The sequence below is a fragment of the Streptomyces sp. NPDC056948 genome (assembly GCF_042674225.1).
Taxonomy (GTDB): Bacteria; Actinomycetota; Actinomycetes; order Streptomycetales; family Streptomycetaceae; genus Streptomyces; species Streptomyces purpurascens.
This window is the reverse complement of sequence record NZ_JBHUQX010000010.1, coordinates 1-48,356: the sequence shown is the minus strand read 5'-3', so window position 1 is coordinate 48,356 and position 48,356 is coordinate 1. Positions and strand designations below refer to the sequence as shown.

38 protein-coding genes and 3 pseudogenes are annotated in these 48,356 nt (G+C 70.6%); 19 read left to right on the top strand and 22 right to left on the bottom strand.

The genetic code is table 11. From position 1 onward, the window contains the following. On the top strand, positions 1-1,767 hold a 1,767-nt coding region (locus ACFTZL_RS02730; protein WP_382577364.1), incomplete at its 5' end, for a sulfatase. Positions 1,768-1,849: 82 nt separating this feature from the next. On the opposite strand, the gene ACFTZL_RS02725 is transcribed toward ACFTZL_RS02730, so the two are convergent. Both ACFTZL_RS02725 and ACFTZL_RS02720 read right to left on the bottom strand, forming a co-directional pair. Next, a complete protein-coding gene (locus ACFTZL_RS02725; RefSeq protein WP_382577361.1) occupies positions 1,850-2,701 on the bottom strand; it encodes an alpha/beta fold hydrolase in 852 nt (283 codons plus the stop codon). A 158-nt stretch (positions 2,702-2,859) separates the two neighbouring features. Further along, a complete protein-coding gene (locus ACFTZL_RS02720) occupies positions 2,860-4,383 on the bottom strand; it encodes an acyl-CoA synthetase (RefSeq protein ID WP_382577359.1) in 1,524 nt (507 codons plus the stop codon). Between the two features lie 155 nt (positions 4,384-4,538). Here ACFTZL_RS02720 and ACFTZL_RS02715 point away from each other — a divergent pair, with 155 nt between their 5' ends. Beyond that, a complete protein-coding gene (locus ACFTZL_RS02715; protein WP_382577357.1) occupies positions 4,539-6,974 on the top strand; it encodes a penicillin acylase family protein in 2,436 nt (811 codons plus the stop codon). A gap of 43 nt (positions 6,975-7,017) precedes the next feature. Here ACFTZL_RS02715 and ACFTZL_RS02710 read toward each other — a convergent pair whose 3' ends face one another. The 3 genes from ACFTZL_RS02710 to ACFTZL_RS02700 form a co-directional block, all read right to left on the bottom strand. Beyond that, complete coding sequence (locus tag ACFTZL_RS02710; RefSeq protein WP_382577354.1) at positions 7,018-8,277, bottom strand: DUF418 domain-containing protein; 1,260 nt, start codon at positions 8,275-8,277, stop codon at positions 7,018-7,020. 112 nt (positions 8,278-8,389) lie between these two features. After that, complete coding sequence (locus tag ACFTZL_RS02705; protein WP_382577369.1) at positions 8,390-9,943, bottom strand: acyl-CoA synthetase; 1,554 nt, start codon at positions 9,941-9,943, stop codon at positions 8,390-8,392. Continuing rightward, on the bottom strand, positions 9,937-11,064 hold the full coding sequence (locus tag ACFTZL_RS02700) for a nitronate monooxygenase (protein WP_382577352.1): 1,128 nt from the start codon (positions 11,062-11,064) through the stop codon (positions 9,937-9,939). The genes ACFTZL_RS02705 and ACFTZL_RS02700 overlap by 7 nt, the downstream gene beginning before the upstream one ends. Positions 11,065-11,241: 177 nt before the next feature. Between ACFTZL_RS02700 and ACFTZL_RS02695 the strand changes: the two genes are divergently transcribed. After that, positions 11,242-13,023 (top strand): serine hydrolase, encoded by a 1,782-nt coding sequence (locus ACFTZL_RS02695; RefSeq protein WP_382577350.1) that lies wholly within the window; start codon positions 11,242-11,244, stop codon positions 13,021-13,023. A gap of 4 nt (positions 13,024-13,027) precedes the next feature. Here the strand turns inward: ACFTZL_RS02695 and ACFTZL_RS02690 are convergent, their stop codons facing one another. The 3 genes from ACFTZL_RS02690 to ACFTZL_RS02680 form a co-directional block, all read right to left on the bottom strand. Then, entirely contained in the window at positions 13,028-14,605 is a 1,578-nt protein-coding gene (locus tag ACFTZL_RS02690) for a phytoene desaturase family protein (protein WP_382577347.1), read from the bottom strand. Positions 14,606-15,341: 736 nt separating this feature from the next. Continuing rightward, positions 15,342-17,570, bottom strand: coding sequence for a tetratricopeptide repeat protein (locus ACFTZL_RS02685; protein ID WP_382577345.1), 2,229 nt, complete (start codon positions 17,568-17,570; stop codon positions 15,342-15,344). A 66-nt stretch (positions 17,571-17,636) separates the two neighbouring features. Beyond that, a complete protein-coding gene (locus tag ACFTZL_RS02680) occupies positions 17,637-18,485 on the bottom strand; it encodes an oxygenase MpaB family protein (protein ID WP_382577342.1) in 849 nt (282 codons plus the stop codon). A gap of 205 nt (positions 18,486-18,690) precedes the next feature. Here ACFTZL_RS02680 and ACFTZL_RS02675 point away from each other — a divergent pair, with 205 nt between their 5' ends. Both ACFTZL_RS02675 and ACFTZL_RS02670 read left to right on the top strand, forming a co-directional pair. After that, positions 18,691-20,214 carry an ABC transporter substrate-binding protein gene (locus tag ACFTZL_RS02675; protein ID WP_382577340.1) on the top strand — a complete coding sequence of 508 codons (1,524 nt, stop codon included), beginning with the start codon at positions 18,691-18,693 and terminating at the stop codon, positions 20,212-20,214. Positions 20,215-20,219: 5 nt separating this feature from the next. Further along, positions 20,220-21,974, top strand: coding sequence for an ABC transporter permease subunit (locus ACFTZL_RS02670; protein ID WP_382577339.1), 1,755 nt, complete (start codon positions 20,220-20,222; stop codon positions 21,972-21,974). A gap of 50 nt (positions 21,975-22,024) precedes the next feature. Here the strand turns inward: ACFTZL_RS02670 and ACFTZL_RS02665 are convergent, their stop codons facing one another. The 9 genes from ACFTZL_RS02665 to solA form a co-directional block, all read right to left on the bottom strand. Then, entirely contained in the window at positions 22,025-23,008 is a 984-nt protein-coding gene (locus ACFTZL_RS02665) for a D-2-hydroxyacid dehydrogenase (protein WP_382577338.1), read from the bottom strand. Position 23,009: 1 nt separating this feature from the next. Further along, positions 23,010-24,461 (bottom strand): NAD-dependent succinate-semialdehyde dehydrogenase, encoded by a 1,452-nt coding sequence (locus tag ACFTZL_RS02660; protein ID WP_382577336.1) that lies wholly within the window; start codon positions 24,459-24,461, stop codon positions 23,010-23,012. A gap of 41 nt (positions 24,462-24,502) precedes the next feature. Further along, positions 24,503-25,783, bottom strand: coding sequence for an NAD(P)/FAD-dependent oxidoreductase (locus ACFTZL_RS02655; RefSeq protein WP_382577334.1), 1,281 nt, complete (start codon positions 25,781-25,783; stop codon positions 24,503-24,505). Between the two features lie 22 nt (positions 25,784-25,805). Beyond that, on the bottom strand, positions 25,806-26,645 hold the full coding sequence (locus tag ACFTZL_RS02650; protein WP_382577331.1) for an ABC transporter permease: 840 nt from the start codon (positions 26,643-26,645) through the stop codon (positions 25,806-25,808). Further along, on the bottom strand, positions 26,642-27,508 hold the full coding sequence (locus ACFTZL_RS02645) for an ABC transporter permease (RefSeq protein WP_382577329.1): 867 nt from the start codon (positions 27,506-27,508) through the stop codon (positions 26,642-26,644). Before ACFTZL_RS02645 ends, ACFTZL_RS02650 begins: the two co-directional genes overlap by 4 nt. A 39-nt stretch (positions 27,509-27,547) precedes the next feature. Continuing rightward, complete coding sequence (locus ACFTZL_RS02640; RefSeq protein ID WP_382577327.1) at positions 27,548-28,684, bottom strand: ABC transporter ATP-binding protein; 1,137 nt, start codon at positions 28,682-28,684, stop codon at positions 27,548-27,550. Then, a complete protein-coding gene (locus tag ACFTZL_RS02635) occupies positions 28,677-29,774 on the bottom strand; it encodes an extracellular solute-binding protein (RefSeq protein WP_382577324.1) in 1,098 nt (365 codons plus the stop codon). Before ACFTZL_RS02635 ends, ACFTZL_RS02640 begins: the two co-directional genes overlap by 8 nt. Positions 29,775-29,811: 37 nt before the next feature. Beyond that, positions 29,812-30,486, bottom strand: a complete 675-nt coding sequence (locus tag ACFTZL_RS02630) for a haloacid dehalogenase type II (protein ID WP_382577321.1) — start codon at positions 30,484-30,486, stop codon at positions 29,812-29,814. A gap of 112 nt (positions 30,487-30,598) precedes the next feature. Next, on the bottom strand, positions 30,599-31,735 hold the full coding sequence (solA, locus tag ACFTZL_RS02625; RefSeq protein ID WP_382577318.1) for an N-methyl-L-tryptophan oxidase: 1,137 nt from the start codon (positions 31,733-31,735) through the stop codon (positions 30,599-30,601). Between the two features lie 281 nt (positions 31,736-32,016). Here solA and ACFTZL_RS02620 point away from each other — a divergent pair, with 281 nt between their 5' ends. The 5 genes from ACFTZL_RS02620 (at position 32,017) to ACFTZL_RS02600 (ending at position 37,158) form a co-directional block, all read left to right on the top strand. Continuing rightward, positions 32,017-33,639, top strand: a complete 1,623-nt coding sequence (locus tag ACFTZL_RS02620) for a PucR family transcriptional regulator (RefSeq protein WP_382577315.1) — start codon at positions 32,017-32,019, stop codon at positions 33,637-33,639. Between the two features lie 316 nt (positions 33,640-33,955). Then, entirely contained in the window at positions 33,956-34,390 is a 435-nt protein-coding gene (locus ACFTZL_RS02615; protein ID WP_382577312.1) for a VOC family protein, read from the top strand. Between the two features lie 493 nt (positions 34,391-34,883). After that, complete coding sequence (locus tag ACFTZL_RS02610) at positions 34,884-35,465, top strand: TetR/AcrR family transcriptional regulator (RefSeq protein ID WP_382577310.1); 582 nt, start codon at positions 34,884-34,886, stop codon at positions 35,463-35,465. 337 nt (positions 35,466-35,802) lie between these two features. Further along, positions 35,803-36,429: an NAD(P)-dependent oxidoreductase gene (locus ACFTZL_RS02605; protein ID WP_382577308.1), complete on the top strand. Its 627-nt coding sequence runs from the start codon at positions 35,803-35,805 to the stop codon at positions 36,427-36,429. Between the two features lie 252 nt (positions 36,430-36,681). Next, entirely contained in the window at positions 36,682-37,158 is a 477-nt protein-coding gene (locus ACFTZL_RS02600; protein ID WP_382577307.1) for a 4-oxalocrotonate tautomerase family protein, read from the top strand. Positions 37,159-37,186: 28 nt separating this feature from the next. Here the strand turns inward: ACFTZL_RS02600 and ACFTZL_RS02595 are convergent, their stop codons facing one another. Then, positions 37,187-37,771 carry a TetR/AcrR family transcriptional regulator gene (locus tag ACFTZL_RS02595; RefSeq protein WP_382577304.1) on the bottom strand — a complete coding sequence of 195 codons (585 nt, stop codon included), beginning with the start codon at positions 37,769-37,771 and terminating at the stop codon, positions 37,187-37,189. 183 nt (positions 37,772-37,954) lie between these two features. Between ACFTZL_RS02595 and ACFTZL_RS02590 the strand changes: the two genes are divergently transcribed. The 8 genes and pseudogenes from ACFTZL_RS02590 to ACFTZL_RS02555 all read left to right on the top strand — a co-directional run bounded on the left by ACFTZL_RS02590 (position 37,955) and on the right by ACFTZL_RS02555 (position 44,666). Beyond that, positions 37,955-38,629, top strand: coding sequence for a PaaI family thioesterase (locus ACFTZL_RS02590; protein ID WP_382577302.1), 675 nt, complete (start codon positions 37,955-37,957; stop codon positions 38,627-38,629). Positions 38,630-38,859: 230 nt separating this feature from the next. After that, positions 38,860-39,909 carry an AraC family transcriptional regulator gene (locus ACFTZL_RS02585; protein ID WP_382577300.1) on the top strand — a complete coding sequence of 350 codons (1,050 nt, stop codon included), beginning with the start codon at positions 38,860-38,862 and terminating at the stop codon, positions 39,907-39,909. A gap of 56 nt (positions 39,910-39,965) precedes the next feature. Next, positions 39,966-41,486, top strand: coding sequence for a flavin-containing monooxygenase (locus ACFTZL_RS02580; protein WP_382577298.1), 1,521 nt, complete (start codon positions 39,966-39,968; stop codon positions 41,484-41,486). A 2-nt stretch (positions 41,487-41,488) separates the two neighbouring features. Further along, entirely contained in the window at positions 41,489-42,625 is a 1,137-nt protein-coding gene (locus ACFTZL_RS02575; protein ID WP_382577295.1) for a serine hydrolase domain-containing protein, read from the top strand. 10 nt (positions 42,626-42,635) lie between these two features. Continuing rightward, positions 42,636-42,941 (top strand): hypothetical protein, encoded by a 306-nt coding sequence (locus ACFTZL_RS02570; RefSeq protein ID WP_382577293.1) that lies wholly within the window; start codon positions 42,636-42,638, stop codon positions 42,939-42,941. Then, positions 42,875-43,189: pseudogene (locus ACFTZL_RS02565) on the top strand (4-coumarate--CoA ligase family protein); the annotation flags it as partial. The gene ACFTZL_RS02570 and the pseudogene ACFTZL_RS02565, both read left to right, overlap by 67 nt. Positions 43,190-43,249: 60 nt before the next feature. Continuing rightward, on the top strand, positions 43,250-43,573 hold the full coding sequence (locus tag ACFTZL_RS02560; RefSeq protein WP_382577291.1) for a putative quinol monooxygenase: 324 nt from the start codon (positions 43,250-43,252) through the stop codon (positions 43,571-43,573). Between the two features lie 73 nt (positions 43,574-43,646). After that, positions 43,647-44,666 (top strand): zinc-binding dehydrogenase, encoded by a 1,020-nt coding sequence (locus ACFTZL_RS02555; protein WP_382577290.1) that lies wholly within the window; start codon positions 43,647-43,649, stop codon positions 44,664-44,666. A gap of 261 nt (positions 44,667-44,927) precedes the next feature. Here the strand turns inward: ACFTZL_RS02555 and ACFTZL_RS02550 are convergent, their stop codons facing one another. From ACFTZL_RS02550 to ACFTZL_RS02535, 4 genes and pseudogenes are all read right to left on the bottom strand, one after another. Further along, the gene (locus ACFTZL_RS02550; protein ID WP_382577288.1) at positions 44,928-45,338 is read right to left on the bottom strand and encodes a hypothetical protein; all 411 of its coding nucleotides are present in this window, start codon (positions 45,336-45,338) and stop codon (positions 44,928-44,930) included. 20 nt (positions 45,339-45,358) lie between these two features. After that, positions 45,359-45,475: pseudogene (locus ACFTZL_RS02545) on the bottom strand (ArsR family transcriptional regulator); the annotation flags it as partial. A 10-nt stretch (positions 45,476-45,485) separates the two neighbouring features. Further along, a pseudogene (locus tag ACFTZL_RS02540) lies at positions 45,486-46,028 on the bottom strand (FUSC family protein); the annotation flags it as partial. 135 nt (positions 46,029-46,163) lie between these two features. Then, positions 46,164-47,297 (bottom strand): hypothetical protein, encoded by a 1,134-nt coding sequence (locus ACFTZL_RS02535; RefSeq protein ID WP_382577286.1) that lies wholly within the window; start codon positions 47,295-47,297, stop codon positions 46,164-46,166. Between the two features lie 537 nt (positions 47,298-47,834). On the opposite strand from ACFTZL_RS02535, the gene ACFTZL_RS02530 reads away from it, so the two are divergent. Further along, positions 47,835-48,284, top strand: a complete 450-nt coding sequence (locus tag ACFTZL_RS02530) for a DUF1931 family protein (RefSeq protein WP_382577366.1) — start codon at positions 47,835-47,837, stop codon at positions 48,282-48,284. Positions 48,285-48,356 lie beyond the last annotated feature (72 nt).

The following is a 48,356-nucleotide window of genomic DNA, read 5'->3' as shown; positions in this document are numbered from 1 at the left end:
ACGGACCCCGACGCCGGCACCGCAGCACGAGAAGTAGGCGACGGCGCCGAAGCACAGGAAGCCGCCTCCGAAGAGACGCCGGACGCTACGTCCGACACGGCGCCGGACGTGACGAAGGCCGGCTGGTTCGGTTGGCGGCGGCGCTACCCCCGTGCGGCGCGCGGCGTCAGCGTCGGGACGACCGTCCTCGCCGGTGTGCTCGTGTTCTTCGCGCTCCTCCTGCCCAACCAGATGGAGAAGATCGAGTTCGCCTCGTTCGTCCGCATTCCCGCCGAGGGCGTGCTGCTCGCGGGCCTGCTGCTCGCGCTGCCGCCGCGGCCCCGGCGGATCGCGGCGGTCGCCTCGGGTGCGTTCCTCGGGCTGGTCACCATCCTGAAATTCGTCGACATGGGCTTCTACCAGGTGCTGGCCCGGCCCTTCGACCTGGTGCTGGACTGGATACTGATCGAGAACGCGACGGACTTCCTGAGGGAGACGTTCGGCCGTACCGGCCAGGTGCTGGCCGTGGTCGGCGTGATCGTCCTGTTCATCGCGGTGCTGGTCCTCACGACACTCGCCGTGGTGCGGCTGACGAACCTGATGGTCAGCCACCGTCCCGTCGCCGCCCGTACGACACTGATCCTCGGCACGGCGTGGATCACCGCCATGACGCTGGGCGTACAGATCGGCAGCGTGCCGTTCGCCACCAAGGGCAACGCCGAGTTCCTCGGCAACCGTGTCGACCAGGTGCGCGCGGGCCTGGCGGACGCGCGGGTCTTCCGGAAGCAGGCCGCCGTGGACGCCTTCGCGAAGACGCCGCCCGACCAGTTGCTCACGGGGCTGCGCGGCAAGGACGTGCTGTTCACCTTCATCGAGAGCTACGGCCGTGTCGCGATCGACGACCCGGCGATGGCGCCGCAGATCGACTCGGTGCTCAAGGAGGGCACCAGCTCGCTGAAGGCGGCCGGTTTCGAGTCGCGCAGCGGCTGGCTGCAGTCGCCGGTGACGGGCGCGGGCAGCTGGCTGGCCCACTCGACGTTCCTGTCCGGGCTGTGGATCAAGAACCAGCAGCGGTACCGCAACCTGACCACCAGTGACCGCATGACGCTGACCAACTACTTCGGCAAGACGAAGGCCTGGCGGACCGTCGGTGTCGTGCCCGGGGTGCGCCGGGCCTGGCCGGAGGGGAAGTACTTCGGCCTGGACCACATCTACGACTCCGAGCACCTCGGCTATCACGGCCCGTACTTCAGCTGGACGCCCGTGCCCGACCAGTTCAGCATGGAGGCCTTCCAGCGTCTGGAGCACGGCAAGAAGGACCGTGAGCCGATCATGGCGGAGATCATCCTCGCCTCCAGCCACAACCCGTGGTCGCCCATCGCGCGGATGATCGACTGGGAGGACCTCGGCGACGGCTCGGTGTTCCACCAGATCAAGAAGGAGGGCACCAACCCCACGGAGGTCTGGAAGGACCCGGAGAAGGTGCGCACCGAGTACCGGAAGGCCATCGAGTACTCGATCCGGAGCCTGACCGAGTGGCTCGAGCGCTACGGCGACGAGGACACGGTCCTCGTCTTCCTCGGCGACCACCAGCCGGTGCCGACCGTCACCGCCGGGGACACCGGCAAGGACGTGCCGATCACCATCGTCGCCAAGGACAAGAAGGTCCTGGACCGGGTCGCCGACTGGGGCTGGACCGACGGCCTCAAGCCCGCCGAGAACGCTCCCCGGTGGGGCATGGACAAGTTCCGCGACCGCTTCATGACGGCGTACGGTCCGCAGGGCTGAGGAACTCCCCCGCGGCCACGAGGAACTCCTCGGGCCGGGCTTCGTGAGGAAGGGCTCCCTCTGCCGACCGCAGAAGGAGGCCTCACTCCCGTCCGGAGGAGCCGGAGAAGAAGGCGGTCACGCGTCGCACGAACCACTCCGGGTCGTCCAGCCACGGGTAGTGCCCCGCCCCCGGCTGTACCGCGAACTCGCCCGCCGGGAAGGCCTCGGCGGCATGCCGGGCAAGGCTGGGGCGCGGGCCGCCATCGGCCTCGCCGGCCAGGACGAGCACCGGGGCGGTGACGCGGGCGAGCGCGGTCCGGGTCGTGGCCGGGTCGTAGGCGCCGTGCGCGCCGTAGAGGTCCCCCGCGTCGTCGTTGGTCTCTTCCTCCTCGCGGTCGGCGTGGGCCCGGGCGGCGTCGTCCCAGCGTCCGTAGAAGAACGGGAGGAACACGGGGTCGAAGTCCCCGGTGCCGGCCAGCCAGGCCTCGAACGCCGGGAAGGCGTCCGTGAACCAGGGTTCCGGCTCGCGCAGCCGGGCCGCCGCCAGCCGGTCCTCGGCCGTCGCCGGCAGGCCCAGCGCCCAGGGGGTGGCGGTGACCAGCGCCAGCCGTCCCAGCCGGTCCGGACAGCGGGCCGCGTAGAGCATGGCGAGACTCCCGCCCGCCGAGTGCGCGAGCACGTCCATCCGCTCCAGGCCCAGGTGGCGCCGCAACGCCTCGACGTCGTCCACGAGCCGGTCGCAGCGGTACGTCGTGGGATCCGCCGGGATCTCGGACCGCCCCGTGCCGCGCAGGTCGAGGAGGACCAACTGACGGTGCGCGTCCAGGCCGCCCAGGTTCCCGAGGTACGCGGAGGCCCGCATGGGGCCGCCGGGCAACACGACGAGCGGCTCGCCCTCACCGCGGATGTGGCAGGCGAGTCGGGTCCCGTCCGGGGCACTGAAGGTCGGCATGCGGTCGATCATCGGGCGCAAGCACGATCGGTGGCAACGGAGTTGTCAGAGCGGGTGCAGGGGCGGCAGCTCGGGTAGTCCGTCGGGCGCGCCGAGCCTGGTGGCGAGTGCGACCTTCGTGCTCGCGTCGACGCCCCGGAACCGGACCTTGGCGTGTACTACCCGGCTGCTGCCGCCCCCGGCCCTCCTCCGAGGTCTTTCCTGAGCTCCCGTTTGAGGATCTTCCCGCTGGCGTTGCGCGGGAGTTCGTCCACGAAGAGCACTCTCTTCGGCGCTTTGAAGTGCGGCAGGTGCTCGCGGACGTGGTCGATCAGTTCCGCCTCCGTGACCTCGCCGTGCGGGACGACGACGGCCGTGACGGCCTCGATCCAGCGTTCGTCGGGGAGGCCGACGACCGCGGCCTCGGCGACCCGGGGGTGGGTGTACAGGGCGTCCTCGACCTGGCGTGAGGCGACCAGGACGCCGCCGGAGTTGATGACGTCCTTCACCCGGTCGACGATCGTGAAGTAGCCGTGCGCGTCGCGGACCGCGAGGTCACCGGAGCGGAACCAGCCGTCTCGGAAGGCCTCGGCGGTCTCCTCGGGTTTGTCCCAGTAGCCCTCGCACAGTTGCGGGGAGCGGTAGACGATCTCGCCGGGGGTGCCGTCGGGTACGACCTCGCCGTCCTCGTCGACCACGCGCGCGTCGACGAACAGCACGGTACGGCCGCAGGAATCCATACGGCCCTTGTGCTCCTCGGGGGCGAGGACCGTGGCGAGGGGGCCGATCTCGCTCTGGCCGAAGCAGTTGTAGAAGGCCAGCTTCGGGAGGCGCTCCTTCAGCCGTTCCAGTACGGGGACCGGCATGATCGACGCCCCGTAGTAGGCCTTGCGCAGGCCGCTCAGGTCGCGGGTGGCGAAGTCGGGGCGGTTGGACAGGGCGATCCAGACCGTGGGCGGGGCGAACAGGCTGTCCACGCGGCCCGCTTCGACCAGGTCGAGGAGCCGGTCGCCGTCGGGTGCGTCGAGGACGATGTTCGTCGCCCCGACCGCGAGGTAAGGCAGCAGGAAGACGTGCATCTGCGCCGAGTGGTACAGGGGCAGCGAGTGCGCGGGGCGGTCCCCCGCACTGAGGTCGAGGGCCGAGATGGCGCTCAGGTACTCGTGCACCAGGGCCCGGTGCGTCATCATCGCGCCCTTGGGCAGCGCTGTCGTCCCGGAGGTGTACAGCAGTTGCGCGAGGTCCTCGGTGCGCGGCTCGGGCCCGTCGTACACGGGCGCCTCGGTCAGCAGCGCGAGCAGTGAGTCGTCGGCGTCGCGCAGGGGCGATGTCCGTACGCCGTCGGGGAGCCGGGCGGCGAGGTCCGGGTCGGCGAGGACCAGGGAGCTGCCGGACTGGCCGACGATGTAGGCGAGGTCGTCGCCGGTGAGGTTCTGGTTGACGGGTACGTGCACCAGGCCGGCTCGGGCGCAGGCCAGGAAGGCGATCAGGTAGGCGTCGGAGTTGTGGCCGTAGGCGCCGACCCGGTCCCCGGGGGACAGGCCCTGGTCGAGGAGGACGCTGGCCGCGCGGGAGACGGCGGTGTCGAGTTCGTCGTAGGTCCAGGTGCGCTCGCCGTACTCCACCGCGACGCGCGCCGGTGTGCGCCGGGCGCTGCGCCGTAGGACTCCGTCGACCGTGCTGCCGTGTCCGGGCGTCGTCATGACAAGTGATCCTCGGTCGGCCGCCCGGGGAGGTCAAGGACCGACCGGCTCAACCCTGCCGCCGCCAGCGGCGTCCGGTGTGATGGTACTGACGTATGAACCAAGAACATTTGTACGCTCAAGTCTCCTTTCCCTCAACGATGTTGGAGGGCACCATGCGCAGCCGCCTGAGACGCCTCGTTCTCGGAGCCACGGCCCTGTTCACGGCCGCGTCCGCGTTACCCGCGGCCGCCGCCCCGAGCCAGGGGCGGGCGGAGCAGCACCCTTCCCGTGACGGCCTGTCCGCCGTCATCCGCTACACCGAGTACGGCATCCCGCACATCCTCGCGAAGAACTACGCCGACCTGGGCTTCGGCACGGGCTGGGCGCAGGCCGCCGACGAGGTCTGCACACTCGCCGACGGGTTCGTGACCCTGCGGGGCGAGCGCTCCCGGCACTTCGGCGCCGACAAAGCCGCCGACGGCGCCCTCTCCGGTGCCAGGACGAACCTCGCCAGTGATCTGTACTTCCGCGGGGTCCGTGAGAGCCGCACCGTGGAGAAGGTGCTCGCCGAGCCCGCTCCCATGGGCCCGAGCCGCGACGCCCGGGGCATGATGCGGGGCTGGGCGGCCGGTTACAACGCCTGGCTGAAGAAGAACAAGACCACGGATCCCGCCTGTGCGGGCGCCTCCTGGGTCCGTCCGGTCACCGAGCTCGACGTGGCCGCCCGCTCGCTCGCCATCGCCTCGATCTCCGGCGAGGGGCGCTTCGTGGACACGATCACGACGGCGCAGCCCCCGACCGGAGCCACCACCGCTGCCGGTGCCACGTCCGCCAGGTCCACCCGCACACCCGACGCGCAGGCCGTGGCGAAGGCGGCGGACGAGCTGTGGGGCGACCCCGGCATGGGCTCCAACGCGGTCGCCTTCCGCGGCGACACGACGGCGAACGGAAGCGGTCTGCTGCTGGGCAATCCGCACTACCCCTGGGAGGGCGGGCGCCGGTTCTGGCAGTCGCAGCAGACGATCCCGGGCGAGCTGAACGTCTCCGGTGGCTCGCTGCTCGGCACCCCGGCGATCTCCATCGGGTTCAACGCACATGTGGCGTGGAGCCACACCGTCTCGACCGGCGTTCCGGCCAACTTCCACCGGCTGACGCTGGATTCGGCCGATCCCACGACGTACCTCGTGGACGGCAAGCCGGAGCGGATGAGGAAGCGGACCGTGACGGTCGCGGTGAAGGACGGCACGCCGGTGACCCGCACCCAGTGGTGGACCCGCTACGGCCCTGTCGTGACCTCGCTCAACTCCCAGGTCCCCCTGCCGTGGACCGGCACGACGGCGTACGCCCTGTACGACCCGAACGCCTCGAACCTCCGTTTCGCCGACACCTCGCTCGGCTTCAGCAAGGCGCGGAGCACGGACCAGGTCCTCGCGTCCCTCTCGCGGCATCAGGGCATTCCGTGGGTGAACACGATCGCCGCCGACCGGGCGGGACACTCTCTCTACACCCAGTCCCAGGTACTCCCCCGGATCACCGACGGGTTGGCGGAGCGCTGCTCGACGGAGCTCGGCAGGACCACGTATCCGGCGTCCGGCGTCGCGATCCTCGACGGCTCGCGCGGCGACTGCGCCCTCGGCAGCGATCCCGACGCCGTGGGGCCGGGCATCTTCGGCCCGGCGAGGATGCCGACGCTCAAGGACGCGCCGTACGTGGAGAACTCGAACGGCACCGCGTGGATGACCAACGCCGACCGGCCGATCACCGGCTACGAGCGGGTCTTCGGCACGGTGGGCACCCAGCTCGGCCTGCGCACGCGCGGCGGGATCGAGGACGTGGCGGCGATGGCGGACAAGGGCCGTCTGACCGTGCGCGACCTGCAGCGGCAGCAGTTCGCCAACCGGGTGCCCGCGGGCGATCTGGCCGCCGAGGACGTGGCACGGGCGTGCGCCGCGCTGCCCGGCGGCAAGGCGACGGGCGACGACGGCACACCCGTCGACGTGTCGGAGGCCTGCGGGGTGCTGAAGGCGTGGGACCGCACCATGGACACCGGGAGCCGGGGAGCGCTGCTCTTCGACAGGTTCTGGCGGAAACTGGAAGCGGCGGTGCCTCCGGGCCAGTTGTGGAAGGTGCAGTTCTCCGCGGCCGACCCGGTTCGTACCCCGAACACGCTGAACACGGACGCTCCGGGCCTCGCCACCGCCCTCGCCGACACGGTGACGGAACTGCGGGCCGCGGGCATCGCGCTCGACGCGCCGCTCGGCGCGCACCAGTTCGTCGTCCGCGACGGCGAGCGCCTTCCGGTGCCGGGCGGCGCGGGCCAGCTCGGTGTGTGGAACGTGATCCAGCCGACGTGGGACGCGGCCGGCGGTGGCTACACGGAGGTGCCGTTCGGCTCCAGCCACCTCCAGGCGGTGGGCTGGGACGGCAGTCGCTGTCCGGTGGCCCGCACCCTGCTGACGTACTCCCAGTCGTCGAACCCCGAGTCGCCGCACTACGCCGATCAGACGCGGCTGTTCTCGGGTGAGAAGTGGGTGACGTCGCGCTTCTGCGAGAAGGACATCCTGTCCTCGCCGAAGCTGAAGGTGGTGCGGGTGCACGAGCGGCGCTGACCGTGCCGAGTGGGGTGCCGCTCCCGGTGGGGCGGCACCCCGCTCATCCCGCCCGGCTGCCGTACATCAGTCGGCGCAGCACCGTTTCGGCGGGGCCCCGGCGCCCGGTCCGTTCGAGCGCGTACGCTCCGGCCACCGTGACCAGCCAGACGGCGAACGCGAAGAGCGCCATGGTCGCGCTGCCCAGATGCTCGCCGAGGCCCAGTCCCCAGGCGGCCAGTACCGGGACGAAGAGCAGCGAGTGGGCGAGGTAGCAGGACAGGGACCGTTTGCCGACGGAGGTCACCGCGGCCACCGCTGTCGCACCGTGCCGGGGCCGGCGGGTGGTCCACCAGTGCGCGAAGAGGGCGACGGCCGCGACATAGCCGAGGCCCGCGGCGTTGCCGGTGACGTCGCGGAGCACCGTGAGCGCTCCGGACTCGCTCTGCATGGCGTCCGGCACGTGCAGGACGCCGATGTGGGCGAGTGCGGCGGGCAGCGCGCCGAGCCAGCCGACCGCGATGCCGAGCACGGCCGTCAGGCGCAGCAGCGTGCGGTGGCGGCCCGGTTCCTCCAGGATGCGGCGGCGCGCGGCCCAGAAGCCGAGCAGGAAGAGGATGAACCCGCCGCCGACGAGGGTCAGCGGGGCGGCGACGAAGGTGACGAACAGGCCGGTCTGCAGCCGGGTGCCCGCCGCGGTCAGCCAGTTCCCCTCCTGTGATGCGTACGCCGTGAAGCCCGGGTCGGCCCCGGCGTCGCCGAATGTGCCCAGTTCGCCCCGGAACAGGGCCGAGAGGGCGGGCCCGGCCGAGACGAGCACGATCAGGGCGGCTCCGATCCCGATCCACCACTTCAGGGCGCGTTCGCCGCGTCGCAGGAAGGCCAGGCCGAGGACGAGGCTCAGGACTCCGTAGAAGCCGATGATGTCCCCCGCCATCAGCAGGACGGCGTGTGTCAGGCCGATGACGATCAGCCAGAGGCTGCGCCTGCGCAGGATCTTCGCGGCTTCTCGCGGTTCGGTGCCGGCGGCGGTCTGACGGAGGTAGAGCTGTGTCATGCCGTAGCCGAAGAGGAAGGCGAAGAGCGGATAGACCCGCAGGTCGAGCACGATGATCATGGTGAACTGCACGGCGTGGTCGAGCCACGAGCCGTCCACGGGCTGCCAGCCGGAGGGCCCGCGCCGGGCCGCCCAGAGGTGGAAGGCGGTGTTGGACAGCACGATGCCCAGCAGCATGATCCCGCGGGCGAGATCGGGGGCGAGTGCCCGCTCGCCCGGCCGTACGGCCCCCCGCCGCAGCGGTCCCTCTTTGGTCGCGATCGTCATGATGTCAAGCTAGGAAAGCGGGGCGTGGCAGGAAATCGGCCGGAGGGCGAGCGGGCGCCGACCAAAGGATGACGCCCGTGCCCGCCGGCGCGACCAAAGCCGCACCGCCCGCCTACACCGGTCGGTTCCGCCCCTCCCAGTACGGCTCCCGCAGCCGACGCTTGTAGAGCTTGCCGTTGGGGTCGCGGGGCATCTCGGTGATGAAGTCGACGCTCCTGGGCCGCTTGTACCCGGCGAGCCGGTGGGTGCAGTGGTCGAGGAGGTCGGCCGCCAGGGCGGTTCCGGGCCGGTGTCCGGGAGCCGGTTCGACGACCGCCTTGACCTCCTCGCCCCAGTCGTCGTGCGGGATGCCGAAGACGGCGGCGTCCGCGACGGCGGGGTGAGCGAGCAGGGCCGACTCGATCTCGGCCGGGTAGATGTTGACCCCGCCGGAGATGATCAGGTCGATCTTGCGGTCGCGCAGGAAGAGGTAGCCGTCCTCGTCGAGGTGGCCGAGGTCGCCGACGGTGAAGAAGTCGCCGATGCGGTTCTTGCGGGTCTTGGCCTCGTCCTTGTGGTACGAGAAGCCGCCGGTGTTCATCTTCATGTAGACGGTGCCGAGTTCGCCGGGCGGCAGCCGGTTGCCGTCGTCGTCGAAGACCGCGAGTTCGCTGATGGGCCAGGCCTTGCCGACGGTGCCGGGCTTCTTCAGCCAGTCCTCGGCGGTGGCGAAGGCGCCGCCGCCCTCACTGGCCGCGTAGTACTCCTCCACACAGGGGCCCCACCAGTCGAGCATGGCCCGTTTCACGTGGTCGGGGCAGGGCGCGGCGCCGTGGATGGCGTGCCGCATGGCGGAGACGTCGTAGCGGTCCTTCTCCTCGTCGGGCAGGGCCAGCAGGCGGTGGAACTGGGTGGGGACCATATGGGTGTGGGTGCAGCGGTGGCGGTCGATGAGGCGGAGCATCTCCTGGGGCGTCCACTTGTCCATCAGGACCAAGTGGTGGCCGATGTGCAGGGACGCGCCGGCAAACTGCAGGACGGCCGTGTGGTACAGCGGCGAGCACACCAGGTGCACGTTGCCGTCGAAGGGCCGGATGCCGAAGATGCCGAGGAATCCGCCGAGGTAGGCCTCCTCCGGCGGTTTGCCGGGCAGGGGGCGGCGGATGCCGCGGGGGCGGCCGGTGGTGCCCGAGGTGTAGTTCATGACCCAGCCGAGGGTGCGGTCGGCGGGCGCCGACTCGGGCTGTCCGTCGAGGAGTTCGGCGTGCGGCCGGAAGCCCTGGACCATGCCGACGGCGTACCGGTGGGTGGCCGGGAGGCCGGCCTCGTCGGCGGCGTGGCGTGCCGCGTCGGCGAAGCGCTCGTGGGCGAGGAGGACCCGGGCTCCGGAGTCGGAGACGATCCACGCGATCTCCGGTCCGACCAGGTGGTGGTTGACCGGGACGAGGTAGAACCCGGCCTGGCTGGCGGCCAGATAGGCGGTGAGGAACTCGACGCCGTTGGGCAGGACCACGGCGAAGGTGTCGCCGCGTTCGAGTCCGGCCGCGCGCAGGCCGTGCACGAGCCGGTTGGCGGCGGCGTGCAGGCGCCCGGCGGTCCACTCCTCGCCGTCGGGCGCGACGAGCACGGTGCGGCCGGGGTCCTGTGTGGCCTGGGCCCAGAAGCCCACTGCGGGTGTGCTCACGATTGGCCGCTCCTTCCGGCGATGCGGTTGACGCGGTCCACGGCCTGTTCGAAGCCGCGGGTGAGGTCGTCGAAGACGGCCTGGACGCTGCGTTCGCTGTTCATCCGGCCGACGATCTGCCCGACCGGGGTGCCGAGCAGCGGTTCGACCTCGTGCTTCTGGATGCGCGAGACGGCCTCGGCGACGAGCAGGCCCTGCAACGGCATGGGCAGGGTGCCGGGCCCGTCCGGGTCGTCCCAGGCGTCGGTCCACTCCGTGCGCAGTTGGCGTGCGGGTTTGCCGGTCAGGGCGCGGGAGCGGACGGTGTCTCCGGAGCCGGCCGCGAGCAGTTTGCGGGTCAGGGCGGGCGAGTGGAGGTCCGCTTCTGTGGTGGTCAGCCATATGGAGCCCAGCCACACACCTTGAGCGCCGAGAGTGAGTGCGGCAGCCGCCTGTTGTCCGCTGCCGATGCCGCCGGCGGCCAGCACGGGCAGTGGGGCGACGGCGTCGACGACCTCGGGGGTGAGCACCATGGAGGCGATCTCGCCGGTGTGGCCGCCGGCCTCGTAGCCCTGCGCCACGACGATGTCGATCCCGGCGGCCTTGTGCTTGAGCGCGTGCCGGGCGCTGCCCGCGAGCGCGGCGACGAGCACGTCCTGGTCATGGGCGCGTGCGATGACGTCGGCGGGCGGGGAGCCGAGGGCGTTGGCCAGGAGCCTGATCGGGTAGTCGAAGGCGACGTCGAGCTGGCTGCGGGCGACCTGCTCCATCCAGCCGGTGATGCGCCAGCCGGACGCCTCGCCCTCGGCGAGCTCGGGCACGCCGTGCTTGGCGAGGGTGTCCTGGACGAACTGCCGGTGCCCTTCGGGGATCATCGCCTCGACATCGGCTTCCGTCAGTGCTCGGTTGTCCGGCGCCTCGGCCTTCTTCGCCGGCATCACGACGTCCAGGCCGTACGGCCGGCCGTCCACGTGCGCCTCGATCCAGTCCAGGTCGCGTTTGAGCTCGTCGGGGGCGGTGTAGCGAACCGCGCCGAGCACGCCGAAGCCGCCGGCCCGGCTGATGGCCGCGGCGACGGCGGGGAACGGCGTGAAGCCGAAGACGGCGTGCTCGACTCCCAGTTTCTGGCTCAGCTCCGTCTGCATGGGCGCAGGATGCCGGAGTCCTCCGGAGGACGGAAGGGTTTTCCTGATGCTCCGTCAGATTTAGTAGGTCGGATTCAAGGGGGGTCGTCGGTTCATGCGCGCCGTCTATTTGTGGAGGCGTGCGGCGGACATACTTCATGGGACATGCGAGGCGGTTGAGGCGAAGGGGCGTGCGCGATGACCGACAGACCGGCTAGCGGTGAACTGACCCGACGTCAACTGGGCAGAGCAGGCCTGGCCCTGGGTGGCGCACTCGCCCTCGCCCCGCTGCCCGCGGGCCCCGCCGAAGCCGCCCCGGCGGCGACCGGCCGACGCCCCACCCTGCGCCACGGCTCCGCCGCTCGCGCCGGCCTGCTCTCCTCGCACCTTCGCCGGCTCGTCACCGACGCGGAGGCCTTCCTCGGCCCCTCCCCCACGCACCCCTGGTACGCGGGAGCCGTCCTGCTCGCCGGACGCGGCGGCACCGTCGCCCTGCACCGGCCCCTCGGCACGGCGGTGCGCTACCGGGCCTACGACGAGAAGACCGACACCGGTGTGGAGTTCCCGCCGGACGAGCAGATCCCCATGGCCGAGGACACCGTCTTCGACCTGGCGTCGGTGTCGAAGCTGTTCACCTCGATCCTCGCCGTGCAGCAGATCGAGCGGGGCAAGCTGGAGCTGGAGGCGAAGGTCGCCTCGTACCTGCCGGACTTCGCACGCGCGGGCAAGCAGGATGTCACGATCCGTCAGCTCCTCACGCACACCTCGGGTTTCCGCGCCTGGATCCCGCTGTACAGCGCGCCGACGTACGAGGAGAAGCTCGAGCTCATCTGGAACGAGAAGCCGGTGAGCGCGCCGGGCACGGCGTATCTGTACTCGGACCTGAACCTCGTCTCGCTCCAGCTCGTGCTGGAAGGGATCACGGGCCGCTCCCTGGACACCCTCCTGCGGGAGGAGATCACCGCACCGCTCGGCATGCGCCGCACCCGCTACAACCCGCCCGCCTCCTGGCGGCCGAGGATCGCGGCCACGGAGGACGCACGCCCTCCGTGGTCCGGCCTGGACCGGGGCCTGGTGTGGGGCGAGGTGCACGACGAGAACGCCTTCAGCCTGGGCGGGGTCGCGGGGCACGCGGGTGTGTTCTCCGACGCGTGGGACCTCGCGGTCCTCGGCCGTACGCTGCTCAACGGCGGTTGCTACGGGCGGGAGCGGATCCTGACGCCGGAGTCGGTGGAGCTGATGTTCACCGACTTCAACACCGCCTTCCCGGGCGACGAGCACGGCCTGGGCTTCGAGCTCTACCAGCACTGGTACATGGGCGCGATGGCCACGCCGCGCACCGCCGGGCACACCGGCTTCACGGGAACCTCGCTGGTACTCGACCCGACGACCGACTCCTTCCTCGTCGTGCTCGGCAACTCCGTGCACCCGGTGCGCGGTTGGCGTTCCGGGTCGGCCCCTCGGGTCGCCGCCGCGAACAACCTGGCACGGGCCGTTGCGGTCCGGCCGGTGCGGGGACGCAGCGCCTGGTTCTCCGGGATGGCGGTCTCCACGACGGCGACGCTCGCTCTCCCCGCGCTCGACACGTCCGCCGGCGGGGCTCGGCTGCGCTGCGCGCTGTGGTGGGACACCGAGCCGAAAGCCGACGTCCTGGTCCTGGAGGCCACGACCGACGGCGGCACGACCTGGCAGCCGGTGCCCTTCACGACGTCCCGCCGGGGCGAGGACCCCAGGGAGCATCCGTCGGGCTCGGTCACCGGCTGGTCCGGCCGCGTCTGGCACCGGCTCACCGCCGACGTACCCGCCGCGCGGGAGCTCGCCCTGCGCTGGCGGTACGCGACGGACCGGCTGTATGTCGGGCGCGGGGTCTACGTGGACGGGCTGCGGGTCGGGACGGCTGGCGGCGTCCTGTTCGACGAGACGCGCCCGGCGGACGGGGCGCGCCTGCAGGCGGTGGGGTGGACGCCGTCGGCGGACTGAGGGGTCACCAGGGTTCCTTCTCCAGTACCGCCATCGCCGCGTTGTGCCCGGGGACCCCGCTCACTCCGCCGCCGCGCACCGCTCCGGCGCCGCACAGCAGCACGTTGGCGTGGCCGGTCTCCACACCCCAGCGGCCGGTGCCGTCCTGGGCGTAGGGCCAGCTCAGCTCGCGGTGGAAGATGTTGCCGCCGGGCAGGCCGAGGTCCCGCTCCAGGTCGAGCGGGGTCCTGGCCTCGATGCAGGGCCGCCCGTCCGCGTCGGTGGCCAGACAGTCGGCGAGCGGCTCGGCCAGGTGGGCATCGAGCTGGGCGAGGGTCGACTTCAGCAGATCCTCGCGTACGGCGTCGTTGTCCCGCTCGAACAGGCGGGCCGGGGTGTGCAGCCCGAAGAGGGTGAGCGTCTGGTAGCCCTGCTCGGCCAGGTCGGGGCCGAGGATGGTCGGGTCGGTGAGCGAGTGGCAGTAGATCTCGGAGGGCGGCGCCGCGGGCAGGTCACCGGCGGCGGCCTGGGCGTGCGCGGTGGCCAGTTGGCCGTAGCCCTCGGCGATGTGGAAGGTGCCGGCGAACGCCTCGCGCGGGTCGACGGCGCTGTCCCGCAGCCTCGGCAGCCGCTTGAGCAGCATGTTCACCTTCAGTTGCGCGCCCTCGGCGGGAGCCGGGGGTGTGTCGCCGGTCAGTTCCGCCAGGGCCTGCGGGGAGGCGTTCACCAGGACGTGCCGGGCGGCGACGGTGCCCTCGCTCTGGGCCGTCCGGTAGGTGACCTCGGCCGTACGGCCGTCCATGGCGATGCGCAGCGCCTCGTGGCCGGTGGCGAGGACGGCGCCCGCGGCGCGTGCCGCGTCGGCCAGTGCGTCGGTGAGGGCGCCCATGCCGCCGACCGGCACGTCCCAGTCGCCGGTGCCGCCGCCGATCACGTGGTAGAGGAAGCAGCGGTTCTGCTTCAGCGAGGGGTCGTGGGCGTCGGCGAACGTGCCGATGAGCGCGTCGGTGAGGACCACGCCCCGCACCAGGTCGTCCGCGAAACGCTCTTCGACGGCGACCCCGATCGGCTCCTCGAACAGCGTCCGCCAGGCCTGCTCGTCGTCGAGGCGGTCGCGGAGTTCCTGCCGTGTGGGCAGCGGCTCGGTGAGGGTCGGGAAGACCCGCTGGGCGACGCGGCCGGTCATGCCGTAGAACTCCTGCCAGGCCCGGTACTCGCGGTCCGAGCCGGTGAGCCGGGCGAAGGCCTCCCTGGTCCGCCGTTCGCCGCCGCCGACGAGGAGCCCGGTGGGCCGGCCGTCGCGCTCGGCGGGCGTGTAGGAGGAGACGGTGCGGGTGCGGACGCGGAAGTCCAGGCCGAGGTCCCGGACGATCTTCTTGGGCAGCAGGCTGACCAGATACGAGTACCGGGACAGCCGGGCGTCGACCCCGGCGAACGGCCGGGTGGACACCGCCGCGCCGCCGGTGTGATCCAGTTGCTCCAGGACCAGCACGGAGCGGCCGGCCCGGGCCAGGTAGGCGGCGGCGACCAGGCCGTTGTGGCCACCGCCGACGATGACGGCGTCGTACGTCCGGTGTGCGCGGGGTCCCTCGGGTGCGGTCATGGTTCTTCGTAACACGGCATGATCCGGGTCGGCCAGATGACGGCGACCGGGCCCCTTGGTGGAGACGTCGAGGCGGGCGGACGGGCTCTTCTGCCGTCCAAAACGGACGGCAGGCCCTTCGGCCGTGGGCGTCGGGGCGGGCGGCGGGCACTGCGGCCGTCGGCGTCGGGGCGGGCGGCGGGCACTGCGGCGCAGGCATCGAGGCGAGCGGCAGGCCCATCGAGCGTGGGCATCGATCTGGGCAGCGGGCTCTGCGGCGCAGACGTCGATCCGGGCAGCAGGCCCTTCGACCGTCGGCATCGGGGCGGGCGGCGGGCACCGCGGTGCAGGCGCCGAGGCGAGCGGCAAGCCCATCGACCGTGGGCATCAAGCGGCCGACCGGCCTATGCGACCGCCGGCATCGATCCCGGCGACGGGCACTGCGATGCGGGCGCCAGTCCTTCCGACCGTCGGCATCAAGCGGCCGACCGGCCTCTGCGACCGCCGGCCGGCATCGATCCCGGCGGCGGGCACTGCGATGCGGGCGCCGAGGCGGGCGCCAGTCCTTCCGACCGTCGGCATCGAGCGGCCGGCCGACCTCTGCGACCGTCGGCTTCGACCGGGCGACGGGCCCTGTGGTGCAGGCGTCGAGGTATCCCGCCTGCCCGCCCGGCAGCCGGTGCCCGGGCGGGCTGCCTTCAGCCGCGCACAGGCGGTCCCCGGCCTCCCGGGCTGCCCGGCCTGGTTCCGTCGCGTGTCACCGCCCGGCCGATGCCCGCTGCTCCCGTAGGGCCGCCACCTGGCGGTAGAGCGCCACGGCTTCGGCGCCGCGGCCGAGCTGCTGCAGGCAGTGCGCCTCGTCGTTGCGGCTGGCGAGGGTGTCGGGGTGGTCCGCGCCGAGGACGCGTTCGCGGGCGGCGGCCACGCGCCGGTACTCGGTGAGCGCGTCGGCCCAGCGGGCCAGCCAGCCCAGGCCGACGGCGACCTCGCGGAGGCTGACCAGGGTGTCCGGATGGTCCGGGCCGAGGACCCGCTCGCGGACGGCGCCGACGTCCCGGGACTCGGCGAGGGCCTCCTCCCAGCGGCCCAGCCGTCCGAGGTTGACGCAGCGGCCGTGGCGGGCGCGCAAGGTCTCGGGGTGGGTGGGGCCCTGGACGCGGGTGCGGTCCTCGGCCAGGTCGCGGTAGAGGTCCAGGGCCTCCGCGCTGCGGCCGAGGCGGCCCAGGCTGATGCCGATCTCGTGCCGGGCGGCGAGCGTGTCGGGGTGGTCGGCACCGAGGGCCCGGGCACGGGCCGCGGCGACCTCACGGTAGGTCTCCAGGGCTTCGGCCCAGCGCCCCAACTGGCCGAGGGCGTATGCGACTTCGTAGCGGGTGACGAGGGAGTCGGGGTGGTCCGGGCCGAGCACCCGGGCCCGGGCGGCGGCCACCTCGCGGGCCATGCGGTAGGAGTCCTCGAGGCGGCCCAGGCGGCTGAGGTTGAAGGCGAGGTTGTGCCGGCAGCGCAGGGTGTCGGGGTGGTCGGGCCCCATGGTGCGCTCCCGGGCGGTGAGCACCGAGGTGTACACCCGGTGGGCGTCGAAGGGGCGGCCCAACTGGCCGAGCACGTAGGCCATTTCCTGGCGGGCGGCGAGCGTGTCGGGGTGGTCGGCGCCGTGGCTGCGGATCCTGGCCTCGGTGACGTGCTTGTACTCGCGCAGGGCGTCCTGGGCGCGGCCGGTGCGGCTGAGGGTGAAGGCGACCTCGTAGCGGCTGGCGAGGGTGTCGGGGTGGTCGGGGCCGAGGAGGTGCTCGCGTTCGGCGGCGACCGCCCGGTGCACCTCCCCCGCTTCCGCCCAGCGGCCGAGCCGGCCGAGGCTCAGGCCCGCGTTGTGCCGGCCGGCCAGTGCGGTCAGGACGTCGGGGGACGGGGTGGGCCGTTCCTCGGGGACGGGTTCCTCGACGGGGCCGGCGGCGGGCCGGGCGATCCATTCGCCGGAGAGCCCGGCGGCCGGATCCGGCGGTGTGGTGCGCAGCCCGGCGCCGGCCGCTTTGTGACCGGTGGTCATGCCGTGGGTCCAGGACGGCAGCCGGCCCGCTCCCGCCAGCGCGTCGGGCGCGTGACGGGCCGCCGGCATGGTCGGCACATACGCCGGCGCGGCCCGGTGCATGCTGATCCGGCGGGCCAGCTCGCGGGCGTCGTCGGGTCTGTGCCCGGGTTCCTTGGCCAGCAGGTCCAGGACGACGCGTTCCAGGTACTCGGGCAGTTCGCGGCGGTGTTCGCGCAGCGGCCGGGGCGGGGTGTCGCGGTGGCCGACGAGGATCGCCCAGGGGTCGTCGAGGTCGAACGGCGGTACGCCGGTGGCGATCTCGTAGAGCACGCACCCGAACGAGTACAGGTCGCTGCGCTGGTCGACCTCGGTGCCGCTGATCTGCTCCGGGGACATGTAGTGCGGGGTACCCATGGCGATGCCGGTGCCGGTCAGCCGGGACGTGAAGCCGATGTCGTGGCCGAGCCGGGCTATGCCGAAGTCGCAGATCTTCACCGTGCCGTCGCCGAGCCGCACGATGTTGGCGGGTTTCAGGTCTCGGTGGACGATGTTCTGTTCGTGGCAGTACGCGAGAGCGGCGGCGACCTGCTCGGCGATCTCCACGACATCGGCGACCGGCAGTGGATGCTGCTTGTTGTCCTCCAGGAGCTGGCTGAGATTGCGGCCGTCCAGCAGCTCCATGACGAGGTAGAGGACGCCGTCGGACTCGCCGAAGTCGTGCACGACCGTGATGCCGCGGTGCTGGAGCGCGGCGGCCACCCGGGCCTCACGCCGGAACCGCTCCCGCAGTACGCGGGTGAAGGCGTGGTCGTGGTTGGGGCCCAGCGGTTTGAGGCACTTGACGGCGACGTGCCGGCCCAGGGACTCGTCCCGTGCCCGCCACACCTCGCCCATGCCGCCGCGCCCGATCAGATCGAGCAGCCGGTATCGGCCGTGGATGAGCCTGGTCTCCCCCATGTCGCGCGACGCTCCCCCCGGTAGCTGTTCGCTCGCTCCTCCCACTGGCTCACTCAGTATGGCGGCCTATCGTCCGAGTTTGTACGGTGCCGGGCGCGCGTCGGGGCCGAGCCTCGCCATGGCGCGCAGGATGTGTTTGGGCGGGAGTTGCCACCGCAGACGTGCGGGAACCCGGCGCAACAGGAGACCGGCGAGGCGCAGTTGCCGGGCGGCGGTGGCGGGTGCGGGGGCCGGTCTGCCGTACAGCTCGTGGGCGTACGGCGGCAGAGAGGCGTACGCCAGTTGTGCCACGCGCCGCCACAGCACCTCGCGCACCGGTACCAGGAGCGGGTGCGTCGGCGGGTGGAGGAGGAAGTCGTCCACTTCGCGTGCCTCGGGTCCGGCGGCCAGGTCCGGGCGCACCTTCTCGAAGTAGGCGGCCAGCTCGGCCCGGTCGGCCGGTACGGCGCCCGGTTCGAGTCCCACCAGGCGTGCGCTCTGCCGGTGTTCGGTGATGTAGCGGTCGGCCTCGGCGTCGGTGATCCGGAACCCGGATCTGCGCAGCACGTCGAGATAGGAGTCGATCTCGGCGCAGTGGACCCACAGGAGCAGGTCGGGTTCGTCGACGCCGTAGCGCTCGCCGGTGTCCGGGTCGGTCGCCGTCAGCATGCGGTGGATCTTCCGGACGCGGGCGCCCGCCCGCTCGGCGGCCTCGGTGGTGCCGTACGTCGTGGTGCCGACAAAGTTCGCGGTGCGCATCAGCCGGCCCCAGGCGTCCCGGCGGAAGTCGGAGTTCTGCATGACGCCCCGTACGGCGCGCGGGTGCAGGGCCTGGAGGTAGAGCGCCCGGATGCCGGCGATCCACATCATCGGGTCGCCGTGCATCTGCCAGGTCACCGAATCAGGAGTGAACAGCCCCGGGTCCTCGCCGGTCATGGACTCACCTCCGCCCGGCGCCCACGATGACACAGCTCGAACAACAGGGCGATACCGCGAGAACACCCGCAGGATCGTCCAGTCGTTGAGATTTCACCCACCCGGTTAAAGGTTTGGTAAGGCTCCCCTTATAAGCTGACGGCGCCGATCAAGCCTTCACCGGGCCGCAGCGGCATGCCCGGCCCCCCGCACGACAGGACTCGACATGCGCACCACCTCCCGCGGCCTCATAGCGGCGCTCGCTCTCACCCCTCTGCTGGCCGGCTGCTTCGCACCGAGCGACGGCGGCGACGGCGCGGGCGCCGGAGCCGGATCGGGTGGTCGGCTGCGGGTCGCGCTGGCCGTGCCACCGGTGCAGGCGCTGTCCCCGTACAGCAACGACGCCACCGTGATGAGCAAGCTGTCCGTCGCCGAGGGCCTCACCGCCCTCGACAAGAACGGCACGGCCAAGCCCGCGCTGGCGAAGTCCTGGAAGCAGGACGGCGACACCACCTGGACCTTCGAACTGCGCAAGGCCACGTTCCAGGACGGCACCGAACTCACCGCCCAGTCCGTCGTCGACGCACTCGACCACGCGGGCCGCGCCGAGCCCAAGCCCCGCGTCCTGAGCGACGTGGCCCTCACCGCCAAGGCCGAGGACGCCGACACCGTCAGCCTCACCACCAAGTCGCCCGACCCGGTGCTGCCGCTGCGGCTGGCCAGCCCCGCGCTGGCGATCCTGTCGGCGAAGGCGTACGCGAAGGACGGCGCCGTCAGCCCGGTCGGCACCGGCACCGGCCCGTTCGAGATCACCCGGCTGAGCGGCAAGGCGAAGGCGACGCTCACGCGCTTCGACGGCTACTGGGGCGGCAAGGCGAAGGCGCCGGGCATCGACGTGAGCTGGATCGCGGACGGCACGGCCCGTGCCAACGCCCTGCGCGGTGGGGAGGCGGACATCGCCGAGTGGATTCCCACCGCCCAGGCGAAGCTGCTCGCCGAGGGCACCCGGCACGAGGTGCCCTCGGTGCGCACCGACAGCCTGATCCTCAACACCGGCAGCGGCCTGTTCCCCGACGCCGGGCTGCGCGCCGCCGCTCGCGAGGCCGTCGACGGCTCCGCGCTGGTCGACTCCGTCTTCGGCGGCTACGCCGACCCCGCCGAGGGCCTGTTCGGGCCCGCCGTCCCCTGGGCCGCCGACCGGCGTGTGAAGGTGACCGGCCGCGCCGAGGCCGCGACCACCGCCCAGGTGAAGTCCAAGACCAAGGGCAGGACCCTGCGCCTGGCCACCTACACCAACCGGGCCGAGCTTCCGGAGGCCGCGACCGTGCTCCAGCAGCAGTTGGAGAAGGCCGGGTTCACGGTGAAGCAGGACGTGCGCGAGTACACGCAGATGGAGGCCGACCTCCTCGCGGGGAAGTACGACGCCCTGGTCTTCTCCCGGGTGACGCTCCTCGACACCGGTGACGCGGTCGACTACCTCGCCAGCGACTTCACCAGCGAGGGCGTCTACAACATCCCCGGCCTGAAGGACGCCGACGTGGACAAGGCCATCCGGGCCGCTGCCGCCGAGCGCGACACGGAGCGCCGCCAGGAGAAGATCATGAAGGCGGAGGCGGAGATCCTGCGCACCGACGCCGTGCTGCCGCTGGTCCACGAGCAGGCGGTGCAGGGCATCGCGGCCGGTGTCGAGGGCGTGATCCTCGACCCGCGCGAGCGCTCTCTCGTCGACGTCGACACGCGCGTCAAGTAGCCCGCATGAGCGTCGCCCACGCCCCGGCCGCCCGCCTGTCCCTCTGGCCGGCGGCGGCCGGCCGTGTGCTCTCCGGAGTCGCGTTGCTCGGGGCCGTGGCTCTGCTGCCGTGGCTGACCGGCGCGGACCCGGCCCGCACGGTACTGCGGGCCCGCTCCGCCGACCAGAACCCGACACCGGCCGAACTGGCCGTCGTACGGGAGCAGTTGGGTCTGGACGAAGGACCGCTCGCGCATCTCGCGCACTGGCTGGGCGGCCTGCCGCGCGGGGACGCGGGCGTCTCGTGGGTGTCCGGAGAAGCCGTCATGCCGCAGGTGGGGACCGCCCTTTCGGTGTCTCTGACGCTGATGCTGGGCGCGTTCGTGGTCACCGCCGCGGTGGCCGCGCTGGTGTGCGCCCGGACGGTGTTCCTGGGCTCCCGGCGCCGGCTGCGGCAGGACCGTGCGGGTACGGCGGCCGCCGTGCTGGCCGCGCTGCCGAAGTTCCTGCTCGCCTCGGTGCTGGCCACCGTGTGTGGGGTGTGGTGGGGGTGGTTCCCGTCCAGCGGCTGGGAGGGGCCGCAGTCGATGGTGCTGCCCTCGCTCGCCCTCGGCATCCCGTCGGGCGCGATGCTGGGCGGGCTGCTCGACCAGGCGCTGCCCGCCGCCTTCCATGAACCGTGGGCGCGCACGGCGTACGCCGTGGGCCTCCCGCCCGGCCACATCGCCCGCGCCGCGCTGCGCCGCACCCTGCCGGGCATGCTGCCGCAGTTGCTGCCGACCGTCGTGGCCCTGGTCGGCGGTGCGGTCGCAGTGGAGAAGATCTTCAACATCCCCGGGCTCGGCCGGCTCGCTCTGGAGGCCGCCGTCGCGCAGGACCTCCCGGTGCTGCAGACCGCGACCCTGGCCCTGGTCCTGCTCGGCGTGAGCGCCGGCGTCCTGATCCGGGCCCTGCGCCACGCGCTCCTCGGCCGTCCCCTGCGCGACGGCGCCCTGCCAGCGCTGCACCGGCCCCCGCTCGCCCCGCCGCGCTCCCTGCGCCGGCTCACCGCGGTCTGCGCACTGGCCCTGCTCGCCCTGGTCACGGCGGGCCTCCTGCGCGACCCCTTGCAGGTCGACACGGCGGCGCGGCTGCTGTCCCCGTCCCTCGAACACCCCCTGGGCACCGACGCTTTGGGCCGGGATCTGCTGGCCCGGCTGGGCCACGGGGCGGTGCGCACGGCTGGGGTCGCCCTCGCCGTGACCACGGTCAGCGCCGTCACCGGACTCCTGCTGGGCATGGCACCGCGGGCGAGCGCGGGTCCGACGGAGGTCGTGTCGACACTGCCCGCCGTCCTCGCGGGGCTGCTGATCGCGGGCGTGACCGGACCGTCGGTGTGGGGCGCGGCCTGCGCTGTCTGCGCGGTCGGCTGGAGTCCCTACGCCGCCCAGACCGCCGCACTGCTCGAACAGGAACGCGCGAGCGGACACATCGCCGCGTCCGTAGCGCTCGGGGCGGGGCGGCTGCATCTGCTGCGCCGCCATCTGCTCCCCGCGGTGGTGCCGGCCCTGCTGCGCAACGCCCTGCTCCGGCTGCCCACCAGCGTCCTGGTCCTCGCCTCGCTCGGCTTCCTCGGCCTCGGCCAACAGCCGCCCGCCCCCGAGTGGGGCCGACTGCTGTCGGAGAACCAGCCGTACGCCGAACTGGCCCCCTGGACCGTGCTGGGTCCGGCCGCCGCGCTGGTGGTGCTCTCCGTGCTGGCGGTGACGGGCAGCGTGCTGGGACGCGAGAAGGGCGAGTAGCAGGCGCCCCGCCCGTGGTGTCCGCCGGCCGGGGCGTCTGCTCGCCACTTTCAGGCGGGGTGTGTCTCGTCGACCACGTACCCGCGCCGCTTGTCGACGACGTTGCGGAGCGGACGGCCTTCGATGTGGCGGGTCAGGTTGTCGAGGAACACCTCGACGAGCGCCTCCCGCTCGCCGGTGGTCTCACCTGCCGTGTGCGGGGAGACCATCACGCCGGGCATGTCCCACAGGGGCGACCGGGCCGGCAGAGGCTCCTGGCCGAAGACGTCCAGGGCGGCGCCGGCGAGCCGGCCGGTGGCGAGGTGGTCGATGAGCGCCTCCTCGTCGACGAGTCCGCCCCGGCCGACATTGACCAGCCGCGCCCCCGGCTTCATCGCGGCCAGCGCGGACGCGTCGACCATGCCCCGCGTGTCCTTGGTGAGGGGCGCGGCCAGGACGACGTAGTCCGCCTCGGACAGGGCGGAGGGCAGAGTGGTCGGACCGTGGACCGTGCCGAAGTCGGGGTCGACGGTACGCGCCTTGCGGCCGGCGCCGCAGACCTTCATCCCGACAGCGCGCAACAGCCGGGCGATGGCGCGCCCGATGGGTCCCGTTCCCCAGACCAACGCGGTGCGTCCGGTGATGCCGTCGCTGGGACGCGGACGCCACTCGCGGCGTTGCTGGTGCTCCCAGGTTCCGGGGAAGTCCTTGGCGAGGGCGAGGATCAGTCCGAGTACGTACTCGGCGGTCGGCTGGTCGTAGACGCCGCGGGCGTTGGTGAGGATGACGCCCGGGTCTTCGACGAGGGCGGGGAAGAGGAAGGAGTCGACACCCGCGGAGGCCGCGTGGACCCAGCGGGGCGCCTTGTCGGGGTTGTCGGGCCAGGCTTCGCGGATGGCGGGGGTGATGGTGACCCAGGCCAGGAGGACGTCCGCGCCGGGGAGGAGGTAGGGCAGTTCCTCTTCGGTCGCGTAGACCGTGTCGGCGAGCCGCTCGATGAGTGCTGTGGCCGGTGGCCGGTTGCCCCGGTAGAGGACGACGAGACGGTCGGGCATGTCAGGCTCCGGTCGGTACGGCGATGTACTTGTACTCGAGGAACTCGTCGATGCCGACGCGTCCGCCTTCGCGTCCGAGGCCGGACTGCTTGACGCCGCCGAAGGGGGCGGCGGGGTTGGATACGAGGCCGGTGTTGAGGCCGATCATGCCGCTTTCGAGGCGTTCGCCGACGCGCAGGGCGCGGTCGAGGTTCTGGGTGAACAGGTAGGCGGCCAGGCCGAATTCGGTGTCGTTGGCGGCGGCGACGGCCTCGTCCTCTTCGGTGAAGGTGACGATGGCGGCGACCGGGCCGAAGATCTCGGTGTCGATGATCGCGGACTCGGCGGGGACATCGGCAAGGACGGTGGGAGGGTAGAAGCAGCCGGGTCCGTCCGGGAGTTCGCCTCCTGTGAGCACCTTCGCTCCGCGCTTGACGGCATCGCGTACCAGGTCATGGGCCTTGCTACGGCCGGCGTTGTCGATGAGGGGACCTACGTGAACGCCCGCTTCGGTGCCGGGACCGACCTTGAGGGCGGCCATGCGGGAGGCGAGACGAGTGGCGAACTCCTCGGCGAGGGAGGTGTGGACGTAGATGCGGTTGGCGGCGCAGCAAGATTCGCCCATGTTGCGCATCTTGGCGACCATGGTGCCGTCGACGGCGGTGTCGAGGTCGGCGTCGTCGAAGACGATGAGAGGTGCGTTGCCGCCCAGTTCCATGGAGGTGCGCACCACGGTGTCCGCGCACTGGGCCAGGAGGATGCGGCCGACCTGGGTGGAGCCGGTGAAAGAGAGTTTGCGGATCTGCCCGCCGCGCAACAGGGGTTCGACGACGCCGGCCGCGTCGGTGGTGGTGACGATGTTGAGGACGCCGTCCGGCAGGCCTGCTTCGGTGAGGATCGAGGCAAGGGCGAGGCTGGTCAGCGGGGTCTGCGGGGCGGGCTTGAGGACGATGGTGCAGCCGGCGGCAAGGGCGGGGCCGATCTTGCGGGTACCCATGGCCAGGGGGAAGTTCCAGGGGGTGATGAGCAGGCAGGGGCCGACGGGCCGGCGGGTGACCAGCAGGCGGTTCCTGCCGTCGGGGGCGGTGGTCATACCGCCGTCGATACGGACGGCCTCCTCGGAGAACCAGCGGAAGAACTCGGCGCCGTAGGCGACTTCGGCACGTGCCTCGGTCAGGGGCTTGCCCATCTCCAGGGTCATCAGCAGGGCGAGGTCCTCGGTGCGCGCGATGATGATGTCGTAGGCGCGGCGCAGGATCTCGCTGCGCACGCGGGGCGGGGTGGCGGCCCAGGCGGTCTGCGCGGCGACTGCCGTCGCGACGGCCCGCCGGCCGTCGGCGGGAGAGGCGTCTGCGACCCGGCACAGTTCCTCACCGGTGGCGGGGTTGTCGACGGACAGGGTCCGGCCGGACTCCGCGTCCTGCCAGCGACCGCCGATGAACAGCTGCTTGGGAACATCACGGACGACAGTCATCTTGGGTGTCTCCTTGTACGGGTAGAGGTGCTGCCGACCGGTCAGCGGATACGGTCCAGCGTCTTGTAATAGGCGCCCGCGAAGGGCAGGAACCAGGCGGTGCCGTTGTAGAGGGGGATGCGGGGCGGGGCCAGATCGCGGACCGGGCTGACCTGGGGCCGGCCGTCCATCACCTCGGCCATGACCTGCCCCATGTGCGTGGCCATCTGCACGCCGTGGCCCGCGTATCCCATGGAGTAGTGCACGCCCTCCTCGGTCTGTCCGGCGTGCACGATGCGGTCCATCGCGAAGCCGACGGAGCCGCCCCACACGTACTCGACCTTCGTCCGCGTCAGTTGGGGGAAGATCTCGCACATCTCACGGAACAGAACGGCCCCGCTCTTCTTGTCCGAGGTGGGGTCGGACGGTGCGAAGCGGGCACGGCCGCCGAACAACAGCCGGTTGTCCGGGGTGAGCCGGAAGTAGTGGCAGACCTTGTTGGAATCGACGATGAGGCGGGCCTTCGGGATGATGTCCCGGGCGAGTTCCTCGCCGAGCGGCTCGGTCACGATGATGAAGCTGCCCAGGCAGACCTGCCGGCGGCGCAGCCACGGGAAGTTCTTGTCGGTGTAGGCGTCGGTGGCCAGCATGACCTGCCCGGCGCGGACCACACCGCGCTCGGTGCTGACCTCGAAACGGCCCGCGGCGATACGCCGCACGCCGATGGCGGCGTTGCGCTCATGGATCTCGACACCGGTGCGCTCGCACGCCTCGGCCATGCCGCGCACGAAGCGGCCGACGTGCAGCGCGGCGCTGAACGGGTCGAGCAGACCGCCGTGGTAGGCGTCGGATCCGATCTCGGAGCTCAGCTCGGACTTGCCGATCAGTGTGGTCTCGTGTCCGAAGTACTCGGCCAGGTCGCGCTGTTGGGCCTTCTTGCTCTCGAAGTGCGCAGGGCGGGACGCGACGCCCAGGCGTCCTACGCGGCGGAACTGACAGTCGATGGATTCCTCGTTCACGAGCCGCTCTACGGTGTCCACGGCCTCGCCGTAGGAATGGTAGATCTCGCGGGCCCGTTCGAGTCCGTACCGGCGGATGGCCTGGCGTACGCCGATGGTGAAGCCCAGGTTCGCCATGCCGCCGTTGCGCGCGGAGGCCCCGGAGCCGATCTGGCCCTTCTCGACCAGGGTGACACGGGCGCCCTTGCGGGCCGAGTGGAGGGCGGTCGATAGCCCCGTCAGGCCGGCGCCGATGACCACCAGGTCGGTGTCCTCGGTCAGTGGCTTGCCGGACCGGTCGGGGAAGACCCCGGCGGTCTCCATCCAGTACGGGATCGTCTTCATTTCGGGTCTCCTGCGGGGTGGTTCAGGCGAGGGGTTCGACGGGGAGGACGTTCTGGCCGGTGCGGTGGCCGCCGAGTTTGCGGACGAGGGCGACCAGGGCGAGGGCGAGGATGGCCAGGGCGATCAGGACGGCGCTGACGGCGGTGACGGTCGGGTCGACGTCGAACTGCAGGGCGTTGAAGACCAGGACCGGCAGGGTGCGGGTGTCGGGGGTGGAGAGGAACTGGGCGATGAAGAACTCGTCGAAGCTGGTGATGAACGAGAACACGGCGGCGGCGATCAGGCCGGGGGTGGCCAGGGGGAAGGTGATGCGCCGGGCGATGGTGATACGGCTGGCGCCCATGCTGGCGGCGGCGTCCTCGAGGCGTTCGTCGATGCCCCGCAGGGTGGAGATCATGATGAGGATGGCCACGGGTGCGGCGAGCACGGTGTGCCCCAGGGCGATCGCCAGGGGGCTGCCGAGCATGCCGGCCGGTTCGAAGAACAGGAACAGGCCGAGCGCGATGACCACCTGGGGGATGAGCATGGGGGCCAGGACCAGGCCGTAGACCGCCGCGTGCAGCGGGAGGCGTCCGCGGGCCAGTGCGGTGGCGGCGGTGACTCCCAGGATCAGGGAGAACACGGTGGTCAGCGCGGCCACGAGGCTGGACAGGGCGATGGAGGTGGCCCAGTTGCCGCCGGGCGCGGCCATCTGCTCGTACCAGCGGGTGCTGTACTCGTCGGGCGGGAAGGTGCCGATGCCGTCGGCGCCGAAGGAGGTGACCAGGATGATGACGATGGGCATCGCCAGGAACAGCAGGATGGCGGTGGCGCTCAGGGCGCGGCCGATGTGTCCGGCCCGGGTAGGAGGCAGTTCCATCATGAGCTGCTCCTTCGTGCGTGCGCCCTGGTGCGGCGGAGCTTGGCCAGGCCGAGGACGCCCAGGCCGGTGAAGGTGAGCAGGAGCAGGATGACGCCGAAGGCGGCAGCGGAGTTCCACTGGTCCTGCTTCATCACCTGCTGGTCGATCAGCGCCGCGACGACGGTCTGCTCGTCGCCGCCCATCAGGGCCGGGGTGATGTAGTAGCCCAGGCAGAGGATGAAGCTGAGGAGGCCCGCGGTGCCGATACCGGGCGCCACGAGCGGCAGGTAGACACGGCGGAAGATCGTCAACCGGCTCGCTCCGAAGCCTGCCGCCGCGGCCAGGAGCCGACCGTCGACGCCCCGCATCGCGCTCTGCAGCACCAGGACTGTGTACGGGAGCATGACGGAGGTGGTGCCGATGACGACGCCGGTCTCGTTGTACAGCAGCGAATACGGTGCGCCGGGAGCGTGTACGGAGGTCAACAGGGTGTTGATGAGGCCGTGTTCACCGAGCATGATGATCCACCCGTAGGTACGGACCAGGGCGCTGATGAAGTGCGGCACGACCACGATCAGCATGGCCAGGGCGGCGAGAACGGGCCGCATCCGGGCTATGGCATGCGCCAGGACGAAACCCACCAGGAGACTCAGCACCGCGGTCTCGGCGGAGATCCGCAGGGTGGAGACCAGCACGGACAGGTTCACGCCGGTGAGGGCGTCGGTGTACCAGTGGAGGGTGAAGCCTCCGCTGTCGCCCTCCAGGCTGAGGGAGAGCACGCCGATGATCGGGTAGACGAACAGCACCAGCAGGAACACCGTGACGGGGACGGCGTTGACCAGGGCGATCCGTGAGCGGTGTCCGCGTTTCGCGGACGTTTTCACACGCACCTTCGTAGGCGCGACAGCGGTGCCTACCACGGCTCACCCCCCGTCCGACGCGTCGAAGACACTGACGTCGTCCCGGTCGGCGGTGACACAGACCCGCTCGCCCGTGCGCGGCGGTACGGCGGCCGTCTCGATGCGCAGCGGCGGCGTCCCGGGATCCGCACCGTCCAGACGGACCGTGATCCGCGTGAGCGAACCGACGTAGACGGCCGTCTCGACCGTGCCGGTACAGCAGCCCTCCTCGGCGCTGACCAGGCGGAGCTTGCCCGGCCGCACCGCGGCCCGCACCCGCTGCCCGGGCACGCAGGCGTGCGCACGGGCGGTGAGGACGCCGCCGGTGTCCAGCCGCACCTGCGTACAGCCGTCTCCCCCACCGTCCTCGACCTTGCCGGTGAGGAAGTTGGCCGCGCCGAGGAAGTCGGCGACGAACGGGGTGCGGGGGCGTTCGAACAGGCCGCGGGGGGTGTCGAACTGCTCGATGCGGCCGTCCTTCATGATGGCGATCCGGTCCGACAGGACCAGCGCTTCCTCCTGGTCGTGCGTGACGTAGATGACGGTCAGGCCGAGTTCGCGCTGGATGGTCTTGATCTCGGTCTGCATCTGGTCACGCAGCTTCTTGTCCAGCGCGCCCAGCGGTTCGTCCATCAGGACGATGGGCGGGCGGTAGACCAGCACCCGGCACAGGGCGACCCGCTGCTGCTGGCCGCCGGACAGTTCACGGGGCTTGCGGCCGGCGAACTTCGACAAGCCCGCCGCCTCCAGGGTCTCGCCCACACGGCGGCGGATCTCCGCCTTGGGCACTCCGCGCAGTTGGAGGGGGAAAGCGACGTTCTCCGCGACGGTCATGTGCGGGAAGAGCAGGTACTGCTGGAAGACGAAACCGAAGTCGCGCTTTCCGGGGTTGAGTTCGGTGATGTCCCGGCCGTCGACGGTGATGCTGCCGGAGTCGGGCTCGGTGAACCCGGCGATCATCATCAGCGTGGTCGTCTTCCCGGAGCCCGAGGCTCCGAGGAAGGTGACGAACTCACCCGCCGCGATCTCCATGTCCACACCGTCGACCACCGTCGTCCCGCTGTAGGACTTGCGCAGGCCCGTCACGGACAACGACTTGCCGGTCAGCGAGTTGGGCCCCGGGGCGAGGGCCGAGGCGAGAAGTGTGCTCCGCTCAGGCATCGGCCCACTCCCGCCAGCGCTTGGTGACCGCCTCCAGGTTCTTGTCCCACCAGGCCACATCGGTGTCGAACCCGGTCTTCAGGTTCCGGGGCGAGGTCGGAAGCGTGGCCAGGACATCGTCCGAGAGCAGCTTGGTGGCAGCGGGGACGACCGGGCCCTGCGGGAAGAGCTTGGCGAACGCCGCCTGCACCTCGGGACGCAGGGAGAAGTCGATCAGCTTGTAGGCCGCGTCCGTGTTGCCCGCGCCCTTCGGGATGCCCCAGCCGTTGGTGAGCCGCCGGGCGCCGTTCCACTGGTAGGCGACCGGCTGGCCCTGCTTGATCAGCTCGTCCGCGCGGCCGCTCCACAGGCTGGTCATGACGACCTCCTTGCGGCCCAGCAGCACCGCCGGAAGAGCGCCGGTGTTCCAGAACTTCTTCACATCGCCGCGGATCCGCGACATCGAGGCGAACGCCCGGTCCACGTCCAGCGGGTACAGCTTGTCCAACGGCACACCGTCGGCCAGCAGCGCGAACTCCAGCTCCGGGTAGTCCGCGTCAACACTCTGCAACGAGCGCTGACCGGCGAAGGAGTGGGTGTTCCAGAAGTCGGCCCAGCTCTTCGGTGCGCGCTTCAGACTGTCCGTGCGGTAGGCCATCAGGCTCGCCCAGACGTTCTTGCCGACCGCGTGCTCCGGCAACTGGTGCTCCGCGATGCCGGCACCCTTGACGCTCTTCAGCCGGTCGTGGTCCACCGCTTCCAGACAGTCCAGGCGGGCCATCTTCTGGAAGATCAGCAAGGTGTTGTCCATCAGGTCGACCTGCGGCCGGCCCTGCTTGACCTGGGCGATGACCTGCGCCGACTGGTAATTGACCGTGGTGACCGTGATGCCGGTCTCCTTCGCGAACGGCTCGTAGATCGCCTTCGTCAGAACGTCGTTGTAGGCGCCACCGCTGTTGCTGACGACCAGCCGCTTCTTTCCGCCGCCACTCGACGAGCTGCGGCTTCCGCCGGAACCCATGAGAGTGCCGCATCCGGTCACTGCCGTGGCAGCGGCCAGAGCGCCTGCGGCGCGGAGTACGGTTCTGCGTCCTGTCCGGTTGTCTTCCATGGCAGAGGCCTCCTGGAGATCGCTGGGGGTGGGGAGTTCAGATGCCGAGCATGCGGTTGAGCTCGTCCAGGGACTTCACCGGCACGTAGTCGTAGCCGTGGGTCACGGGGTCGTAGCCGCGGTCCAGGAGGATCAGGTTGCGGAAGCCCATGTCGTGCATCGGCATCAGGTCGTAGCGGGTGTGCGAGGAGACGTGCACGAAGTCCTCGGGGGACGCGTCGAGCTGGTCGAGCATGTACTCGAACGCGGCGTAGCGGGGCTTGTAGTAGCCGGCCTGCTCCGCGGTGTAGACCGCGTGGAAGTCCGCCCCGAGCCGGGGCACGCTCTCCTCGAGGAAGGAGTCGTCGGCGTTGGAGAAGATCACCAGCTTGTAGTGCTCGCCCATCTTCTTCAGCGGCTCCGGCACGTCGGCGTGGGGTCCCCAGCTGCGCACGCCGTCGGCGAACCGCTTGCCCGCGTCCGGGGCCGCCTTCAGACCCCACTTGCGGCAGACGCGCTCGAAGGAGTCCTGGAGCACCTGCTCGTAGGAGTAGTACTGGCCGCGGACCTGGTCATAGCGGTAACCGCGGAACTCCCGCACGAACTGGTCCCACTGCGCGGCGGGGATCTGGTCGCCGACGAGCTCCCGCGTGATGGGGGTGATCGGGTACTCGATCAACGTGCCGTAACAGTCGAACGAGACGTACTTCGGACGGAACGAGGGTTCGCTCATGGGAGAGCTCCAATTCTTTGCTGCAGGAACAGGGCGTGGTTCAGTATTTGTCATTACTTTTCCGGCACAGCTGTGACGGACTTCCCCATGGCGTGGGCGAGGTGACTTCAGGTCAGACGGCCCCGGCTCCGGCCGGCGCCAGGAAGCCGACGGGATGGTCCGTGGTGCCGTCGAGGGCCAGGTCGGCGGCGATCTCGCCCATCGCGGGCGAGAGCTTGAAGCCGCTTCCGGAGAATCCGGCCATGACGATGATGTCGTCCTCGCCGGGGAGATGACCGACGAGCGGGTTTCCGGACGCGGTGTAGCCCTCCATGTAGACCGACAGCCTGATGGGGTCGGGATTCAGGTCGGGCATCAGCTCGCCGATGAGCTCGCGGAAGGTGGCGAGTTCCTCCGGACGGACCGTGCGGTCGAGAAGTTCGGGGTCGGGTACGGGCATATAGCGTGCGAGAGAGAGGCCCAGCTTGACGGAGATGCCGTCAGGCGACGGAAGTCCGTAGCAGTCATGGGGTGTGCTGCGTACGAAGGCGGGGGCGCCGCCGGCGAACCAGTCGTGGCGGGTGGGGAGGTGCCAGGAGCTGATCAGCCGGCGGACGTCGACCGTCCGCGGAAGGTCCGGGAGCAGGGTGTTGATCCAGGGGCCCACGGTCACCACAGCGGTGTCCACGTGGTCCGTGCCCTGATCCGTGACGATGTGCACCCCGCCGCCTGCCGCGGGCGCGATCTCCCGCACCGGGGTATAGCGGTGCAGCCGGGCGCCCAGTTGCTCGGCGCGGGTGGCGGCGACCTGGACCGACGCCTCGGGCCTGATGATGGCGCCCATCCGGTCGAGCACGGCGGTGTGCCCGTCCGGGAGGCGGTGCTGCGGGTAGCGGCGGGCGAGTTCCTCCCCGTCCAGTACCTCGTGATCCAGCCTGTGGGTGGAGCTGGCGGCGAGCAGGAGGCCCATGGAGGGCGAAGCGGTCTCCCCCATCACCAGGCATCCGCTGCGGCGCCGCAGCGAGAAGCCCGTCTCGCGCTGGAGCCGGTCCCACATCCGGTCGGCGAGCCGCAGCAGCGGAATGTACCCGGGATCACCGAGGTGCACGGCGCGGAAGATGCGGGTCTCGCCCCCGGCCGCGCCGCGGTCGTGGCCCGGCGCGTAGCGGTCGTAACCGATGACGTCGGCCCCACGGGCGGCCAGTCGCCACATGGCCTGGCTGCCCATGCTGCCGGCACCGATCACGGCGACGCGCTTCGGACTACGCATGAGGTCGCTCCTTTCGCCGGGTGTGGCCTGTGTGGCACTCGCGGCCCCAGCAGCGAGCGGACACCGTGCGGACGCTTCCGGTCCGTGCCCCGCTGGGGATGGCGTTCACTTTCGACCCGGGCGAATGCCCAGGTCAACCCACACTCTGTTCCACCTTGGGAGCTTCTCGAGACGGTCTGTCACGGCGGATGGGCACGCTTCGGAAAGTGCTGTCTCCCTCTTGTCACGGTGCTGGGCCGGTGCGAAGGTGACCCCCGGCCCCTCGGACGAAAGCACCCCCAATGCCACCCAGACGTCCCGCAACCGGGCACTTCCTCACCATCACGGAGGTTCTGCGCCTGCCCGTGCTCAGCGAAGGGATGCCGCGCGTCCTGGCCGGTGAGTCGCAGCTCAGCCGTTCGGTGCGCTGGGTGCACGTCACCGAACTGCTGAATCCCGCCGACTTCCTCGAGGGCGGCGAGCTGGTCCTGACGACCGGCATGCCGTATCCCGAGGACGCCGGCGAGCTGCGTGATTACGTCGACCAGCTCGCCGATGTCGGTGCGGCCGGCCTGATCGTGGAACTCGGCCACCGGTACCGGAAGGTGCCCGACGAGCTGGTGGCGGCCTGCCGTGCCCGCGAGATGCCGCTGGTCGAGCTGGCCCGTGGCGTCCGGTTCATCGACGTCACGCAGACGGTGCACGCGCTCATCCTCGACGCCCAGGGGGCACTGCTGCGCCGCGGGAGGGACATCCAGGACATCTTCACCGCCCTGACACTGCGGGGCGCGGGTCCCGAGGAACTCGTGCACACCACTGCCGAGCTCACCGGAGCTCCCGTGGTGCTGGAGGACCTCACCCACCGGGCCCTGGTGTGCGAACTGCTCGGCCGACCGTACGAGCCGGTGGTGTCGGCCTGGTCCCGGCGTTCCCGGGCCGCGCCGACTCTGGACAAGATCGCGCCGAGCGGCCCGGAAGGGTGGCTGATCGCGCCGGTGCAGGACAACCACGGGCTGTGGGGGCGACTGGTCCTGCTGGACTCCCGGCTGAGCGCGGAGCCCGACCCGGAACACGTCCTGGTCCTGGAGCGCGCCGCGGTCGCGCTGACCATGGCGCGCCTGGCCGGGCCGGCCTGGTGGGAGCGCCGGGCCCACCGCTCGGTGCTGCGGGACCTGTACGAACGGCGTTTCCGCTCCCCCGCGGACGCCCGTGCCCGCGCCGAGGCCCTGGGACTCCCGGCCTTCGGGCATCGCCTCTTCGCCGTGGTCATCCGGCACACGCGCACCGGCACCGAGGGCGAGCACCTCGACGAACGGATCGCGAAGGCGCTGGCGCAGACCGGCATCCGGGCCCTGGTCGGCGAGACGGCCCCGGGCCGCATCGGCGTACTCCTCGCACTGGCGCAGGCCAGCGCCTGGCAGCCGGTCGCCGAGCGGATCGGCCGGATCGCCCGCGAGGCGCTCGGCCCGAAGGCCGTCGTCGCCGTCGGCCCCGGAGTGACCGACCTCTCCGGGATCGCCCGGTCGTGGCAGGAGGCCGAGCAGACGGCCGAGGCCATCACGCCTGTCTCACCCGACCGATGGTTCTACGTCCCCGCCGATATCGAACTGCCCGAACTCCTGGGCGTGCTACGGGAGGACACCCGCCTCCAGCGGTACGCGGAACGGCAGCTGACCCGGCTCATCGAGCACGACGACCGCAACAGCGGTGATCTGCTCCCGGCACTGCGCGCCTATCTGGCGGCAGCCGGGAACAAGTCGGTCGCGGCGAAGCGGGCCGGTATGTCCCGGCAGGCGTACTACCAGCGCCTCCACACCATCGAACGGCTCCTCGGCTGCGACCTGGAATCTGGACTGCAGCGCACGTCCCTGCACGTCGCGGTGCTGGTCATGGACGCGGGAGACACAGCGGTTCCCGGCCCGTGACGGGCGTGTCGGGCCGTGTCGACGGAGAGCTGCCGCCCGTGGCACGGGTCGCGGTGGGGTGGTCTGCCCGGGGCGGGCGGTGAACACCAAGGGCCTGGCGGGGTTGCGGGCGTGCGCAGCTCGGGGTGGTTGCGGTTCCGGTCGTCACTCGGGAGGAGTCGTCTCCGTGAGTGCGGTCCGGGGCGGCAGGCTGGCATCGGGGAACGTGGCGAGGCCGTGGCCTCGGGCGACAGCGGCCAGCGGGGGGGGTGTCCTCCCGGCAACATGCGGATCCACGCCGGGAGATGAGAACAGAGCCCCTTGCTAAGGTGCGCTGATGTCATCGATCAAGCAGTTCCAAGTCACCTTCGACTGCGCAGAACCCGCGCGCCTCGCCGGTTTTTGGTGCGAGGTGTTGGGGTACGTCGTGCCGCCGGTCCCGAAGGGGTTTGCCACTTGGGAGGACTACCACCGCTCGCTGCCGCCTGAGGATCAGGTCACCTACTTCGCCTGCAGTGATCCCTCGGGTGCGGGTCCGCGCCTGCTCTTCCAGCGCGTTCCCGAAGGGAAGATCGTCAAGAACCGGGTGCATCTCTGCGTGCGGGCCGGCACCGGGCTCGTGGGTGAGGAGCGCCTCGCCACACTGGAGGCCGAGTGCGCACGGCTGGCCGCGCTCGGTGCGGTACACGTGCGCACGCTGCTCGCCGATGGCACCAACGAGTCGTGCATCGTGATGCAGGACATCGAGGGCAACGAGTTCTGTCTCGACTGAGCCTCCTCCGCGACGGCGGAATCGACCTCCGTGTCGCTCTTGACGTCCGGCTTGACCAAGTACTTCTTTGTGACCACGAGCGGTAATTGAGCGGTAATTGGCACCGCAGGTCAGAGGGTGTTTCGCCAGGAGCACGAGGCCAGCTTCCTCCTGCGGGCGGAGACCTTGTGTGCGTCGTCGGTCGGGGAGGTCGTCACGTGACTGGTCCGTGGTCCTGGTCAGCCTTCGGTTGCAGCTCCGGATCGCGCCGGCAGCGATCCGGCGGGCAGACGAATCAGGAGGCGCACCCGAAGGCGGGCAGGGCAGGGTCGTGATCAGACGGGATGCAGTGGGGGCGGGGATGCAGGTGGCACACGCCACGGGCCAACGACCACACCGAACCGTTTCGCCCGTTATGGTGAAAGCTAAGCGGACAGCAGTCCGGCATGAGGAGCGCACCGGACGACTGTCCGGTTAGCCAAGGGCTTCAGACGTAAGCCCGGAAGGAGGGCCTGTGGAGCCGCGGACTGGCGGGCCTCAGCGGTCGGACGCGCAGCGCAACCGGGAGCGCATCCTGGAGGTGGCGCTGGTCGAGCTGTCGCGTTCCGCGGAGGTGCCGTTGACCGTGATCGCCAAGAAGGCGGGCGTCGGGCAGGGCACGCTCTATCGCAACTTCCCCAACCGTGAGGCGCTCGTTCTGGAGGCGTACCGCCACGAGGTGCAGCAACTCACCGACAGTGCGGCCGAGCTGCTGAAGACCAGGGAGCCCGACCAGGCGCTTCGCGCATGGATGGACCGCCTCGCCCGCTTCATCTTGGCCAAGACCGGACTGGCCGACGCGCTGCGTCACGCGGCCGGCGCGACGGGAGGGCCGGAGCCGTCGGGATACTCGTTGGTGTTCGGATCGATCGAATCCCTGCTCAACGCCAACCACGAGGCCGGCGTCATCCGCCCGGGGGTGACCGCCGACGACTTCCTCCGCGCCATCGCCGGCATCTGGCAGATCGACATCAACGGCGACTGGCACGCCCAGACCACGCTACTGCTGGACATCGTCATGGACGGCCTGCGCGCGGGGGCTCCGGGGCGGCACTGAGGACCGCCGAGCCCGTCACGGCTGCGAGAGGCGGGGGCGGTCGGCGCGATCCGTGCCACCACCCCGCCCAGCCATCCGCCGCCCTGGATGCGTTCGGTGAATACCTCCGACCCAACCCCTTCGCGTCACACCCATCACACCGGTCTCCATTGACCCACTGCCCGGCGTCCGCGATCGGCCACGCCAGGATCCGGCCTTGCTAACCGGACAGCCGTCCGCTAGCTTCCCAATAGCGGACAGCCGTCCGGTTCTGCTTCCACTCTTGCGGCACACATGCGTCCGCTGACGCGACAGGCGTACGCCCCCACCCCACACACTCACGGAAGAGTCCCTTGCCATGAAGCTGCTCATCCTCGGCGCGACCGGCCCCACCGGTCGCCATCTCGTCGACCTGGCCCTGCGATCCGGCGACTCGGTGACAACCTTCGTACGCAACCCGGCAGCCCTCGGCGACCTGACCGACAAGGTCACGGTGGTCACCGGAGACGCCACCTCACACCGTGACATCGCCGCGGCCGCGGTCGGGCACGATGCGATCATCTCCGCACTCGGCAGGGGCAACTCGGTGCGCGCCAACGGCCTCTTCACCAGCTCCTCGGCGGCCGTGATCGGCGCCGCCGAGGAAGCCGGCGTCTCCCGCCTGGTGTGGCTGTCGTCCTTCGGCGTCGGCCACACCTTCGACTGGTCAAGCGCCACCCAGAAGGCGATCTACCGCACGCTGCTGCGGGCCATCTACGCGGACAAGGAGATCGCGGACGAACGCATCCGCTCCAGCGGGCTGGACTGGACCGTTGTCTACCCGACCCGACTGACCCACGGCCCCGCCAAGGGCACCTACAACACTGGAGACCGGCTGCCGATGAAGGGCAACCCGATCATCAGCCGCGCGGACGTGGCCACCTTCATGCACCAGGCGGCGCACGGCAGCGAGTGGATCCACCGCAGCCCCGTGATCAGCGACTGACACTTTGCCCTCACTCCCTGCGGCCGACCAGTTCGACCAGGCCACGAACGGTGGGCGACTGCCTCGAGGGCTGAACCTCGAGGGCGGGATGCCCCCCCGTACGGCCCGATCAGCACGTTGCCTGGGCCGCCACTCGCGAGGCGCCCCCTGACCTTTGCATGCCCCGGACCGCGCCCGGGGGCCGACCCGATATGACAGTTGTTATGGGAGGCGGTAGCCTCCCTCCTATAACGACTGTCATAGGAGGATGCCGTGACCATCATCACCGTGAACACGCCCAAGGGGCGCCTGAGCCTGGAGCAGCGCCGTGAGCTGGCCGAGACGCTGACGGACGCGGTACTGGTGCCCGAGGTGGGCCAGTTCGCTCCGGCCGCCCGGGCCGGGTTCCAGGTGCACTTCGTCGAGCGTGAGCGGGACATGATGGCCATCGGCGGCCGACTGCTGGCGGATGCCGACCCGGAACTCGACGTGATGGTGATCGACCTCGCGGTCATGGACGCCGCCTGGCAGCCGGAGGTACGGGCCGAGGTGATCGAACGCGTGCTGGCTGCACTGGCGGCGGCCTGCGGGCTGGAGAAGCCGGCGCCGGCCTGGTGGGTCAACTTCCGGGTGATCGACGAGGGCAGTTGGGGTTCGTCCGGCGGTGTGCTGTCGATCCTGCCGCTGCTTCAGAGCGGAGTGTTCACGGAGGAGCGGGTCAAGGCGGTCCGTGCCGCGCTGGGCACCTGAAGCCCTGGCTGTCGAGCGCGAGCCGGGCTCAGTCCTTGACCGCGGTGAGGATGAGCGCCCGCAACTGCTCGGCGGTGCGATCGAGGGGCTGGGTGCTGCGCTTGGCACGGCACATGGCCACGGTTCCCTCGACGGCCGCGACGATGAGCGTCGCGAGGTTCGCCGCCCGCTCGGGCTCGGCGCCGTGCTCACGCAAGGAGTCGGCGAGCAGCCCCTCCCACGTGGTGAAGACGTCGGCGGCCGCCGCCAGGGCGGCGGACGTCTCGCCGGCGGCCGGTTCCTCGATGGAGACCGCGAGGACGGGACATCCGGCCCGGAAGTCACTGTCGACGACGATCTTGCGCCACAGAGCGAGGAAGGCTTGCAGCCCGGCGACCGGGCCGGCCCGCAATTCCTCACGCAGACTGCGCGCGGTCCACTCGCCCGTGTGGCGAACGGCCTCGGTGACCAGCTGCTGCTTGCCCTCGGGGAAGTAGTGGTAGGTCGAGCCGAGCGGCGCCCTGGCGTGCTTGGCCGTCTCACGGATGCTCGTCGCGTTCAGGCCACGCCGGCTGATCATGTCAGCCGCTCCGGCCACGATCCGCTCACGCGCTGACGGACTGGGCTTGGTCACCTGCGAACCCTTTCTGATCCCTGAGCTATAACAATTGTCATACTCTACCGCCATCGTCTCAGTAGCGACTGTCATGGTCCTGCTGCGCCGCCGAAACGGACACGAGAGGCGTCTCAAGCCCATCCTCGTCCGGGCCGATGGCTGACCACGCCACCCAGGCCTAGCCCCCACGGAGAAAAGCCGATGCACACCCCCCTCACCGAGCCGCCCGCAGGAGCGGGAGCCGAGTCCCTGGAGCACCAGAAGGCGGCCATCACCCGCCTGGGACACGAACTGCGCGCACTGGTGGAAGCCACGGTCCGCACAGCCGCCTCGCCCGACACTCTCCACCGCGTGGCGGACGGCGTCCGACATGTCACCGGCCAGTTGACCGGGCGGCGGCGCGCACGAGCGGAGATCCCCGAAGTGGACGGGTTTCCCGGTGGGCCGCGGATGTACAGCCCTGCCGTCGGGGTCGGCAGCCCGCTGGCCCCGCCTGTGAGGATCACGCCCACCGAGGACGGCCTGATAGGTCACTGCACGCTGGGCATCGCCCACGAAGGCCCGCCCGGCTACGGCCACGGCGGCATGAGCGCCATGCTCCTGGACGAACTCATGGGCCAAGCCTGCACCGCCGCCGGAACGCCCGGCCTGACCGTCTCCCTCCAGATGCGCTACCACCAGCCCATCCCGCTGGAGACACCACTGCGCATCCTCGGACGCGTCACCGGCACGGACAACCGCAAGATCTTCGTGACCGGGACGATCACCACCCAGGCAGCCCCTTCCACAAACCTGGTCACCGCGGACGGTGTCTTCATCACGCCCGACCCCGACCGTGCCCGCGCACTGTTCCCCGGCCTGCAGGAAGAGACGTGACAGCGAGCCGGTCAGGAACTGCGGCTTCACCCTCGCTCCGCACGCCGCCCGTGACGGGTCGTCCGGGCCGCCCTCGCTCGGCACATGGGCCGAGACACCAGGCGCGCGACACCGATCCGCCCTCCTGCAACCGGGCTCCGCACGACACTGCGAAAGTCCGTGCCTGGTGTGCGACCGGGCTGGTTCCCTGGAGCCCGCGCCGCCCCGCCGGGCGACGAGACGGTTGACGCATGCAGATGGAGATCCGGGCCGCCGCGATCCGCGGCATCGATCGCCTGATCGACGACCTTGGTGGCGACGGTGCGGCGCTGTTGTCCGAGTTCGGCGTCTCGCCCGCTGATCTGAACTCCGAGCACGAACTGTTGCCGACAGTGACGGCCGGGCGGATCCTGCGCAGCGCCACGAAGAAGCTCAACTGCCCTGACTTCGGGCTGCGCCTGGCGGCGTACCAGGACATGTCGATGCTCGGCCCGCTGGCCCTGGCGGTAGGGAACTGCGACACCGTCGGAGAGGGGCTGGACTGCGCGTCGCGCTTTCTGTACGTGCACAACCAGGGGATTCGCCTGACGCGCGCGCAGGATCCCGAACGCTATGCGGGGGTAGGGGCCGTCGAATACCGGATGCTGCATCCTGATATCCCGTACGAGCCACAGACGATCGACGCGGGTCTGGGGCTGCTGCACCGCAATCTCATCACTATGAGCGGCGGATACGAGTTGCTCGGGGTCTACATGCCCCATCCGCCGCTCACGGACGAGTCCGTATACACCGAATTCTTCGGCGCTCCGGTCCACTTCGACACTGGTCGCGCCCTGCTGCGGGTGCCCACGAAGCTCTTCGCCCAGCCGATGTCGACCCCGGTCAATCCCGAACTGCGGCGCATGGTCGTGGAGTACCTGGAGGCGCACTACACCGATCCGCGCGAGAGCGTCGTGACCACGGTGCGGTCGGCGGTCAGCCGCGCACTGGGCACGGTCCCGGCGCGGATCGACCTGGTCGCGGAGTGGCTGCACATGCATCCGCGCACGTTGCAGCGCCGGCTGGCGCAGGAGGGCACCTCGTTCCAGGCGATCGTCGACGACGTCCGCAAGAACGCGGCGCACCGACTGCTGACGAAGACCGACATGCCGTTCTCTCAGGTCGCGTCGCTGGTGGAGCTGGCCGGACAGGCGGCCCTCACTCGTGCGGCACGCCGCTGGTTCGGCAGAACGCCGACGCAGGTCCGCCGTGACGCCGCGTCCACGTCTACGTCTACTGCAACGCGTGTCGTGCAGAGTTAAATTCTTGTCGCCCAGGGAAAAGCGACGTCTGCGGAGCGCTTACATACTCAGTTGCCATGACCAGTCCCCCACATGCCTCGCTGCCCGGTCATGTCGACGTTTTGATCGTCGGAGCCGGCATCTCCGGTATCGACGCCGCGTACCGGGTGCAGTCGCAGTGTCCCGATCGTTCGTACGCCGTGTTGGAGGCCCGCGAGTCCCTGGGCGGGACGTGGGATCTGTTCCGGTATCCGGGAGTCCGTGCCGACTCCGACATCTACACGCTCAGCTTTCCCTTCCAGCCCTGGACCGGCGAGAACTCCATGGCCGACGGGGACGAGATCCTCGACTACCTGCGGCGCACCGTGGACCGGTTCGGCATCGACCGCCGCATCCACTGCTCCACGAAGGTGGTCGCCGCCAACTGGTCGGGCGTGACGGCCCGTTGGACGGTGACCGTCGAGCAGCCCGGGAGTGAGGGCGAACCGCGGGGGTCCACCGTTACCTGCTCGTTCCTCTACCTGTGCACCGGCTACTACGACTACGAGCGCGGGCACGACCCGCATTTCCCGGGCATCGAGTCCTTCGTCGGCACGGTGGTGCATCCGCAGTTCTGGCCCGAAGGGCTCGACCACACGGGCAAGCGTGTCGTCGTGATCGGCAGCGGCGCGACCGCGATCACCATCGTTCCCGCGATGGCCCGCGACGCGGCAAAGGTGACCATGCTGCAGCGCACACCGACCTGGATCAGCGCGTTGCCTCGGAAGGACCGGTTCGCCGCCAGGGTCCGGCGGCGGCTGCCCGACGGGCTTGCGCACCGGGTCGTCAGGGCACGCAACGCCGCCTACTCCAACGCCTTCTACCACTACTGCCGGCGCTTCCCGGACCGGGCGCGGGCGCTGCTGACCAGGGCCGCCGCGCGGCGGATCGGCGAGGAGGCGGTGCGAGAGCACTTCACCCCGTCGTACGCGCCGTGGGACCAGAGGGTGTGCATCACGGCCGACGCGGACCTGTTCAAGGCGATCAAGCGCGAGGAGGTCGAGGTGGTCACCGATCACATCGACGGCTTCGTCGCCCAGGGGATCCGGCTGCGGTCGGGCAAGGTGCTGCCGGCCGACATCGTGGTGACGGCGACCGGGCTGCGCATGCTTGCGTTCGGCCATATCGCGGTGAGCGTCGACGGCGAGCCGGTCGAGCCCGCGGGCCACCTGCTGTGGCGGGGCACCATGCTCAGCGACGTGCCGAACTTCGCGCTCTGCTTCGGCTACGTGAACCTGTCCTGGACGATGCGGGCGGATCTCACCGCGCGGCTGGTGTGCCGCATCCTCAACCACATGCGCCGCGCGGACCTCGCGTCGGTCACCCCGCCCGCAAAGCCCGACGTGCGGGAACGGCCCATGATCGAGCTGGCGTCCGGCTACGTCCAGAGGGGTGTCCAGGGCTTCCCCCGGCAGGGCCATCGCGCCCCGTGGCGGATGCGCCAGACCTATCTGCTGGACACCGCCGACATCGCGCGCGCCAGCCTTCGCCGCGAGCTGCGCGGTGTGCCCCGCGCATCGGTGCGGCCGGCCGGCGACGACATCCGGACCGGAGGCTGACCATGGCAGAGCTGCACGGAGTGTACGACGAGCGCTTCGCGGAGGTGGCCGCGCGGCTGTCCGAGAACCTCGAGGCGGGCGACGAACTCGGCGCCTCGATCGCGGTCCTGGTCGGCGGGGAGCCGATGGTCGACCTGTGGGGCGGATGGGCGGACCAGAGCCGTACGGCGCCGTGGCGGCGCGACACGATCACCAACGTCTGGTCCTGCACGAAGACAGTCACGTCCCTGGCGGCGCTGGTGCTGGTGGAGCGTGGACTGCTCGACGTCGACACCCCGGTGTCCCGGTACTGGCCGGAGTTCGCCGCGCGCGGCAAGGAGGACGTGCTGGTCCGGCACGTGCTGTCGCACACCTCCGGCGTCTCGGGGTGGGACCGGCCGGTGACCGTCGCGGACGTCCTCGACGTACCGGCGGCGACGGCCCGGCTGGCCGACCAGGCGCCGTGGTGGCCCCCGGGCACGGCGTCCGGCTACCACCTGCTCAACTACGGCCACTTGATCGGCGAGTTGGTCCGGCGGATCGACGGGCGCACCCTGGGCCGGTTCGTCGCCGAGGAGATCGCCGGTCCGCTCGGTGCCGACTTCCATATCGGTCTGCCGGACTCCGAGTTCGCCAGGGTCGCCGATGTCGTACCGCCGCCGTTCCGATTGGGCGATCTCGCCGGCGCCGATCCGAACGGTGTGGCGATGAAGACCTTCACCGGCCCCTTCGGCGGTGCCGAGGAGTCGTGGCACCCGGAGTGGCGTCGCGCGGAGATCGGCGCGGCAAGCGGCCACGGCAACGCCCGGTCGCTCGCCAGAATCCACTCCGCCATCGCCTGCGGGGGCACGCTCGACGGCGTACGCCTGCTGTCGCCACGGACCATCGACCTGATCTTCCGTCAGCAGACGGACGGGCCGGACCTGGTCCTCGGGGTGCATCTGCGCTTCGGTATCGGGTTCGGGCTGCCGTCGCCGGCGGTGTCGTATCTGCCGGAGGGGCGGATCTGCTTCTGGACGGGCTGGGGTGGATCGGTGGTCGTGATCGACACCGAACGCCGGGCGGCGATCTCGTACGTGATGAACAGCATGGGCACTGGGCTGCTCGGCAGCGACCGCACGGCCCAGTACGTCAAGGCCGCTTTCGCGGCCCTGGATTGAAGGTGCTCTGATGAGATTCCCCAGTCCCCACGCCGACGTGGAGCTGCCCGAGTCGGGACTGCACGCCTACCTGTTCGCGGGTCTGGGCCCCGCCGACCTGGACCGGGTCGCGCTGGTCTCCGTGGAGTCCGGCGGGGCGCTGACATACGGGTTGTCGCGGACTCGCGTCGACGGGTTCGCCGCCGAGCTGGCGGCGCGTGGCGCCGGCCCCGGTGACACGGTGGCGCTGCTGTGTCCGAACCTGCCGGCACCGGGGACCTGGCAAGGGTCGACTCCACTGGATGCGTGTACATCGTCGACCGCATCAAGGAGCTGATCAAGTACAAGGGCTATCAGGTCGCGCCGGCCGAACTCGAGGCGCTGCTGCTGACCCACCCGCACATCACCGACGCCGCGGTCATCGGGGTGGCTGACGAGGAGGGTGAGGAGATCTCGAAGGCCTTCGTCGTCGCCGGCGATCCCGCGTTGAGCGCCGAGCACGTAACGGAGTTCGTTGCCGCGATCCCCAAGTCGTCGGCGGGCAAGATCCTGCGCAAAGAACTGAGATCCAACGAGCCCCTGTGACCAGCGGTCCGCAACATCTGCCATGATTATGACGAGTGTTATAGCGAGAGAGGTGTACTCATGTCCGAGCCGATAGTCCTGGTGGCGACGATGGTCGCGAAGCCGGGCCAGGAAGAGCTGGTCGAGAAGACGTTCAAGGCGGCCATACCCGCGGTGCACGCCGAACCCGGGTGCCTGCTGTACGCGCTGCATCGCAAGGCGGGCACCACCGGCGAGTTCGTCATGATCGAGAAGTGGGCCTCGCAGGAGGCACTGGGCGCGCACATGAAGGGCGCCGCGATGCGGGAGATCGGCGTCGCCCTGGCGCAGGCGCTGGCCGGCCCCCCGGACGCGCTCTTCCTGGAGGCGATCCCCGCCGGCGCCGCGGAGTCCGGCGCCATCTGACCGTACGCGGGCACCGGGCCGACGGACACACCCTCCGGCCCGGGATCCCCCACGCAACCGAGGAGTTTTCCCCATGAAGAGCCTGATGTTCGTCGCCCCCGGACAACTGCGCTTCGACGAGGTCGACGCCCCCACCATCGTCGAGGGCACGGACGCGCTGGTGCGTCCGCTCGCGGCGACGACGTGCGATCTCGACCACCATGTCATCGGCGACAAGACGCCGTTCTCCGGATTCGGCCCTTTCCCGATCGGTCACGAGTGCGTGGGCACGGTGGTCGAGGTCGGCCCCGACTGCACGGACGTCGCGGTCGGTGACGTCGTCGGCGTCGCGTGGCACATCGCGTGCGGCAGCTGCGCGCAGTGCAAGCTCGGGCACCCCGCCCGCTGCCTCCTCCACGGCGACGCCCAGTACGGCCTTCCGGTGAACGGGGCCTGGGGCGGGACCTTCGACGAACTCATCCGTGTTCCCTACGCGGACTTCAACCTCGCCAAGCTGCCCGCCGGGGTCGACCCCGTGCACCTGGCGTCGATCGGCGACAACCTCGCCCTCGGCTGGGAGACGGTGATGCCGACCGTCGCCGGTATCACCGACCCGAAGATCGCTGTCTTCGGCGGGACCGGTTCCATCGGGTTGTACTGCGTCGACGTCGCGGTCCACTGCGCCGGCGCCCGCACCGTGTACTACGACGACGACCCGGTCAGGATGAAGGTCGCCGAGCAGCTCGGCGCCGAGGTCCACGACATCCACGGCAAGCGCGAGAAGGACTTCCACCTCGCCGTGGACGCCAGCTGCAACCCGGAGCGGCTGCGCAAGGCACTGCTGTCGGTCATGCCCGAGGGGTACGTCAACAGCGTCGGCATCTACTTCGACGAGGTCCAGCTCCCCCTGCTCGCGCTGTATCAGCGTGGAGTCCACTTCCACAACGGCAAGGGCCACGCACGGCCGAACATGACACCGACCCTGGAGGCGGTCGCCGCCGGCACGCTCCACCCCGAGCTGGTCACCAGCGGAATCTACGGGTGGGACGAGATCCCCGACGTGCTGACCTCCGACCGGGCCGGCCACAAGCCGATCTTCGTCCTGGAGAACTGAGCTATCGAGGCCGCCGGCCCTGTCGCGGATTGCACCGCTCGAATTGCCGACGTCGAGATGATCGGCGGCCCGTACGAGCGGTGCGGATCGCTCAGCGGGCGCGGACCTCGTGCGTCCACGGACCGGAATGCCGCCACAGAGGCGCTCTCTCCTTCGCAATCGTGTCAAAAGGGTGCCGGGGCGGTCTGGCGGGACCTCGGTCCCGCCACCGGGTCCGGCCGGACATAGCCCGCCGAGATCAAGGCCAAGGTCAGACGGGCACTACTTCGCCCGGCTCCGCATGCCGATCACCGACAGCAACTCCGGCTTCTCGGCGGACTCGCTTCCCGGCTCGGCCGAGTAGCCCAGGATGCGCAGGCCACTGCCGTCCACCCGGAGCACGTTGCAGTCCAGCGTCAGCAGGCCCACCTGCGGATGGTCGACCGCCTTGTGGGGGACTTCCGGACTGCCGACGACGCCCGCTCCTGCGCGCAACTCGGGGACCATGCCGATCTCCAAGGCGCGCTGTTCCTCCTGGGTGTGCCGGGCCCGGGTGGGCGCCCCCAGGAACACGCCCCACGCCCCGTTGCGTTCGAAGCCTCGTGGGTGGGGCAAGAGCTGTTCGTCGTCCGAGGTCGCGGCGATGATCGAGGGGCTGCTGCGGCACTGCGCCGACGCCGAGATCGAGTCCATCGCATCGTCTTCCGGTGCTTGGTGATGAGCACTTCCAGGTCCTCGGGGCCGCAGATCTTCACCATGCCGGTTCCCGGAAACTTGCTCTTGTCGGCCAGGAGCACCACCTTGTCACCAGCAGCATTCATGGCGCGTCGGGCAACTCCCGGCGAGCGCGTCACGATGCGCCCCCATCGGCGGATCGGGAACAGCAAGATCAGTACGGCCTGCGGCCTGCGCCATGCCTCCGAGCGCGATGACCCCGGCGTGTTCCAGGGCTCGCCCGACGCTCGTGGGCAGAGTGATGGTCACCAGCATGCTGCCGACCGTCGTCGCTGCGACGATCCCAGCGGTCGATCCGAGGGACCACGCCATCCCCGCGGCAAAGGCCCCTACGGCCAGCAGCGGGAGGAACGTCATGAGTCGCCCCGCTGCCAGGTAGCCCACGAAGGTGCTGAGCGCCAGACCCGCGCCCGCGCCGAGCGCGATCACCTTGCGCGGACGCCAGGTGCGCTGGAAGGTGGCCGCACCCGCGAAGTAGGCACCGAGGGCGGCGGACGCGGCGTACGCAGGGGAGATCAGCCACAGCGCCGGCCCGATGACGAGCGCCGCCCCAGCAGCCGTACGCAGCGCGAGCATGAGCTCCAGCCGCGTCTCCTCGATCGTGAGCCCGGATCGCACGACCTCCCCGAAGGTCCGCAGCCACCTCACTCATGTGAGCCTAGGCGGCCGCGTACCGGCTGAAGAAGGGGTGACGGGCCTGCCCTACCGGGACAACGCCCGCCCCGTCATCACCATGATCAACCCGCCGGCGCACATCGCGCTGCTGGTTGTGCCGGTATCGGTTCACTTCGAGGGCTGGTCGCCGTGGTCGTCTTGGAGCGTGTGACGACGTTCCTGTTCGCGCTTGGAGTAGGCGGCTGCCCGGATCGCATCGTCGCTCTCCAAGCCTGATCCCAGCGCGCCGCCCACGGTGGCGACCGAAGCGACGAACCAGGACAGCGTCAAGTACTCCTCGGCGTCCAGTGGGGTTCGTGTCACGGAAGCGAACGCTTGGTCGTTGAGGATGAACAGCGCCCACACCCAGTTGATGACCATCAAACCCACGTAGCAGACGAGCACCCCGATACCCACGGTCACGACCGTCGAGGCGTTGTACAGCCGCGCCCTCTGCCTCGCCTCCGGCGAGCTCTCTGTTGATCGATGCCACAGCTCCGCGTCTATGATCAGCCAGCCGATCATGATCGCGACAGATCCGACCGTGGCAATCACGAGGCGTGGCGTGCTGAGGGACGCGGCCAGGGTCCAGACGGTGGAGTTCACGGTGGCGACTGCTCCCGTGGCGAGTGCGGCCGCCAGGGCTTTCGACAAGCCCGGCACCAACCGCCACGGCCGGTTGGCGCGGACCATACCGGCGAGCACTCGCAGGTAACCGCGCGGCCCGCTGACGACGTACCGAAGATCGTCGGTCTCCTTCTCACCGGTCGGGCCCGGATGAATAGGCGCGAGACGATTGACGAAGGGCCCCAGAAGCGGCTGACTTCGTGGAGGTCCTTCAGCTCCAGTGGTTTGCGGACCCGCCAAGCCAAGCACGGCTTCTTCGACGGCCCGCCGGGCCCTCGTCTGCAGCCGCAGGCCTCCCAGTGAAGGAAGAGAGAGCAGCGCCAAGCCGTGTTCGTGATTCAGATGCACAGCGAGCCTGCGCCCGTGTGAGTGCAGCGGAAGGTCGGTGAGGGCCACGACGATGTCCCAGTTCTCCGCACTCCCTCGGTCCATGATCCGGCGCATCAAGGTGGGCGGGTCCTCCGCCCCAGAGGTAAAGGGCTCACTGACCACCTCGACGTCGAACCGTCGCCCCTGGCCCGACTTGTCGGCGAGCCGAGCAGAGAGTGTCCGGGCCATACGCTGCGCGATCTCCGTCGGCGCGTCCGGATCCGCCAGGAGAGCCACGACCGTAACGCCCTGAGACGACACCCGCATGACTGGACCCTCTCGTCGGCTGCCCCGCGATCCCAAGTGCCCACAGACGCCGCCGAGGTAACGTCGACGCCGCGTGACACGCTGGCCTGCGCCTGCAGGCGCAGGTGCAGGTGGTACGGCCGGATGTCCTGGCATCGCCCTGGCACGCACCGCACGCCGCGCCACCGACCACCCCGCTTTCCGTGTCCGGCCCGGGAGCCGGAGTCCGGCCAGCCCTGCCACGCGGGTCTTCCCAGAACGCCTGCGAGGCACAGCGCTACGTCCTGCCCGGCGTCTGGGCGGCTGGTGGGCGGGATGGGCGCGCAACCGGCCCTGGCTGCTGCTCACCAGCCTCTCCGGAGCGCTCTCTGGCCCTGCTGTCGGTCCGCACGCCCGTCCGACCCCCCGGGGCAGTCGGACGCATGGGCCTGGCAGGGCAAAACAGGGAGGCTAATTGGGCCCGACATACGCATGCGTTCGCGCGCCCCCGTCGGCCAGGCTGACTGGGAAGCCCAGGGGCCGGGAGCCGGCCGGCTCCCGCAGCCGGAGGTTGCCGTCATGACCGTGATGTCCATCGCCAGATTCGAGAGGTTCTTTCGCGCGGCCGCAGGACTGAACGTCGACAAGAACGATCTCAAGCGCTACAGCGACTTCGTCGACGCCAAGCTCTACGATCTGCTGACCGTCGCCCAGGCCACTGCCAAGGCCAACGGGCGCGACATCATCCAGACCTGTGACTTGCCGATCACGAAGGGCCTGCAGGAGAGCATTCACCACTTCCGGAAGATCGACCAGGACGTAGAACTCAAGCCGATCCTGGAACAGCTCGCCACTCATCCCGCTCTGGACCGCGCACCCGATGAGGAGACCGAGGCGGCCTATCCGGACATCGTCGGCGGACTCAGCCTGGCCCTTGCCCAGAGCTTCAAGATTTTCCACCCCGACCTGAAAAACCCCCAGACCCAGCACTGGGACGAGGCCCGAGCCGTCTTCGACCTCCTGCTGTGAGCGGAAGCTGGCCGAGACCGCGGCGGGTCCCGCCGGGTGCTGGAGCAGAAGGCAAGCCCCAGCCCTCCAGGC

Excerpts from the sequence above, each read along its gene's own strand:
- ACFTZL_RS02725 (WP_382577361.1), bottom strand. The coding sequence starts at position 2,701 with ATGCCGACCTTCAGTGCCCCGGACGGGACCCGACTCGCCTGCCACATC.
- ACFTZL_RS02720 (WP_382577359.1), bottom strand. The coding sequence starts at position 4,383 with ATGACGACGCCCGGACACGGCAGCACGGTCGACGGAGTCCTACGGCGC.
- ACFTZL_RS02715 (WP_382577357.1), top strand. The coding sequence starts at position 4,539 with ATGCGCAGCCGCCTGAGACGCCTCGTTCTCGGAGCCACGGCCCTGTTC.
- ACFTZL_RS02710 (WP_382577354.1), bottom strand. The coding sequence starts at position 8,277 with ATGACGATCGCGACCAAAGAGGGACCGCTGCGGCGGGGGGCCGTACGG.
- ACFTZL_RS02700 (WP_382577352.1), bottom strand. The coding sequence starts at position 11,064 with ATGCAGACGGAGCTGAGCCAGAAACTGGGAGTCGAGCACGCCGTCTTC.
- ACFTZL_RS02695 (WP_382577350.1), top strand. The coding sequence starts at position 11,242 with ATGACCGACAGACCGGCTAGCGGTGAACTGACCCGACGTCAACTGGGC.
- ACFTZL_RS02690 (WP_382577347.1), bottom strand. The coding sequence starts at position 14,605 with ATGACCGCACCCGAGGGACCCCGCGCACACCGGACGTACGACGCCGTC.
- ACFTZL_RS02685 (WP_382577345.1), bottom strand. The coding sequence starts at position 17,570 with ATGGGGGAGACCAGGCTCATCCACGGCCGATACCGGCTGCTCGATCTG.
- ACFTZL_RS02680 (WP_382577342.1), bottom strand. The coding sequence starts at position 18,485 with ATGACCGGCGAGGACCCGGGGCTGTTCACTCCTGATTCGGTGACCTGG.
- ACFTZL_RS02675 (WP_382577340.1), top strand. The coding sequence starts at position 18,691 with ATGCGCACCACCTCCCGCGGCCTCATAGCGGCGCTCGCTCTCACCCCT.
- ACFTZL_RS02670 (WP_382577339.1), top strand. The coding sequence starts at position 20,220 with ATGAGCGTCGCCCACGCCCCGGCCGCCCGCCTGTCCCTCTGGCCGGCG.
- ACFTZL_RS02665 (WP_382577338.1), bottom strand. The coding sequence starts at position 23,008 with ATGCCCGACCGTCTCGTCGTCCTCTACCGGGGCAACCGGCCACCGGCC.
- ACFTZL_RS02660 (WP_382577336.1), bottom strand. The coding sequence starts at position 24,461 with ATGACTGTCGTCCGTGATGTTCCCAAGCAGCTGTTCATCGGCGGTCGC.
- ACFTZL_RS02655 (WP_382577334.1), bottom strand. The coding sequence starts at position 25,783 with ATGAAGACGATCCCGTACTGGATGGAGACCGCCGGGGTCTTCCCCGAC.
- ACFTZL_RS02650 (WP_382577331.1), bottom strand. The coding sequence starts at position 26,645 with ATGATGGAACTGCCTCCTACCCGGGCCGGACACATCGGCCGCGCCCTG.
- ACFTZL_RS02640 (WP_382577327.1), bottom strand. The coding sequence starts at position 28,684 with ATGCCTGAGCGGAGCACACTTCTCGCCTCGGCCCTCGCCCCGGGGCCC.
- ACFTZL_RS02635 (WP_382577324.1), bottom strand. The coding sequence starts at position 29,774 with ATGGAAGACAACCGGACAGGACGCAGAACCGTACTCCGCGCCGCAGGC.
- ACFTZL_RS02630 (WP_382577321.1), bottom strand. The coding sequence starts at position 30,486 with ATGAGCGAACCCTCGTTCCGTCCGAAGTACGTCTCGTTCGACTGTTAC.
- solA (WP_382577318.1), bottom strand. The coding sequence starts at position 31,735 with ATGCGTAGTCCGAAGCGCGTCGCCGTGATCGGTGCCGGCAGCATGGGC.
- ACFTZL_RS02620 (WP_382577315.1), top strand. The coding sequence starts at position 32,017 with ATGCCACCCAGACGTCCCGCAACCGGGCACTTCCTCACCATCACGGAG.
- ACFTZL_RS02615 (WP_382577312.1), top strand. The coding sequence starts at position 33,956 with ATGTCATCGATCAAGCAGTTCCAAGTCACCTTCGACTGCGCAGAACCC.
- ACFTZL_RS02605 (WP_382577308.1), top strand. The coding sequence starts at position 35,803 with ATGAAGCTGCTCATCCTCGGCGCGACCGGCCCCACCGGTCGCCATCTC.
- ACFTZL_RS02590 (WP_382577302.1), top strand. The coding sequence starts at position 37,955 with ATGCACACCCCCCTCACCGAGCCGCCCGCAGGAGCGGGAGCCGAGTCC.
- ACFTZL_RS02585 (WP_382577300.1), top strand. The coding sequence starts at position 38,860 with ATGCAGATGGAGATCCGGGCCGCCGCGATCCGCGGCATCGATCGCCTG.
- ACFTZL_RS02580 (WP_382577298.1), top strand. The coding sequence starts at position 39,966 with ATGACCAGTCCCCCACATGCCTCGCTGCCCGGTCATGTCGACGTTTTG.
- ACFTZL_RS02575 (WP_382577295.1), top strand. The coding sequence starts at position 41,489 with ATGGCAGAGCTGCACGGAGTGTACGACGAGCGCTTCGCGGAGGTGGCC.
- ACFTZL_RS02570 (WP_382577293.1), top strand. The coding sequence starts at position 42,636 with ATGAGATTCCCCAGTCCCCACGCCGACGTGGAGCTGCCCGAGTCGGGA.
- ACFTZL_RS02560 (WP_382577291.1), top strand. The coding sequence starts at position 43,250 with ATGTCCGAGCCGATAGTCCTGGTGGCGACGATGGTCGCGAAGCCGGGC.
- ACFTZL_RS02555 (WP_382577290.1), top strand. The coding sequence starts at position 43,647 with ATGAAGAGCCTGATGTTCGTCGCCCCCGGACAACTGCGCTTCGACGAG.
- ACFTZL_RS02550 (WP_382577288.1), bottom strand. The coding sequence starts at position 45,338 with ATGGACTCGATCTCGGCGTCGGCGCAGTGCCGCAGCAGCCCCTCGATC.
- ACFTZL_RS02535 (WP_382577286.1), bottom strand. The coding sequence starts at position 47,297 with ATGCGGGTGTCGTCTCAGGGCGTTACGGTCGTGGCTCTCCTGGCGGAT.
- ACFTZL_RS02530 (WP_382577366.1), top strand. The coding sequence starts at position 47,835 with ATGACCGTGATGTCCATCGCCAGATTCGAGAGGTTCTTTCGCGCGGCC.